Here is a 45,226-nt window from a genome sequence, read left to right on the forward strand (position 1 = left end):
CGCGAACACTGCCGGGCCGATCACGCAGATCTCCCCGGTCTCGAACGGCTTCAATTCGCGTCCCTGGTCGTCCTGGATCGAGACCTGCATGCCGACGCGCTCGAAGCCGCAGGTGCCGATCCGCGCATGCGGGCCGTCCTCGGGATCGTGCAGCGCCGGCGGCAGCACGGTGATGTTGCCGGTGACCTCGCCAAGGCCGAAATACTGCACCAGCACGGCGCCGAGCTTTCGCATCGCCAGCTTCTGGTCCTCGCGGTACATCGGCGCCCCCGCATAGATCACGTAGCGCAGCGAGGAATGGTCGAACTGGTCGACGGCGGGATGCTCGACCATCATCTTCAGGATCGTCGGCACGGTGAAGAGATTGCTGACGCGATGCTGCTCGATCAGCCGGAACGTCTCGGCGATATCGAATTTCTCCGATGGCAGCAGGATGGTCGGCACGCCGCGCGCGGCCTGCATAAGCTGGTGGATGCCGGCGCCATGCGACAGCGGCGCGACCACGATCGAGGCATCCCGCTCGCTCACGCCGGGCGTCAGGTCGGCGAGATGATTGGTCACCACGAAGGCCATCTGGCCGTGGGTCAGCACGGCGGCCTTGGAGCGGCCGGTGGTGCCGGAGGTGAAGAAGAACCAGCAGGGATCGTCATGCTCGACCGCGACATTATCGACCTTCGCGCCGGCATGCGCCGCGATCGCGTCAGTGACGGTCCGCTCGCCAAAGCTCCCCTCCTCGCCGATCCGCCAGGTGAATTGCAGCGCCGGATTGGCGACGGCCGCGGCGTGCTCGGGAAAGTCGCCGTGGCAGAGGAAAGCCTTGGCGCCGGAGGCTGCGGCGAGATAGGCGACCTCGTCGGGCATCAGGCGGAAATTGGTCGGGACCCAGACCGCGCCGAGGCGGAAGGCGGCGAACATCGACCAGAACATCTCGTCGCAGTTCTTGGAGTGGACCAGGATGCGGTCGCCCTTGCCGACGCCCCGCGCCGCCAGCGCAGCGGCAAGTGCCGAGACGAGGCCATCGATCTCGCGCCACGTCCAGCTTCGGTCCTGCCAAATGAACCCTGCGCGATCGCCGTGCCGGCGCGCATTCTGGGTCACGATATGCGCCAGGTTCATGACCCGGCGCGACATCCGCAACTGGCCGCCGCGCGGCGTGGCCGCGCTACCCGTCTCTCCGCTCATTTCCGTCCCATCGGGAATTTCATCACGCGGGGCTTCTCGCCACCCCTATGCGGTTTATCGCCTCCGCACGGGGTTCGGCAAGGGCGGACCCGGCGCCTCCGGCTGCCCAGCCACCGCTCCGCGACGAGGGCGCTCACTGCGGATGGTCGGCGAGTTCCTGGTCGCTCCTGCCCCAGTCCTGCCAAAGCTGCAGCGCACCCAGCAGAACCACCAGCGCGCCGAGGATGCCGTGCCACACCTGCAGCAGGGTGTCGCCGGAATAGCCGAACAGGAACGGCGAAGCGATCAGCCAGCAGCCGAGCACGATGGCTGCCACCTCCTCCCAGCGCTGCAGGGCGACATATTCGAGCTGGGCTAGGCCGAACACCAGCATGCCAATCACGAAGGTGTTGAGGATCATGATGCTGCGGTCGGCATCGACGACGTCGCGGCCGGCCTGCATCGGAAACCATGGCGAGACCACGATCAGCACGCCAAGCAGCATGCCGAACCAGTCCTCCCAAGGTCTATGGGTGCTAAAGAAACGCTTATCCGACATGGTAGACCTCCCTGGAAAAGAGGCATACGTCAGCAGCCAGCGATTATGACATTGCAGGACCAAACGACCATCTGGCCGCTTCGGGGCGTATGTCTTGAAAAAAACCTAGGCCGGTTATGATCGGCTTGCAAGGCGGGCGATTGCCATTTCGCGGGACAACCACGGGGCGATGCCGCGATGCAAACAACGGGAATGAGATAATGGATGGACGTGTGAACGAAGCCGTAGTCAACAACCCCGGGCGCAAGCGCTACGAGCTCGCGGTCGACGGACATATTGCCGCGACCTACTACGAGAAAGCGGACGGTGTGATCACCTTCGTTCACACCGAAGTGCCGCCGGAGCTCGGCGGCAAGGGTATCGGCTCAAAGCTGGTCCGCGGCGCGCTGGACCAGGTGCGCGCCGAGGGCTTGAAGGTGATCGCGCAATGCCCGTTCGTGAAGGCCTTCATCGAGAAACACGCGGATTACCAGGATCTGCTGAAACACTGAAAGCGTAGACATCAGACATGACATCGGTCCGCAATAACAGCGCACAAAGCCGCTTCGAACTCGACGTCGAAGGCGGCGTCGCCTTCGCAAACTACCGCGCGACGCCGTCGGCCATCATCATCACCCACACCGAGACGCCGCGTGCGCTGCGCGGCCGCGGCATCGCCTCCGAACTCGTCAAGGGCGCGCTGGAATTGATCCGCGCCGACGGCCACAAGGTGATCGCCGGCTGCGGCTTTGTCGTCGACTATCTCAGCAAGCACCCCGAATATCGGGATCTCGTGGCGTGAGCGGCCTGCTACACGATCCGGATTGACATGTCCGGCAGGCCCTCGAGCTTGCACAGCAGCACGTCGCCCTTGACCACCGGGCCGACATTTTCCGGCGTGCCGGAATAGATGATGTCGCCAGCCTTCAGCTCGAAGGCTTCCGACAGTTTTGCGATCTGCTCGGCGACGCTCCAGATCATGTTCCGCAGGTCCGAGTTCTGCCTGACGGTGCCGTTGACCGCGAGCGAGATCGCGCCCTGGGTGAAATGTCCGGTCTTGGAAGCCGGATGGATCGGACCGATCACGGCGGCATGGTCAAAGCTCTTGCCGATCTCCCAAGGCTTCTTCTCAGCGGCCATGCCGTTCTGCAGGTCGCGGCGGGTCATGTCGAGACCGAGCGCATAGCCGTAGACGTGATCCAGCGCCTTGTCGGCGGGAATGTTGGTGCCGCCGGATTTCAGCGCGGCGACGAGTTCGACCTCGTGATGATAGTTTTTCGTCAGCGACGGATAGGGATGATCGGCAACTGTCCCGATCGCAACGTTCTGGATCGCATCGGTCGGCTTCTGGAAGAAGAACGGCGGCTCGCGCGTCGGATCGGAGCCGCGCTCGATCGCATGCGCGGCATAGTTGCGGCCGATGCAATAGATGCGGCGGACCTGGAATACCTCGGTCTCGCCGACAATCGGGATCGTCGTCGCCGCCACCGGAAACATCGCCTTCGGCCCAGCCTGCGCCTCAGCGGACGTAGCCTGCGCAGCCGTTCCCGCCAGCGCGAGCGCGCCGGTTGCCAGCATGGTCCTGCGATCGATCGTAGTCATGGGCGTTTCTCCTTCGTTGTTGTTATCTGGGGTCAAAAAAAGACCCGCGACGATCGCGGGCCTTCGAATCCTAAGTACGAGCGTCGCGTTAGTGCTTGATTTCCGGCGGCAGCTTGCCGCCATTGGCGGCGAGCTTGGTCATCACCTGCTTGTGCAGCCAGATGTTCATGCTCGCGGAATCATTGGTGTCGCCGGTGTAGCCGAGTTCCTTGGCAAGCTCCTTGCGCGCCGACAGGCTCGAATCGATGTCGAGCGCCTTCATCAGGTCGACGATCGATGTGCGCCACTCGAGCTTCTCCTTCTTTGCGGCGACAGCCGCATCCAAAATCGGAGCGACGTCGACGCTCTGCGCAGGCGCTGCAGCCGTAGCAGTCGGCGAGGTGCCGGCCGCGGGCGCGCTCCCCGCGGGCGCGCTCCCCGCAGGCGCGCTCCCCGCAGGCGCACCGCCAGCCGGCGCTGCGGTCGCTGTGCTGCTGCCGAAGATCGAGCTCATGATTTTTCCGAAAATGCTCATCGTTCACTCCAAAAAACTTGAGATGTGGTGTCAGGTGGTTCTCTCGGGGCTCTTTTCGACCGCCAGCACCCGCCCGCGTCGCAAAATGATTTTACCCGGCCCAGCCAAGGTTGCCAATGCGACATTCACCGAAGCGTGAGCGCGTCTGTCCCGGTTTGGGAGTACCGTGACATCTCAGTTCGCGACATGGCCGGTTGGGTGTCTTCGCGTCTGGCCTGTTCGTGATCGCTTAGGAGACGGCACGTCGTGCCCTCGCTGGCGGGCACAGAAATGCGGCCGCGCAGGGAGACAACGACTATGGCCACCTATCACGACAATGTCACATCATTGACGCAGAACGGACAGGAAGTCGCGGCTGCGCCCGAGATTCGCACCATCGGTCTTGGCGACCTGCATCGCGCCCTGCAGCTCGGCTGGGAGGATTTCAAGGCCGTGCCAAGCCACGCCGTCATCTTGTGCGTGGTCTATCCGGTGCTGGGCCTGGTGCTTGCCCGCGTCGTGCACGGCTATTCCGTGCTGCCGCTATTGTTCCCGTTGGCCGCGGGCTTCGCCATGCTCGGCCCGTTCGCGGCGATCGGTCTCTATGAACTCAGCCGCCGTCGCGAAAATGGCGAAGAACCTTCTGCATGGGACGCGATCGAGATCGTCCGCTCGCCGTCATTCGGCGCCATGCTTGGATTAGGCACGCTGCTGTTCGCACTGTTCGTGACCTGGATCGCCACGGCGCAGGCCATCTACGTCTCGGCATTCGGTTATGCGACGGCTGCGGGGATTCCGGACTTCTTCACGCAGGTGCTGACGACAACGCAAGGCTGGTGGTTGATCCTGGTCGGCTGCGGCGTCGGCTTTCTCTTCGCCCTGCTCGCGCTTTGCATCAGCGTGGTGTCGTTCCCGATGATGCTCGACCGTCACGCCACGACCGGTGAAGCCATGATCACCTCGCTGCGCGCGGTCGCGCGCAATCCGCTACCAATGGCCGCCTGGGGCCTGATCGTTGCGGCATTGCTAGTGCTGGGAACGCTGCCTTTCTTCCTCGGCCTCGCCGTTGTCATTCCCCTGCTCGGCCATGCCACCTGGCATCTCTACCGGCAGGTGATCGTTCCCGATCCCAATGTGCGACCGCTCCCGCCGCGCCCGCGCGAGCGCAAGCCTGCCGCCGACTTCCCCGCCAACCTGTTCCCATGGCGGCGGAAAAACAGCGCGTAAATCTTCGGCAAATCCGCTCATCTCCGGCCTGGTGCGCGAGCACCAGATCGGAGATGCGCAGGAATATGTCATCGCCTCGGCATGGGATTGACTTGCTCGCGCAACGCCGACAAGCCTTGTTTTGGCCGCTGTTGCCGCAAACATTTTGGTAGCGTTTCGAGATTAGTGTCGATGGTGCGTCGACATGGAGTGAATGATTTCATGAGCTTTCGCTTTTCCCTCCGGACTGCGCTGGGAGCCCTGCTCCTGACCCTCAGCACGCCTTCGTTCGCCGCGACCTGCGGCAGCGGCTCGTTCGATACGTGGCTGGACGATTTCAAGAAGGAGGCGGCGTCGAAGGGGATTTCGCAGTCCGCGATCCAGGTCGGCCTGAACGGCGTCACCCTCGACAAGAACGTCCTCACGCGCGACCAGTCGCAGAAGGTGTTCAGTCAGACTTTCGAGGAATTCTCGGGACGCATGGTGCCGCCCCGCCTCACCCGTGGCGCCAACATGATGAAGCAGTACGGCTCGGTGCTGTCCCGCATCGAGGAGGCGTATGGCGTGCCAGGCGAAGTGCTGGTGGCGATCTGGGGACTGGAGACCGATTTCGGCGTCAACATCGGCAAATTCCCGACGATGCGGGCGCTGGCGACGCTCGCCTATGATTGCCGCCGCTCCGATATGTTCAGGGCCGAGCTTCTGGATGCGCTCCGCATCATCGAGCGCGGCGATGTCCCTGCGCAGGAACTGCGCGGCGCATGGGCCGGCGAGATCGGCCAGACCCAGTTCATGCCGTCGAACTACATCAAATTCGCAGTCGATTTCGACGGCAATGGCCGCCGCGATCTCCTGCACAGCGCGCCCGATGTGCTGGCCTCGACCGCGAATTTCTTCGCCAACCATGGCTGGCAACGCGGCAAGAATTGGGAGCCAGGCAATCCGAACTTCGCGGTAATCCAGCAATGGAACAAGAGCGAGGTTTACGCCCGGACCGTCGCCTATTTTGCCACCCAGCTTACCCGAGCGCCCTAAAGCGTTTGCGAGCGAAGCATGCCCTCGGACTTGATCCGAGGGTGGACGCCGGTTCGCGTCAAGGAAACGCGTCAAAAAGAAATCTTACGCCCCTCTGTCTTTAAGGAGCCGATCGCCGCAGGACGATCGGCACCTTCGAGAAGCCTTGCCTCCTACTTCGCCTCGCCGGCGTGCATGGCCTTGTTCAAATGCGCCGCGCACACGCCCATCTTGCCACCGAGCAGAGCGTCCTGGGCTTGGGCAATCTCCTTTTGCGCCACGATTTTGCCTGGACCGTCCGCCATGTTCTCGACCATAGATTCAGTCTTGGTGAGATTGTCGCCGCTGCAGCCGGCGCTCACCTTGGCGGCGTGGGCAGGAATGGCCGCGTAAGCAATGGCAGCCATCGCAGTCGCTGCAATCAGTTTGTTGCGCATAGTATTTTCCCCATTTCCGTCTTCTTTGAACGGAAGCCGACGTCATTGCCGGAATCCGTGACAGCGATTGTTCGCTCATCATCGAAAAGTTCAGAATGAATTCCGCGCGATAGAGATGTGATCGACGCTGCGAGCAAAGCACGCATGCGTTGCATCGATTTTTCATTACAGCCCGGTAAGGAAACGCCGCGTAAGCGATCGTTGCCGCTAGCCCGGTGCAACGTGCCGTCTCCTCTCCTCACGAACCGAATTCCCGCGGACCGGGAACTGCGGGTTCAGCGTCGGCGACGAGCCCTTCGGGTTGCGAACATCCTTGGGTGACTACGCTGAGGGGTGGACGGTCTGCCAGACGATGATCCTGCGCCTGGCTTCGGGCGCGCGGTCCGACGCCAACTCCTAGATGGTGAAGGAATGTTCTTCTAAATCTGCGCCAGAAGAAATGATTTTCATTTCATTTCTAAGCGGCGCATGCGAATCACGCATGAGAAGCGAGCCCTTGTGAGTTGGCCTCTGCATGACACCAATCGGGTTTCAACGTTTGATTTCGGCACTGATAGCCACGACATGCTTTAGGGGCGACAGAGACGCTATTCTTGTAACAAGCCAGTGATTTTACGCGCCTTTTCTGATCTCCGACAGGCCTCACACCGGGGGCGCCCGCGCCTTCTCGGGCAGCCCCATGAAGGGTTAATCGACCCTTACTTTGTCATGCATTTTTCACTTAGCTGCATCGCAACATAAGCGCTACCGCACCGCATCAACTCAACTTATGTTCACTTCATCAACGATGACGCGTGCCGAAACGCTGAATCGTAATTTCTAGGAGACTACCATGTTACTCTCGCTCATCCGCATGATCCGGGCTTTCCGGGATTATCAGCGTAATGTTGCCGAGCTGTCGCAGCTTAGCGATCGCGAGCTGGCGGACATCGGCCTCGATCGCTCCGATATCCCGCGCGTCGCCTCTGGGCACTACAACGGCTGATCGTTCGTCAGCCCATCAGTGAACGGATAACGCCCGCTACTTTACGCGGGCGTTCTCGTATTCTCTCCCCAGTTTCTCTGCCCGGTTTCAGATGCGCTCGCGGAAAAAACGCGCTAACCCTGCGCGATGACCGCGACCAAACCTTTTCCAGATCCTGTCCACATCATCGGCGCCGGCCTTGCCGGTTCCGAAGCCGCTTGGCAGGTGGCGAGCGCCGGCGGGCGCGTGGTGCTGCACGAGATGCGCCCGCAACAGATGACCGAGGCTCATCGCACCGATGGCCTTGCCGAGCTCGTCTGCTCCAATTCCTTCCGCTCCGATGACGCCGCCAACAACGCGGTCGGCCTGCTGCATGCCGAGATGCGCCGGCTCGGCTCGCTGATCATGCGCGCCGCCGATACCAACCAGGTGCCCGCCGGCGGGGCGCTGGCGGTCGATCGCGAGGGGTTCTCCACGGCGGTCACCAAGGCCCTCAACGACCATCCCCTGATCGAGATTCGCCGCGAGGAGATCGCGGGCCTACCGCCCGCCGAATGGCGCAATGTGATCGTTGCGACAGGCCCCCTCACCTCGGCGCCGCTGGCGGGCGCCATCCGCGAGCTCACCGACGAAAGCGCGCTCGCCTTCTTCGATGCCATTGCGCCGATCGTGCACAAGGACTCCATCGACATGAACGTGGCGTGGTTCCAGTCGCGCTACGACAAGGTCGGCCCAGGCGGAACCGGCGCCGACTACATCAACTGCCCGATGACGAAGGAGCAGTATGACGCGTTCGTCGACGCGCTGCTGGCCGGCGAGAAGGTGGACTTCAAGGACTGGGAGACCAACACCCCCTATTTCGACGGCTGCCTGCCGGTCGAGGTGATGGCCGAGCGCGGGCGCGAGACGCTGCGGCACGGTCCGATGAAGCCGGTTGGCCTCACCAATCCTCACGATCCCACAACAAAGCCTTACGCGATCGTACAGCTTCGCCAGGACAACAAGCTCGGCACGCTCTACAACATGGTCGGCTTCCAGACCAAGCTGAAGCACGGCGCCCAGCAGCGCGTGTTCCGCACCATTCCGGGTCTCGAGCATGCCGAATTCGCCAGGCTCGGCGGATTGCACCGCAACACCTTCCTGAACTCGCCCAAGCTTCTGGATTCACAACTACGGCTGCGCGCCGAGCCGCGATTGCGCTTCGCCGGCCAGATGACCGGCTGCGAAGGTTATGTGGAGTCCGCCAGCATCGGCCTGCTCACCGGCCTCTATGCCGCAGCGGACGCTCGCGGCCATTCGCTGGCGCCGCCGCCTTCGACCACGGCGCTGGGCGCGCTGCTCGGCCACATCACCGGCGGCCATATCGAGACCATCGACACGGGTCCGCGCTCGTTCCAGCCGATGAACATCAATTTCGGCCTGTTCCCGCCGCTGGCCAGCCCGCCAACGAAGAAACCCGACGGCACGCGGCTCCGCGGCAACGAGAAGACGGTCGCGAAGAAGCAGGCGATGTCCGCCCGCGCGCTTGCCGATCTCGACCGCTGGATATCGGAGCATTTGCACGTCGCGGCGGCGGCTTGAGCCATGAGCTTGCCGAAACACGACGCCGCCACCCTGTCGGCGCGATGGCGCGAAGGAGTCCTGCTCAAGCGCGACGTGTTCTCGACCGTCGAGCGCGGCCGTTTCCGCATCGAGACCGGCGAAACCGATGCGGTGCTGCGCCGACTCGACCTGGTGCCGTTCTGGTCGTTTCCACTGGCGCTGCACCTGTTTTCGCGCGAGCGGCGCGCGCTGTCGCTGGCGCGCGACCTCGACGTCGGACCGAAACTGCTGTGGGCGGGACAACGCGCGCTGGTACGCGGGTTCATCGACGGCGTGGCGCTGCACTTGGCCAAGCCACATGGCGATGTCGCCTATTTCCGCTCCGCCAAGGATGCGCTGCGCAGACTGCATCGCGCCGGCATCTGCCACAACGATCTCGCCAAGGAGCAGAACTGGCTGGTCGGCCGCAACGGCCGCGCCTATCTCACCGATTTCCAGCTCGCCGCCTGCTTCAAGCGCCGCAGCCGTCTGTTCCGCATCGCGGCATATGAGGACTTGCGGCACCTGCTGAAGCACAAGCGCAGCTATGCGCCGGAGGCGCTGACCCCGAAGGAACGCAAGATCCTCGCACGCAAGTCCGTCGTCGCCAGCGTCTGGCTCAAGACCGGCAAGAAGGTCTACCAGGCGATCACCCGCGGACTCTTCAATTTCACCGATCGCGAAGGCGGCGGCCGGCGGCTGGTCAATGACGCGCCGGTCCTGATTGGTCTGATCCGGAAGAACCCTGAAGTGCGCGACACCGCGATCGTCGCTTTCGCCGACCGCCGCGTCGGCGTCGGGCTCTATGCCTTTGTGGAAGCTGACGAGGCCGCGCTGGAGAAGAAGCTGCGCAACACGCTTGCCTCAGCCAAGGGCGTCAAGCCGCCCGAGCATATCCAGGTCGTCCATGCGCTGCCGCGCGATGCCGCGGGCAAGCCGCGCACCGAGATATTGCAGCTCGTGGCAATGAACCAGATCGACCTGATCGAGCCGATGATGCAGAACGAGACCGACCGCGCCTTCCTCAAGGACATCCTTGAGCAGCGCAAGAATCTTCGCGACCGATTCAATTTCGAAGTCGCGGAAATGGATCGGCTGACGCGGTAACCGTTCGGCATCGCCACCTCGACAATGCCATCGTTGCGAAGCACCTTTGGAATCGATCCCAAGGAGAGTGCTTCAATGCCGCTGACGCGTGGCAAGATTGGCGGACATGATTCCGATCGGCTCGCATTCACGTTCACGATGTTGAACGACGGCGAAGCCGTGGAGTGTCAGATCAGCGACGCCGCGATGGACGAGCTTGCGGGGACGCGCGGCACGCCGAGCATCGCGCGGCAGGGGCAGTTTGTGTCGCTGCGCGACGAGATCGAGAAGATCGCGTCCGGCTTGTTCGATGCCGGCCCGGTCGTGAAAGGCCGCACGATCAGGATCTTCACCAAGCACATCGGCAAGTAGCGCGCAGTGTTAGCCGCCGAACTCCCGTCGCCGCGAGGCCCGCCATACCGTCCACAGCACCCGCAGCCGTGACGTGACCTGCGGGGCGAAAGGATTGCTGCCGGCCCGCGATATCCGCGCGAGATCGCGCTCGGCCAGCGCCAATGGCAGGAAGATCGGCCGCGTCGCCGGCGGGACCGTCGGCAGCAGCGAGAACGCGGTCTTCAGATGACTGCTCGCCTCACCGATGAGCTGGTCGATCGCCGCGCGCAGTTGGGGCGTCTGCTTGCCGGAGAACACGTCTTCGATTCCGCCGCCGTGCTGCTCAAGGAACTGCAGCGGCAGGAACAATTGCCGCCGCGAAGCATCGCGCGGCAATGCGGCGATCACTTGCGCGATACCTTGCGCGAGCCCGGCATGCTGTGCGAGGTGGTCGATCTCCTCGGAGGGTTGTGCCATCACGCGCGCAGCGAGCGAGAACAGCGCCGAGGCGGTCTCGTTGAGATAGCCCTCGAGCGCCGCCATCGACGGCATCGGATCGTTGTAGAGATCGAACTGGTGCTCCTCGACCAGCCGCGACAGCGGCTCAACGGGCAGCCGGAAATTCCTGATCGCGAGCAGCAGTTCCGCAGCCACCGGGTTGCCTTCAACGCTGCCATGGCCGCTGCCTGCGAGCATGTCGGTCCACCATTGCAGGCGTATCTCGCCCGGCAAGGGTTGGCTGACCAGCTCATGAACGCGGGAAATTTCGGCGTTGAAGGCGTAGATCGCGAGCAGCGCGCGGCGTTCGCGCGCCGGCACGAACAGTGTGGAGGCATAGCGCGCGAAATCATGCGTGCGCACCAGGTCGGCGCAGAATGCCGCGGCGTCCGTGCGGCCGGACCCGGACTCGGTCATGGCACCGCAATCAGCGCCGCCGCCACCCGCCGACGCTCGCCCAACATGATGTTGTAGGTGCGGATCGCAGGCCCCGTCTGCATCGTATCCAACACCACATGCACCGCGCGCAAGGCATCCCGCAGCGCCTTGGGCGCTATCCATACTTCGGTGCCGGTGCCGACGATCAGCGTGTCGATGATGTTGGCCTTCGCGAACACACGTTCGAGCGAGTATCGGTCGATCTGCTGCGGCGTCGTCACCGGCCAGGCCCAGATGCCATCGGGCAGGCAGAGCAGCGAACCGCGATGCGACATGTCGGCAAAGGCGAAGCCGCCCTTGCCGTATGCCTCGATCGGCGCCGACCTCGGAAGATGTGGAGCGTCCGAGGATTGAGCCATGGAGCTACTTCTTGACCGCTGCTTCCGGCTTCTTGGCCGGCGTCTCCGGCGCGTCCCCGCGTACGGTGCCCACGCCGAGATAGATCAGGATCGGCGCCGCGATGAAGATCGAGGTGTAGGTGCCGACCAGCACCACGCCGAACATCATCACCGCGGTGAAGCTGTGGATGGCGTTGCCACCAAACAGCAGCAGCGCCAGCAACGCGAGCGTCACGGTGACGTGGGTGATGATCGAGCGCGACAGCGTCGAGTTGATCGATTCGTTGAGGAGCTGCGGCATCGGCATTTTCTTGTAACGCCGCAGCATCTCGCGGATACGGTCGTAGATCACGACCGTATCGTTGAGGGAGTAGCCGAGAATCGTGAGCAGTGCCGCGATGCTGGTGAGGTCGAAATCGACCTGCGAGACCGACATGAAGCCGATCGTCAGCACGATATCGTGGACGTTGGCGATCATGGCGCCGAGCGCGAACTGCCATTCGAAGCGGAACCAGAGATAGATCAGGATGCCGATGATGGCGACCATCAATCCAAGCATGCCGTAAGCCAGGAGCTCGCCGGACACGCGCGGGCCCACCACCTCGACGCGGCGATATTCGACGGAATCGCCGAGCGCGCCGCGGACCTTCTGCACGGCCTCCTGCTGCGCGCTGTCGCCGCCGGGCTGCTCCGCGACGCGGATCAAGACGTTGGCCGGGCCGCCGAACTGCTGCAACTGGACCTCACCGAGGTTCAAGGTGCTAAGCGTGGCGCGCATCGCCGCGATGTCGGCATTGCCGGATTTGGCCTGCACTTCCAGCAGCGTGCCGCCCCGGAAGTCGATGCCGAAATTCAGGCCGTGGGTGAAGAACAGCGTGATCGCGATGATCGAGAGCACCGCCGAGATCGGGAAGCTGATGCGGCGGAAGCGCGTGAAATCGAAATGCGTGTTGTCCGGGACGATGCGCAGCGGCGGCAGGATGCCGAGCGCCGCGACGACGGTCAGCACGGCGATCAGGATGCCAAGGCCAATGAGAACAAAATGAGTCACAACAGGCCTCTCAGATCGGCACGGTCTTTTGCGGCCGCTTCCACCACACCCACCACGCCACGATCAGCCGCGTGAGCGTAAACGCGGTGAAGACCGTGGTAATGATGCCGATCCCGAGCGTGACGGCAAAGCCGCGCACCGGGCCGGTACCGATGTAGAACAGCACTGCAGCGGCGATGAACGTGGTGATGTTGGAGTCGAGGATAGTCGCGAGCGCGCGCTTGAAGCCGGCATCGATCGCCGAGATCGCGTTGCGCCCGCCCCGCAGCTCCTCGCGGATACGCTCATAGATCAGCACGTTGGAGTCGACGGCGATGCCGACCGTGAGCACGATGCCGGCGATGCCGGGCAGCGTCAGCGTGGCGTTCAAAAGCGACAACAGGCCAAAGATCATCGCGACGTTGACGGCAACGGCGATGTTGGCGAACACGCCGAACAGCCGATAGGTGATCAGCATGAACACGATGACCAGGATCGAGCCGACATAAGCCGCCAGTTCGCCCTTCTCGATCGAATCCTGGCCGAGCCCCGGACCGACCGTGCGCTCCTCGATCACGGTCAGCGGTGCCGGCAGCGCGCCGGCGCGCAAGAGGATCGCGAGATCGTTGGCGGACTGGACCGTGAAGCTGCCGGAGATCTGGCCCTGGCCGCCCGTGATCGGCTCGCGGATCACAGGCGCGGAGATCACCTCATTGTCGAGGATGATGGCAAAGGGCTGGCCGACATTCTCGGTCGTGGCTTGGGCGAATTTCCGCGCGCCCGAGGTATTGAAGCGGAAACTGACGATCGGCTCGCCGGTGCGCTGGTCGAATCCCGGCTGCGCGTCAGTCAGGTCGCCGCCGGAGACCAGCACCTGTTTCTTGACGACGTACGGGATCTTCGGCGTCGACGCGCTCATCAGCAGTTCGGAATCAGGCGGAACCCTGCCCTGCTGGGCCTGGTCGGGCGGCACCGAGGTGTCGACCATCCGGAATTCCATCTTCGCGGTCTTGCCGAGCAGTTCCTTCAGACGTGTCGGGTCCTGCAGACCCGGCACCTGCACCAGGATGCGGTCGGTGCCCTGGCGCTGGATCACGGGCTCGACGGTACCGAGCTGGTTGACGCGGCGTTCGACGATCTGGATCGACTGCTCGATCGTCTGGCGGATGCGCTCGGTGATGGCAGCCTGCGGCACGGTCAGGCGGATCAGCCCGCCGCCGGCATCGGACACTTCGAGGCTGCGCTGGCCGCTGGAACCAAGCAAGCCGCCGAGTGGCTGCGAGAGCTCACGCAACTTGGAGAGCGCGGTCGGCAGGTCGGTATCGCGGCTGATCCGTACCTCCACGGCATCGTTGCGCGCGTTAAGACCGGTGTAGCCGATCTTGGCGTCGCGCAGCACGCGCCGCGCGTCGTCGCGGATCTGGTCGAGCTTCTCTTTCTTCACATAGTTGGAATCGACCTCGAGCAGCAGATAGGAGCCGCCCTGCAGGTCGAGGCCGAGCACCAGACGCCGCTGCGCCCACCCCGGCCAGGTCTTGACCTGCGATTCCGGGAAAAAGTTCGGCACGGCGCAAAGGCACACCACGAGCGCCGTGAGGATGATCCCCAGCGCCTTCCACCGCGTGAAATACAACATCGCCTTGACCTGTCAGATCGAAAATTGCGGCGCGACGATCACTTCGCGGATGTCTCGTCCTTGGCCTCGGCTTTTTCCTTCGCCGGCTCGCCCTTGGTGCGCACGCCCGAGATCATCTGCCGCATCTGCCGCACGCGGACGCCATCGGAGATTTCGAACTCGATCTGGTCGTCGTCGACCACCTTGGTCACCTTGCCGACGAGGCCACCCGAGGTCACGATGGTGTCGCCGCGGCGAATGTTTTTGACGAGCTCGGCATGGTCTTTCACCTTCTTCTGCTGCGGGCGCAGAATCAGGAAGTACATGATCACGAAGATCAGGGCGAACGGCAGAAGCGACATCAACATGCTGTTGGCATCGCCGCCGGCTCCGGCCTGGGCAAACGCAGGAGTAATCAGCATTCGGACAATCCTCGTGAGACGGGAGAAGGACCGGCGACGCCTGGCGCGTCAAGCCCGGTCCGGGCAAATTCGCGCGGACTATAGCGGCGGCCGGCCCAATTGCAACGTTAACAGCCCCTCATTTAGGCCGCTTGCGGCAACCGCCAAGGCCCGTTAAAGGCTGCCCCGTCAGGAACTGCGCAAATGTCGAAAAAAGCCAAAAAATCAGCGCCTCGCGCCATGCCCAAACTGGCCTCCAAAGGCCCCCGCAAAACCGCGACAAAAGGTCCGGCAGGCGCGCCCAACGGCGACACCGCGGAGCGGATCGCGAACGCCCTGGAAGCGATCGCGCGCCACCTCTCCGCCGCCGCCCCGGACTCCGACGCAAGCGAGCAGCTTGGCGCGGCCGATGCTTTCGTCTGGCATCCGGACGGACGGCTCTCGAACGTCGCCCGCGTCAGCCGCGTCGAGATATTCCTGCTCAAGGGGATCGACCGGATGCGCGACATCCTGATCGAAAATACCGAGCGCTTCGCCAACGGGCTGCCCGCCAACAACGCGCTGCTCTGGGGCGCGCGCGGTATGGGGAAATCCTCGCTTGTGAAGGCCGCACATGCCAGCATCAATCTCGACCGCAAGCCTGCGGACCGGTTGAAGCTGATCGAGATCCATCGCGAGGATATCGAGAGCCTGCCGATGTTGATGGAAGTGCTGCGCGCCTCCGATTTCCGCTTCATCGTGTTCTGCGACGACCTCTCCTTCGACGGCAACGACGCCTCGTACAAGTCGCTGAAGGCGGTGCTGGAAGGTGGCATCGAGGGACGTCCCGAGAATGTCATCCTCTATGCCACGTCCAACCGCAGGCATTTGCTCGCGCGCGAGATGATCGAGAACGAGCGCTCCACTGCGATCAATCCCGGCGAAGCGGTCGAAGAGAAGGTCTCATTGTCCGACCGCTTCGGCCTGTGGCTCGGCTTCCACCGCTGCAGCCAGGATGAATACCTCGCCATGGTCAGAGGCTATTGCGACCATTTCGGCATCAAGGTCGATGGCGAGGAATTGGAGCGCGAGGCGCTGGAATGGTCGACCACCCGCGGCTCCCGCTCCGGCCGCGTCGCCTGGCAGTTCACGCAGGAATTGGCCGGCCGGCTTGGCGTGAGGCTAGCGGGCAAGTAAGGCGCCCAGCATGGCGCGCAGAGCAGGCCACGATTTTGATCGTCATACGCGGGCTTGACCCGCGTATCCATCGATCTTCACAAAAGCGCTTTGTTCAAAGATGATTGCCGGGTCAAGCCCGGCAATGACGAAGACGGCCTCACGCCCCGTTGAGGAATTGCAGCGGATCGACCGGCGATGATCCCTTGCGGATCTCGAAGTGAAGCTGCGGCGAGCTCACCTCTCCCGACTGGCCCGACTTGGCAATCACCTGGCCGCGCTTGATCGTATCACCGCGCTTCACCAGCAGCTCACTGGCATGGGCATAAGCGGTGACGTAGCCGTTCGAGTGCCGCACCAGGACCAGGTTGCCATAGCCCTTCAATTCGTTGCCGGAATAGGCGACCACGCCATCCTCGGCGGCCTTCACCGGCGTGCCCTCGGGCACCGCGAGGTTGATGCCGTCATTGGATTTGCCGTTGGTCTTGGCACCGTAGCCGGTGATCACCTTGCCGCGGGCCGGCCAGCGGAAGGTCGGCAACGAGCTCGTGGTCTCGCTCGGCTTGACCGCCACCGGTTCCGCGGCCGGAGCAGGCGCTTCGACATTCGCCGCGGGCTGGACCAGCCGGGCGCTTTGCGGCTGGGCGGTCGCAACCACCTTCGGTGCCGGAGCGGCTGGCGCGGCAGCGGGAGCCGGCGCAACTGCCGGCGCCGTGGGCGCGGCCGCAGCGGTCTTGGCGCCCGGGACGGTCAGCTTCATGCCTGGGCTGAGCCTGGCCGACTGGTCGAGATGGTTGGCCTTGGCAAGCTCGGCCGGCGAGACGTGATGCTGGCGCGCGATGCTGTGCAGCGTGTCGCCCTTGTTGACGTAATGGACGCCTCCGACCGTGGCTGCGACCGCGACCGGCTTGCTTGCCGGCGGCGCCACGGCAGGTGCCGGCGCCGCCGCAACGGCAGCCGGACGCGGGATGACAAGCTGCTGGCCGGGCGACAGCGCGCGCGGCCCTTTGTAGCCGTTGGCGCGCAGGATCTCGGCTGTCGAGACGTTGTAGCGCTTCGACAGCACTTCCAGCGTATCGCTGGTGCCGACGATGATCGTAGTGCCGCCATGGCCTGCGGGCGCGCGCGCCACCGACTGCGGCACGGCGGCAGTCGTCTCGAGACGCTGCTGCTGGGGCGCCTCAAGGCGCGGCGGTTGTTGTGGCGGCGCATAGGATGCCACGCCCCGCCCGCCCCCTGATACGCCGGAGTTCGAGACCGGATAGGATTGCGGCGCAGCAACCGGCGGCGGCAGCGGCTGGGACTGATAGGGCTGGGACTGCGAATAGGGCGATTGCGGCCGCGCATATTGCGGCAACTCACGCCGCTCGACCGGCTGCTGCGGCACAGAGCCGGTCGCCTGGGGCTCGAAGGCGAAAGGATTGCTGGAATAGGAGTTTTGCGAGAAGCGCGTCGACATGTCGCCGCTGCACCCGGCAAAACCGACCGACATCAGCGCCAGCACCGTCACCTGCGGGACGCGGCGCGAGCGAAGCAACTCGACAAGAGCGGACATGGTTACTCACTCGTACGCAACAAAATACTGTTTTGAGTAAACACGTACCGAGTAAATAACCGCTTAACCTTCGGAATAAGGTATTGGCGCGAGGCAGCAATCCCCAGCCTCTACAGTTCCCGCGCCACCCCCGGCAGGGCCGGCACGAAGCGCACATCGACCAGTTCCTTGCGCTCGAAGCCGGTCTCGGTCCTGGTCACCCGCACCAAGGTCTGGGTACCATGGTGTGGACCGACCGGCGCGATCAGGATGCCGCCGACCTCGAGCCGCTGCAAAAGCTTCTCCGGAATTTGCTCCATCGCGGCGGTGACGATGATGCGGTCGAAATCGCCACCCCCGGCAGGCACGTCGAAGCCGTCGCCAAGCATGACCTCGATATTGTAGTAGCCGAGCTTCTCCAGCCGCTGGCGGGCCGTATCGGCCAATGTCCGATAGCGCTCGATGGTCAGCACATGCTTGCACAGCCGCGAGAGGACCGCGGCATGGTAGCCGGAGCCGGTGCCGATCTCGAGCACCCGGTGCTCCCGGTTGAGTTGGAGCTGTTCGGTCATGTAGGCGACCACGAAGGGCTGGCTGATGGTCTGCCCGCAGGCAATGCCGAGCGCGCTGTCGCGGTAAGCATGGTCGCGGTCATTGGCCGCGACAAACCGCTCACGCGGCACCTCCTCCATCGCACGAAGCACCGACTGGTCGCTGATGCCGCGCCGCCGCAGCGCGAGCTGAAACATCATTTTCTCGGGCGGCTCAGATGTGCTGGCCATAGCGGGTCTCGTAAGCTTGCTGCGCGGCATGGTTGCCGAGCACGATCCTAACCGATTAATGCCACACCAACTCGAAATCCCGCGTTGAGGAAAATTTCCCTCACGATCGCGTTCCCTCCCCGGAACCATAGCCATGGCGCGGCGTTGGCGAGCAAGTATTTTTATTACCCATATGATCGGCAACGACGCATGATCGAGGCTCTGTGAGGCGAGCATGAGTGCGAACGTTTACGTTGCGCCTGCGGGAGATATTTGCGAACGTAGCGCAGGGACAGGCAAGGATTCCGACATGACTACCGCACGGCCTGAGGGCTGTTCTGTGTTTCTCGTCGAGGACGAGGTCATGATCCGGATGATGGTCGCCGACATGCTGGAAGAGCTGGGTCACAGCGTTGCGGCCGAGGCCGGGGAAATTTCAGAAGCGGTCAAGCTCGCGCAATCGACTGAGTTCGACCTCGCGATCCTCGACGTCAATGTCAATGGCAAGGTGATCACGCCCGTCGCGGAATTGATCAACGCGCGTAACCGACCCTTCATTTTCGCGACCGGCTATGGCTCGTCAGGCCTGCCGGAGGAATACCGCGATCGGCCCGCGCTGCAGAAGCCATTCCAGCTTGAAACGCTCGCCCAACTGATCGACAGCACGCTGAAGAGCGCGCCGGTTTAGCATCGAATCCGCAGCCCGGATGAAGCGAAGCGTAATCCGGGGATCCCTCGCGCATGGATACGCAGGCCCCGGATTGCGCTTCGCTTCATCCGGCCTACGAACCCTATTTCAACGTCGATGTCAGCGTTTCCGAAAACGCTTCATCGGTGCGGTCAAGCCGCAGCGGTGTCACCGACACGTAGTGCGCCCTGAGCGCCGCGAGATCGGTGCCTTCCGCGGGCGTATCCATCATCGCCGTGCGCTCAAAGCCGATCCAGAAATATGGATTGCCGCGGCCGTCGCGGCGCTCGTCGATCTTCAGGAAACCGAGATTGCGCTTACCCTGCCGGGTGACGCGGATCCCCTTGACGTCGTCAGGCACGCAGGCCGGAAAATTGACATTGATCACCGTGTTCTTGGGGATGCCGGCATCCATCACCCTGCGCACGATGTCGGGGCCGAATTGCAGCGCGGTGTCCCAGAGCGGCTTTTCACGGGTCTCGATGCTGAATTCCTGCGACAGCGCGAACGACGGCAGCCCCAGAATGGTGCCCTCGAGCGCGCCGGCGATGGTGCCGGAATAGACCACGTCCTCGGCGACGTTGCGGCCCTTGTTGACGCCCGACAGCACGAGATCCGGCAGTTTGGCCCCGAGGATATGGCGTGCGCCCATGATCACGCAGTCCGTCGGCGTACCCCTGACGGCGAAGTGCCGCGGGCCGATCTCGCGCAGCCGCAAGGGATCGTTCAGCGACAGCGAATGCGATACGCCGGACTGGTCGAGCTCGGGCGCCACGACCCAGACATCGTCGGACAAAGCGCGCGCGATCTGCTCGACGACCTTCAACCCGGGCGCGTGGATGCCGTCATCATTGGTGCAGAGAATTCGCATCCGTCAAAATGCCCTGTTCGATCGCCTGTCTTGCCAAAGGTCTTAACCGGCAAACGCCGCAGAGGCAAACCCGGTGACTTGCGGGTTGTTACTGCTTCATCCGGACTCGCCAGGGACGCAGGAATTTGGCGCTGCCGGCGATCCGAAGCTGAGATCCAGTGGTTTTCCGCGGTGGCGGCTCAACGGCACCAGCCGTTGCAACCTCCGCTTTCCCGGCGACCGGCGCCTCGGGCGCCACGTCGACCTGAGCGGGTGCCGGCGGTTTCGTGTGGCGCTGCCGCGCGACCCAAAGCCCTTTGCCGAAATCTACCGGATCGAACCATTTCTGCGCGCCCAGATCGCCCGCGAGCCCCTCGTCCCAGAGCCTCGCGATCTCGATATCGAACTTTCCCTCGTGCCTTTGATCGATGAGCTGCATCCCGAAACCGGTGACGGCCCATTGCCGTCCGATCCAGTAGATGTCGCGATGCAGCGCCATCTTGCAGATTCACTTCACTTGTCGTGCTCGATCACTTTCAAGCCGCCCATATAGGGCTGCAGCACGTCGGGAACGGCAATCGAGCCGTCCTGCTGCTGATAGTTTTCCATCACGGCGATCAGCGCCCGGCCGACCGCGGTGCCGGAGCCGTTCAGCGTATGCACGAAGCGCGGCTTGCCATCGCCGGCGCGATAGCGCGCATCCATTCGCCGGGCCTGGAAATCGCCGCAGACCGAACAGCTCGAGATTTCACGATAGGCGCCACCATCGCCCTGACCTGAAAATTGTCCCGGCATCCAGACTTCGATGTCGTAGGTCTTCTGCGCGGAAAAGCCCATATCGCCGGCGCACAGCGTCATCACGCGATAATGCAGATCGAGCTGACGCAGCACTTCCTCGGCGCAGGCCAGCATGCGCTCGTGTTCGTCGCGGCTGGTCTCCGGCGTCGTGATCGAGACCAGCTCGACCTTCGTGAACTGGTGCTGGCGGATCATGCCGCGCGTGTCGCGGCCAGCAGCGCCCGCTTCGGCGCGGAAGCACGGAGTGAGCGCGGTCAGCCGCATCGGCAGCTCTTTTTCGTCGACGATGGATTCGCGCACCAAGTTGGTCAGCGAGACTTCGGCGGTCGGGATCAATCCGAGCCGTTCGCTCTTCAGCCGCTCTTCACCCGCCGTCAGCAGTTCGCCCTTGATCGCCCAGAACTGATCGTCTTCGAATTTCGGCAATTGCCCGGTGCCGAACATCACCTCATTGCGCACCAGCAGCGGCGGATTGATTTCGGTGTAGCCGTGCTCATTGGTGTGCAGGTCGAGCATGAATTGCCCGATCGCCCGCTCCAACCGCGCCAATCCCTTCTTCAGCACGACGAAGCGTGCGCCCGACAATTTCGCGGCCGCCTCGAAATCCATGTAGCCGAGAGCGCCGCCGAGATCGTCATGCGGCTTCGGCGCGAAGCCGTACTGCCGCGGTGCGCCGAATACGTGGTGCTGCACGTTGCCGTGCTCGTCGACGCCATCAGGCACATCCTGTGCCGGCAGGTTCGGAAGCGCGGCGAGTTGCGTGTTGAGCTCCTCATCGGCAACTTTTGCGGCGGCCTCGAGCTCCGGCAGCGAGGTCTTGAGGTCGGCGACTTCAGCCATCAGCTTGGCAGCGCGCGCCTCGTCCTTCGCCTTCTTGGCTTCGCCAATCTCCTTGGACGCCGCATTGCGCCGCGCCTGCGCCTGCTCGGACGCCAGAATTGCCGCGCGGCGCCTCTCGTCGATTGCCAGCAGCGACGGCGACAGGGGCGCAAAGCCGCGCCGGCTCATTGCGGCGTCGAAAGCTTCGGGGTTGTCGCGGATCGCTTTGATGTCGTGCATGACCACATTCCTACGTCATGGCCGGGCTTGTCCCAGCCATCCACGCCTCGATTGCACGGTCTGTAAAAGACGTGGATGCCCGGGACAAGCCCGGGCATGACGAATAACGCCCTACTCCGCCGGATTGGCGGCGTTGGGTGTGCCGCCGGTCGAGGCTTGGGAGGCGGCTGCCTTCTTTTCCACCATGCGCACGGCGATGATCGCGCCCTCATAGAGCGCCAGCAATGGGATCGCGAGCGAGGCCTGGCTCAGCACGTCCGGCGGGGTCAGGACCGCGGCAATGATGAAAGCGATGACGATGAAATAGCGCCGCTTCTCGCGCAGCATCTTCGACGTCACGATGCCGATACGGCCGAGCAGCGTCAGGATCACCGGAAGCTGGAACGCGATGCCGAAGGCGAAGATCAGCGACATCATCAGCGACAGATACTCGCCGACCTTCGGCAGGAGCTGGATCTGCGCTGTCTCCGCGCCACCCATCTGCTGCATGCCGAGCGAGAACCGCACCAGCATCGGGAGCACCACGAAATAGACCAGCATTGCGCCAGCCACGAAGAACACGGGAGTTGCAATCAGATACGGCAGGAACGCGTTGCGCTCGTGCCGATAAAGGCCGGGCGCCACGAACTTGTAGATCTGGGTCGCGACGATCGGGAATGAGATGAAGCCGGCGCCGAACAGCGCAAGCTTGAGTTGGGTGACGAAATATTCCAGCAGCGCGGTGTAGATGAATTTCGAATTATCCGGCCCCGCGACCCAGACGAACGGCCACACCAACACGTTGTAGATCTGCTTGGCGAAGAAGAAGCAGAAGAGGAACGCCACGCCGAATCCGAGCAGCGCCTTGATCAGCCGCGAGCGCAGCTCGATCAAGTGGTCCATCAACGGCGCCTTGCTGGCTTCGATGTCTTCGGCGCTCATGACGCTTTCGCGCTCTTTTGCATGTCGGGCACCTCAGGCGTGTCCTGCGGCGCTGCCGGCTCAGCTTCTTTGACGATCGCGAGCGGCTCGTTTGCCGCCGCGTGCGCCTCGGCTTCGACAAAGGTCTCCGGCGTGGGCGCTGCCGGCGTCGTTGGAATGACCGGCGTATCACTTTCCGATGCCGGCGGCAGAGCGGCCGGCGCATCCGCAGGCTTGACCTCCGGAGGCTTCTCGATGTCGCCGATCTGCATGGCGTCATTGACGTCCTTCTGCAGCGACGTCATGACGTTATTGCTGGTAAAGCCCGTGGCGGCTTCCTTGACTTCGTCGAAGCTCTTCTTGAGATCGGCCATCTCGGCCTCGCGCATGGCCTCCTGGAACTGGCCCTGGAATTCGGCGGCCATCCGGCGCGCCTTGCCCATCCACTGGCCCACCATCCGCAGCACGCCGGGGAGCTCTTTCGGGCCGATGGCGATCAGCGCGACGACCGCGATGACGAGCAGTTCACTCCACCCGATATCGAACATGAAAGATTCCGCTCACGCGCAAATGGCCCCCCGCCCTTCTAACAGGATTTGGGGGCGCGCGCGGTTTTTCTCAACGGGACGTCTAACTTAGACGGCCTTGCTGCCGACGTCCGACCGCGCTGCCGATGGCGCCGCGTTGTGATCGATGGTCTTCACCGGTTCGGCGGGCTTTTCTGCAGTCTTGTCATCGTCCTGCATGCCCTTCTTGAAGGCCTTGATCCCCTGCGCGACATCGCCCATCAGGTCGGAAATCTTGCCGCGACCAAACAGCAGCAGGACCACTGCGATCACCACGATCCAGTGCCAAATGCTAAGCGAACCCATCCTGCAAACCCTCCAAAGACGACCGGCGCACCGGCCTAAGCTTCGAGCGGAAAGTAGGCCCGCGGGGCGTCAAAAACAAGGACTCAAGCCGCGGCAAATCGCTGTCGCGGCTACGCAATATTGCTACCGTTAAGCTACGGCGTTCCGGCTGCGGAGGTTAGGCTGATTCCTTGCCATCATCCTCTGAAGCGCCACCGCCCTCTGAATCCGAATCCTTGGCGGCGCCCTCTGAGTCCGAATCCTTGCTGGCGCCCTCTGCGTCCGAATCCTTGCCACTGCCCTCCTCGGGCTCGGCAACCGGCGCCAGGAACAGTTCCAGATTGTCGCCGGGCTCGAGGGGATCCTCGTCCTCACGAAGCGTCGGATCGTCCGATGGCGTCGGAACATTGAAGCCGGAGGGCAGGCGCGAATCCAAGAGACCGGTTCCCTTCAGTTCGTCGAGACCCGGCAGGTCGCCGAGCGCCTCCAGGCTGAACTGCGAGAGGAACGCTTCCGTCGTGCCGAAGGTGAGCGGCCGTCCCGGCGTCTTGCGGCGCCCGCGGGGGCGGATCCAACCGGTTTCCAGGAGCACGTCGAGCGTGCCCTTGGAGGTGACCACGCCACGGATCTCCTCGATCTCGGCGCGGGTCACCGGCTGGTGATAGGCAACGATCGCCAGCACCTCGATCGCCGCGCGCGACAGTTTTTTCGTCTCTGTGGTCTCGCGCGTCATCAGCCAGGCCAGATCGCCTGCGGTGCGGAAGGTCCATTTGTTGGCAACGCGCACCAGATTGACCCCGCGCGGGGCGTATTCCGCCTGCAGTTGCGCCAGCGCAGCCTTGACGTCGACGCCCTCGGGCATGCGCTTGGCTAAGGTGGCCTGGTCGATCGGCTCGGCGGAGGCAAACAGCAGGGCTTCCAGAACCCGCAACTCCTCGGGCCGCGCCTGCGGATCGGTGACGTGCTCCTCGGCATCTTCCATGCGCTTTTCCGCCAGGCTTGCCATGGCTCGGTCTCCTTCTTCCACTTACTCGGCCGTAAGGTCCGGCGCGGTGGCACCGGGCACTTGCGGCAAACGCTTACGAAAATAGAGCGGCGCAAACGCTCGGCTCTGGTTCAGTTCCATCTCGCCTTCCCGCACCAATTCCAGCGCGGCAGCGAAACTCGACGCGAACACGGTCGCCCGCTGCGACGGTTCGACGACGTGGTTCATCAGGTACTCGTCGAGGCAGCTCCAGTTCTCGCTATCGGCCGCACCAACCAGCCGTTCCAGCGAGGCACGCGCCTCGGAGAGCGACCACACCGTGCGCTTGGCCAGATGTACGCTGGCCAATACCCGCTGCTGGCGCTGCGTGGCGTAGGCCGTGAGCAGGTCGTAGAGCGTCGCTGTGAACTTGGGATGCTTGATCTCGGCGATCGACTCCGGATTGCCGCGCGGGAAGATATCGCGCTGGAACTGCGGCCGGTTCATCAGCCGGTTCGCCGCTTCCCGAATCGCCTCAAGCCGCCGCAGCCGGTTGGCGAGCGCGGTCGCCATCTCCTCGGCGCTCGGCCCTTCCGCCGCCGGCGGCTCTGGCAACAGCAGTCGTGATTTCAGGTAGGCGAGCCAGGCCGCCATGACCAGATAATCGGCGGCAAGCTCCAGCCGGATCTTCCGCGCCGCCTCGATGAACTGCAGGTACTGGTCGGCGAGCGCCAGGATCGAGATCTTGGCCAGATCGACCTTTTGTTGCCGCGCGAGCGTCAGCAGGAGGTCGAGCGGGCCCTCATAGCCGCCGACGTCGACCACCAGGGCCGGCTCGTCCTCGCTGACTTCAGCCGGCCGGCCGGTCTCAAACGACAGAATTTCTGCGGTCATGCCGTACCTACTTGTCCTATCAAGGCATCCAGTTCGGCCCGTGCCGCCAGCCGGTCGAACGGAAGCGGCGGTTTCCGTGCTGCCAGCGCGCGCTTGGCGCGCTCGAGCGCCTCGCCGGTCAGTTCCGGCGCCTCGCGCGCAACTTCGCGCATCTCGTCGAGCTTGCCGTTGCAGTGCAGGACCATGTCGCAGCCTGAGCTGATGATCGCCCGGGTCCGCTCTGCGATCGATCCCGAGAGCGCGTTCATCGACACGTCATCACTCATTAATAAACCCTGGAACCCGATACCGTCGCGAATCACCTGTTGGATGATTGTCGCAGAAGTCGTCGCCGGTTGGGCGGGGTCCAGCGCGCTAAACACAACATGTGCAGTCATCGCCATCGGCAGGTCCGCAAGCGGCCGGAACGCCGCAAAGTCGGTCCGCTCCAGCTCGGACCTCGCCGTATCAACGGTCGGCAGCCGGAAATGGGTGTCCGCCGTGGCCCGTCCATGACCTGGTATATGTTTCAGTACCGGTAAAATACCACCCTGCTCCAGTCCGTCGGTAACGGCGCGGGCGATGGCGGCCACCTTGGCCGGATTGGTTCCATAGGCGCGGTTGCCGATCACGGCGTCGGCGCCTTCAACCGGCACATCTGCCAGCGGCAGGCAGTCGACGGTGATCCCGAGTGCGCCCAAATCGGCGGCAATCAGCCTCGCGCTGAGCCGCGCCGCGGCAAGCCCGAGCTGCGAATCGCGATCGTACAGCGCTCCAAACGCCGCTCCAGCGGGATAAACGGGCCAATGGGGCGGTCCAAGCCGCTGCACTCGGCCGCCCTCCTGGTCGATCAGGACCGGCGCGTCGGCTTGACCTGCGACGGAGCGGCATTCACGAACAAGTGCAGATACTTGATCGGGAGTTTCGACGTTCCGTTTGAATAAGATGAAGCCCCATGGCCGCTCGGCGCGAATGAACTCGCGCTCGGCATCGGTCAGCTCAAACCCGGATACGCCGGTGATGAATGCTCGGTTTACCATGCGGCCGATTAGGCCGCATGTATCCTGAGCGTCAAGGAAACCGCCGTTAATTCCTTTGGATGAGGCACTGCGGCCCGCCGGCGGCCTTCAAGCTGCTGCAAACCTGCGTCGCCTGATCCAGGGAGCTGAACGGACCGGCAAACGCCCGGTAGTACACACCCTTCTCGCCGAGATCGACGCGCTTCACGACCAGCGACTGCGAGCCGAGCACGCTTGGATACTTGCCCTGCAGCGCCTTGTAGGAGGACTGCGCATCCGCCTCGTTTCGTTGCGAGGAGACCTGAACGACGTACCCTCCGCTGCTTACGGTGGCCGTCGGATTGGTCGAAGCGACCCGGGTCGGCGCCGGATCGGGCTGAGGCGCGCCGGGCGCCAGCGACATCGGCGTGTTGGCGCTCGCATTGGCGGAGGCCGGATTGCCGTGTGACGGGTTCGCAGACGCCGTCCGCGTGACAGGCGCGGGCTTGGCCGGCGGAGGCGGAGCCGATCCCGGTACGCCGGCATCTGTCGCGTCGCCCTTGACCGAAAGCGTCCGGATCCGTCGCGGCTCATTGTTCGGCAGCGTGCCGCTCGTGGTCATCGGCGAAGCTGCCGACGGAGCGACGCTCGCCACCGGCGGCGGGTTGGCATTTTGGTTCAACGGCGGAAACACCACGCGGGGACCGGTATTGGAGGTGACGTCGACCGGCGTCTCCTCGCGCGAGATGAGCTTTTCCGTGCCGTCGCCGGACGCGATGCGGTCCGGCGCCTTGCCGGCACCGTCAGGCTGCGACATGATCTTGGTCGGACTGTTGTCGGCCTTGATGATCGGCGGTTCGCCACTGCGGGGCGAGCCGACATACGTCCGGTAGGCAAAGGCTGCGCCCGTGCCCACCACCGCGAGCGCGAGCACGGCTCCAACTGTCATCAGCCCGCTGGAGCGCTTGCGCGGCGGAGGCTCCTCGTCCTCGTAAGCGTCGTTCTGATATGCGTAGGGGTCGTCGGGATACGCCGCTTCGCGCTGAAAATCCTGCCCGCCGGCTTCGATCTGGCCATAGAGTGCATCGTCGTAGCGCGACGGATCAAGCTGCTGCGCGGGCTCATCGAGCGGCAACTCCTCGCGATATTCCGGCACCGGCGTGCGATATTCCGGCGTCGGCATCGGCGCCGCGGCGTGCTGCGCGGTGTAGCGGTGCACCGGGTGCACGGCGCTCGGGTGAAGATCCGGCTCTTCGTAGTCCTCCGACGGCCCAGCATAGTCCCGCGACGGCGCAGCATATTGCTGCGGTGGCGCGACCTCATGGCGAGCGCGCTGCATCCAGGGCGGTGGGCTGGCCGGCAGGTCCACCTCCTCATCCTCAGCCTGCGGCTGATAGGTCTGCGGGCGAACATTGGCCCGCGACTGCAGCGGACGCGACGCTGGCTGCAGAGGATGCGGCGCCGGCTGCGGCTTGGGCGGATTGGCGGCAAACGGATCGGCCTGCCCGATCAGCCGCGCCAGTTCGGCCAACGGGTCGCTTTCGGCCCGACCCGCGGCATTGCTGCCGCGATCATAGTCGAGGTCGGCGGGAAAAGTTCGGTTTTGATATCGATCAGCCATCGTGATCTTGCATCCCCTTCGGGACAGCGCCAAGTCGCCTGCAACTTCCTGGTGCGAACGAGTTGGTCCTGCCAAGTACCCCCACGATCCCCATCGCGAGAGGCTTCGCCCCTGCTGCTACCGCATCTCGGTTGGGGCGTGGACGCCTAGAACAGCTAGACCCGATGCCAGAACCGAGACGACGCCCTGAACCATTGCCAGTCGCGCCCTTGTGATCTCTGCATCATTATTCATAATGAAGCGTAAATAGGGCAGATCGCCCCCTTTGTTCCACAGCGCGTGGAACTCGCTGGCCAAGTCGTACAGATAAAAAGCGATCCGGTGCGGCTCATGTGCGACGGCCGCTGCCTCGATCATGCGCGGATAGAGCGCCAACTGCTTGAGAAGGCTGAGTTCCGCTGGATCGGACAGCCGCTCCAGCGCCGCCCCTGCAAGATAGTCCCGCCGCGCGCTGTCCTCGTCCGGGAGGTCGGGTAATACCTCCTGCCGCGCGTTACGGAAAACCGAGTGGCCGCGAGCGTGTCCGTACTGGACGTAGAACACGGCATTGTCCTTGGTCTGCTCTATCACCTTGGCGAGATCGAAATCGAGCACCGCATCGTTCTTGCGGAACAGCATCATGAAACGCACCGCGTCCGAGCCGACCTCGTCGACGACTTCGCGCAGCGTGACGAACTCGCCGGCGCGCTTCGACATCTTCACCGGCTCGCCGTCACGCAGCAGCCGGACGAGCTGCACGATCTTCACGTCGAGTTCCGCCTTGCCCGCGCTCACGGCCTTCACCGCCGCCTGCATGCGCTTGACGTAGCCACCATGATCGGCGCCGAACACATCGATCAGATTGTGAAAGCCGCGCTCGAACTTGTTGCGATGATTGGCGATGTCGGACGCGAAATAGGTGTAGGAGCCGTCCGACTTGATCAGCGGCCGATCGACATCGTCGCCATAGGCGGTGGCACGAAACAGCGTCTGCTCGCGATCCTCGTAGTCCTCGACCGGCTTGCCTTTCGGCGGCGGCAGACGTCCCTCGTAGATGTCGCCTTTGTTACGCAGGAAATCGATGGTCTCGGCGACCTTGTTGTTGCCGGTGTCGATCAGCGAGCGCTCGGAGAAGAACACGTCATGCTTGATGTTGAGTGCGGCGAGATCGTCCTTGATCTCGGCCATCATCATCGCGATCGCCTTGTCGCGCACGACCGGCAGCCAGGCGGCCTCGCGCATCGAAAGCAGTCTGTCGCCGTATTCCTTGGCAAGCGCCTGCCCCACGGGCTTCAAATAGTCGCCAGGATAAAGCCCTTCCGGGATCGCGCCGATGTCCTCGCCGAGGGCCTCGCGGTAGCGCAGATAGGCCGAGCGTGCGAGGACGTCGACCTGAGCACCGGCGTCGTTGATGTAATATTCGCGCGTGACGTCGAACCCTGCGAACTGCAGCAGGCTGCAAAGCGCGTCGCCGAACACCGCGCCACGGCAATGGCCGACATGCATCGGTCCGGTGGGGTTGGCCGAGACGTACTCGACATTGACCTTTTCGTTACCGCCTATCGCGCTGTAGCCAAAGCCCACCCCCTCGCGCAGGATCGTGCGCAGCGCGCCGATCCAGACGTGCGGCTTGAGGGTCAGGTTGATGAAACCGGGGCCGGCGACCTCGACGGACGCCACAAGCTCGTCGGCGCGCAATTTGGCTGCGATCTTCTCGGCGAGATCGCGCGGCTTGGCCTTGGCTTCCTTGGCGAGCACCATCGCGGCGTTGGTCGCCATGTCGCCATGGCTGGCCTCGCGCGGCGGCTCGACCACAACGCGCGAGAAATCGATGCCTTCGGGCCATTGGTCCTCAGCCGCGAGCGCGGCACAGATCGCGTGCACGCGCGCAAGCACATCGGCAAAAAGGTGCGGAGAAGCAGGTTTGTCGGCCATAGGCGCCGCCTAACGCAAATCCGGGGTCGAGTCAAAAAGCCTGTTATGCTCGATCAGGGCGTAGCGGTCGGTCATCCCGGCAATGAAATTACCGATCCGCCTGGCGCGTTCCGCGTCGGTTTCCGCCTCCCTGCCCTCCACCCACTCGGGCGGCAGGTCGCCCGGGGACTGCCGGTAGCGCGCGAACAGGTCGAATACGATCTGTTCGGCCTCGTCCATCACCCGCATCACCCGCTGGTGGCGGTACATTCGCTGCCAGAGGAAGGCCTTGATCTCCGCCTCCTCCTGGGCCACTTCCGGCGGAAACGCAATCAGCGGCCCATTGTGACGGCGCACATCGTGAGCGGATTGCGGCTGCGCAGCCTCGAGCCGCCGGCTCGCCTCCACGAAGACCGCGCTGATGAAATGCGAGATCAATTCACGCACCAGTTCCGCGCCACGCCGGACTTCGTCGAGAGCCGGATAGTGCCGGTCGATTTCCGCGATGATCTCGGCGGTCAACGGCATCACCTTGAGCTCGTCGACCTTGAACAGCCCCGCACGCAGGCCGTCATCGATGTCGTGGGCATCGTAGGCGATGTCGTCGGCGAAGGCCGCGACCTGGGCTTCGAGCGAGGCGAAGCTCCATAGCTCCAGGTCGTAGGTCTTGTTGTACTCGGAAATACCGATGGGGATGCCGCCTGTCTCGCGGTAGCGTCCGGCCGGCGCACCGTCGCGCTCGGTCAGCGGGCCGTTGTGCTTGACGATGCCCTCGAGCGATTCCCAGGTCAGATTGAGCCCATCGAATTCCGGATAGCGGTGCTCCAGCGCGGTAACCATGCGCAGCGTCTGCGCATTGTGATCGAAGCCGCCATGGGGTTTCAGGCACCTGTCCAATGCCCGCTCGCCGGCATGGCCGAACGGCGGGTGTCCGAGGTCGTGCGCCAGAGCCAAGGTTTCCGTCAGGTCCTCGTCCAGCCCGAGTTGGCGGGCGAGCGCACGCGCGATCTGCGCGACTTCCAGCGAATGGGTCAGCCGCGTACGGTAGTGGTCGCCCTCGTGGAACACGAAGACCTGGGTCTTGTACTTCAGCCGCCGGAACGCGGTGGAATGGATCACGCGGTCGCAATCCCGGCGGAAGGCGCTGCGGGTCTTGCTCGGGGCCTCCGCGAACAGCCGCCCGCGGCTGCGATCGGGGTCGCAGGCATAAGGCGCGCGGGGGGCAGCCATTCCGACCGACACGGTTTTTTAGTCCTTATCCATTTGATTCCGCTTCCGTCCGCACTTAACTATGGTGAGCGCGGGATACCAAATGAAATGGGTATGACGTTGCGAACATGGTCCGCAAAGATCATGCTCAAACAAGGCTTCGGAGCTTGCCATGACTGATTCCGTCACCATCACCGAGCGGGCCGCCCATCGGATTGGTCAAATCCTCAAGAGCGAGGGTGACGGTGCGATGCTGCGGATTTCGGTCGAAGGCGGCGGCTGCTCCGGCTTCCAGTACAAGTTCGACGTCGACCGCGCCAAGGCGGAAGACGATCTCGTGATCGCCCGTGAAGAGGCGGTGGTGCTGGTCGATTCGGCGTCCGCGCCGTTCCTGGCGGGGTCCGAGGTCGATTTTGTCGACGATCTGATCGGCGCATCGTTCCGCGTGGTGAATCCGAACGCGACCGCCTCCTGCGGCTGCGGCACCAGCTTCTCGATCTGATTTTTCGTTCTGAGAGCGTTTTCGAGCGAAGTGGATACCGGTTCGCGTGAAGAAAACGCGTCAAAACTAGAATCTAGAGCTTTCGGTTCTGATTCAATCAGAACCGAAAGCTCTAGCGGCTGGCGAACAGCGCCCGCGCATTGCCGTGCGCGATCTTTGCGGCGATATCGGGCGGTAGCTGAGCGAGCCAGGCGCGGTAACCGGCCATGATGTCGCCGTAGCTTGCCCAGCGTTCCGGCACCCAGGTGTCGGAGCCGAGCAGGAAGCGGTCGGGGTAGCGCTCGAACAACGCGCGCCATTCCGCCGTCAGCTTCCCTGCCCCGTCGACGATACCGCCGCGATAGGACAGCTCGCCCCACAGGTTCGGATATTTGCCGAGCATGGCGGCGACGCGATCGGTCGGCAGGCCAAAGCCGGTATGCGCCCAGATGATCTTGGCGCGCGGATTATGCCGCATCAGGATCTCCACGGCTTGCTGATCGGCATGCGCGTGCAAATAGAGATCCTGGTCGACGGCGAAATCGACGGTCTTCTTCACCCACTCGGTATCGGCCGCTTTGCCGGACAAATGAAATTCGCCGATACCGCGATAATAGCCGCGCTTGAACTCCTCCTGCACGAGGTCGAAGATCGTCGGATCGCCGAACCAGGTCTGGATGTCGGCACGCACGCGGTAGGGCCGGAGGAACGGCACCACCTCGACGCCATCAGCCTTGGCATCGACCAGCGCATGCGTCCCGGTATTGGGACGGCTGGTCGCGATGATGCCGGTGATGCGGTGCTTCCTGAACAGCGCCAGCACTTCATCGAGCTTGTAGGTGGGCGTCGGCTCCCAATTGTAGTGCAGATGCGCGTCGAAGATCTCGATCGGCTCGGCCGCGCGGGTGGGTGCGCCGATCGTTGCGAGCCACGCGACGGCGGCAAATCCCGCCGTCCACATTGCACGGGGAGGCATCGTCACTCCGCCGCCACCACGTGCGGCCGATCCTCGCCACCTTCCTCCTGCGGCTCGAGCTTGCGGCGCAGCCGACGGTCGATGCGGTCGAGATAAATATAGATCACCGGGGTGATGAACAGCGTCAGCAGTTGCGAGACGCAGAGTCCGCCGACCACGGCCACGCCGAGTGGCTGGCGCAACTCGGCGCCCGCGCCCGCGCCGAGCGCGATCGGCAGCGTGCCGAAGATCGCGGCAAACGTCGTCATCATGATCGGGCGGAAACGCAAGAGCGCGGCCTCGCGGATCGCGTGTTCGGCGCTCAAGCCGACGCGACGACGCTCGAGCGCGAAGTCGACCATCATGATCGCGTTCTTCTTGACGATGCCGACCAGCATCACGATGCCGATCATCGCGATGACCGACAGTTCCATGTTGAACAGCATCAGCGTGAGGATCGCGCCGATACCGGCCGACGGCAGGCCGGAGATGATCGTGATCGGATGGATGAAGCTCTCGTAGAGAATGCCGAGGATCACGAAAGCCGCGAACACCGCGGCGAGGATCAAGACGCCCTGCCCGCGCAGCGAATCCTGGAACACCTGCGCGGTGCCTGAGAAGCCGGTCGCGATCGTCGCCGGCAGGTTCGAGCTCTGCTCCAGCGCCGTGATCTGGTCGACCGCATAGCCGAGCGAAGTGCCGGGCGCGAGGTTGAACGAGATCGTCACCGCCGGCTGCTGACCCTGGTGGTTGATCTGCAACGGCCCGACCGATGGCACCAGCCTTGCGACCGCATCCAGCGGAATGGTCTGGCCGCTCCCGGTCTTCATGTAGAGCTTGGACAGATTGGACGGATCGACCCGGAACTCCGGCTGCACCTCCAGGATGATCTGGTAGTCATTGGAGGGCATGTAGATGGTGCCGACTTGGCGCGCGCCGTAGGCGTTGTAGAGCTGGTTGCGCACCTGATCGACGGTGACGCCGTAGACCGCGGCCTTCTCGCGGTCGATGTCGACCGTCATCTGTGGGTTCTTGATGTAGAGATCGGTGGTGACGTCGAGCAGGCCCGGGATCTTCTCGATCTTGTCGCGCATGTCGGGCGCGATCCGGTACAGCGACTCGGTATCGCCGCTCTGCAGCACATATTGATACTGGCTCTTGGAGACGCGGCCGCCGATGTTGAGGTTCTGGACGCTCTGGAAGAACGCCTGCATGCCCGGGATGGCGCGGGCCTTCTGGCGCAGCCGCCCGATCACGACGCTAGCGTTGTCGCGTTCCTTCTGCGGCTTCAGCGCGATGAACAGGCGGCCGTAATTCGCGGTCGGGTTGGGCCCGCCGGAACCGACGGTCGAGTTGACGTAATCGACCGCGGGATCAGTCCGAAGCACGTCGACCAGCGCCTGCTGGCGCACCTTCATCGCTTCGAACGAGGTGTCGGTTGCGGCCTCGGTCACGCCGATCAGGAAGCCGGTGTCCTCCTGCGGGAAGAAGCCCTTCGGCACGACCATGTAGAGATAGAAGGTGCCGGCGAGCGTCGCCAACGTGACGGCGAGCATCAGCGCCTTTTTCGCCAGCACCCCGTCGAGCGCCCATTCGTAGGCCCGCAGCAAGGCATCGAACATCGCCTCGAACGCGCGCAGCACGACATTCGGGCGCTTGGTCTCGTCATGAGCCCGCAGCACGCGCGCGCACAGCATCGGCGTCAAGCTCAGCGAGACGAACCCGGACACGATGATCGCGACCGAGATCGTCACCGCGAATTCGCGGAATACGCGGCCGACGATGCCGCCCATCAGGAGCACCGGGATGAACACGGCGATCAGCGAGAAGGTGATCGAGATGATGGTGAAGCCGATCTCGCGCGCGCCCTTCAGTGCCGCCTCGAACGGTCGCATGCCGCGCTCGATGTGGCGGACGATGTTTTCCAGCATCACGATGGCGTCGTCGACCACAAAGCCGACCGATAATGTCAGCGCCAGCAGCGTCATGTTGTTGACGGAGTAATCCAGCGCGTACATCGCGGCGAAGGTGCCGAGCAGCGAGATCGGGACCGCGAGCGCCGGAATGAAGGTGGCCCACAGCGACCGCAGGAACAGGAAGATCACCAGGATGACCAGCCCGATCGCGATCAGCAGGGTTTCCTCGACGTCGCTGACCGCCTGCCGGATCGAGACCGAGCGGTCCATCATCACCTGCATGGTCACGGAAGGCGGGATCGAGGCCCGCAGTGCCGGCAGCTTCGCCAGCACGGAATCGACCACCGCGACCGTATTGGCGTCGGGCTGCTTCTGGATCGCGAGCACGATCGCGCGCTCGTCGTTCAGCCAGGTCGCGACCTTGTCGTTCTCGACGCTGTCATAGACCTTTGCGATCTCGTCGAGTCTGACCGGCGAACCGTTGCGCCAGGCGACATAGATCTGGCGGTAGTCAGCCGCCTTGTCCATCTGGCCGGAGGCCTGCAGCGCGACGTCCTGCTTCGGCCCGTTCAGCGTTCCGACGGGGGTCGAGGAATTGGCGCGCGACACCGCGGACCTGATGTCCTCGAGCGACACCCCGCGCGCCGCCGCTGCCACGGGGTCGGCCTGGACCCGGATCGCGAATTTCTGCGCGCCATAGATCAGGACCTGGGCGATGCCCGGAAGCTGCGACAGTGCCTGGCCGATGGTGATGTCGCCATACTCGTTGACGGTCGAGAGTGGCAGTGTCGCCGAATTCAGCGAGATGAAGAGAACCGGGAAGTCCGCCGGGTTCACCTTGCGGAAGCTGGGTGGTGTCGTCATCTCGATCGGCAACCGGCGCTGCGCGATCGTCAGCGCGGTCTGCACGTCGAGCGCCGCGGCGTCGATGTTGCGGTTGAGGTCGAACTGGATGGTGATGACGCTCGTGCCCTGCGAGGAGTTCGAGGACATCGAGGAGATGCCGGCAATGGTCGAGAGCTGCCGCTCGATGATGCCGGCGACCGAGGCCGCCATGGTGTCGGCGCTCGCGCCCGGCAGCGTCGCGGTCACGGCAATGGTCGGGAAATCCACTTTCGGCAACGCCGAGACCGGCAACAGGCGGAAGCCGAAAATGCCAAAGGCGATGATCGCCGCGGTGATCAGCGTCGTCATCACCGGTCGCCGGATGCAAAGTTCGGGCAGTGACATCGCTCACGCCCCGGCCTTGCGGGCGCGCGGCTCGGCCCGCGTACCGTCCGACAACAGAAGCTGGCCATCGACGACGACATCTTCGCCGCCGGAGAGCCCCTCGGCGATGACAGAGAAACCGCCGAAGGTGCGGTCGACCTTGACCGGCATGACCTTGGCCACGCCGTCCTTCACGGCGAAGACATAGTTGCCGTTCTGGCTGCGCTGGACCGCGACTGTCGGAACCACCACGGCATCCTCGTTACGGATGATCAGCTTGGTCTGCACCAGGATGCCCGGCCACAGGGTCTCGTTTCCATTGTCCATGATGCCGCGGACGGTCACCATGCCCGTCGTCGAGTCCACGGTGTTCTCGACCATCGCGACCTTGCCATCTTCCGAGCGCTTGTGCCCGGGGACGGTCGCGATCACCTTGGAATCGCCTTTCGCCATCGCGTCGCGGAGGTCGACCAGCACGCGCTGCGGGATCGCAAATGTGACGTAGACCGGCGCCATCTGGTTGATGGTGGCGAGCGGCTGGGTGTCGGCGGGGCGCACGAAATTGCCGACCTTCACATTGGCGGCGCTGATGCGGCCCGCGAACGGCGCGCGGATGACAGTGTAGCTTTTCTGGACCCGCAAATTTTCCAGTGCCGACTGGTCGGCCTTGATGGTGCCGATCAGGATGTCGGACTGGGTCTTGGCATTGTCGACATTGACCTGGGTGGTCGCGCCCTTCGCGACGAGATCGTTGTAGCGGCGCAGATCGCGCTGCGCGCCCTCGAACTGAGCCTGGTCCCTGGCCAGCACGCCCTCCGCCTGCTCGATCTGGGCGTCGATTTGCCGCGCGTCGAGCGTGAACAGCAGGTCGCCCTCATTGACCTTGGCGCCGTCCTCGAAATGCACGCCAATGATCGTGGTCTCCAGCCGTGACTTCAGCGCCACGCTGGCGATCGGCGTCACGGTTCCGATGGCGTCGACATCGACCGGCACCGACCGACGCTCCGCCTTGGCGAGTTCGACCGAAACCGCACGCGGCCGCTGCGGCGCCTGCGCGTTCGCGCCGCCACCGGCGAGCCACGAAGAGCGGGTGGCGTAGGCGGCCACGGCAGCGATGCCGATGACGCCTGCAACGAGAATCAAATTACGTTTCTTCATACCTTTTGCTCGTCCGCCGGCCCACAACGGCCGTGACGACCCAATCCTGCCCCTGCCTGCCCCTCGACGGCGCACTTTGCGCCATTAATTCTTAAACGGTTATCACAGCCGAGCGGCTGATGGTATGCCAACGGCCGAAATTGCGACTATTAGGTGATACGGCACGCACCACCGCCCCGTCGCGATTCGACAATGTGCCAGAATGGCGACCGCGACACCGCGGGCGGCAAACGGGCCGTATCATTTCACCTCTTCAATGAGCTTTCCGTATCGCTGCCTCATGTCCGCCTCCGTCCTTGTCTGCACCTGGGAAGAAGCCCGCGAACGCGCCCGTGCCATCCGCTACGGCGTCTTTGTCGAAGAGCAAGGCGTACCGGAGGCACTGGAGTGGGACGATATGGACGCGCCGAGCTGGCACGCGCTGGCGTTTGCCGAGGACGGCACACCCGTGGCCACGGGCCGGCTGCTGCCCGACGGCCATATCGGCCGCATGGCCGTGCTCAAGGCGGCGCGCGGCACGGGCATGGGCGCCCGAGTGCTGGACGCGCTGATGGCCAAGGCGGTCGAACTCGGCTATCCCGAACTGATCCTTAACGCGCAAACACACGCCGAGCCGTTCTACACGCGCGTCGGGTTCGAGCGGGTCGGCGAGGAATTCGAGGAGGCCGGCATCCCGCACATCGAGATGCGGAAACGCTTGGTCTCGTAAAAATAGAGGACTTCGAATGGGACTTCGCATCGCCACCTGGAACGTCAATTCGATCCGGCAGCGGCTCGAGCTTCTCCTCACCTGGCTGAAGGAGTGCTCCCCTGACATCGTCTGCCTGCAGGAAATCAAATGCACCGACGAAGCGTTTCCGCGGCTGGAGATTGAATCGCTCGGCTATAACGTCGTCACGCATGGGCAGAAGACCTTCAACGGCGTCGCCTTGCTCTCCAAGCTGCCGTTCGACGAGACCAAGTCGGGCCTCGCCGGCGATGACGAAGACGCGCACGCACGCTTCCTCGAAGGCGTGGTCACCCACAAGCATGGCGTGCTCAGGATCGCCTGCCTCTATCTGCCCAATGGCAACCCGGCGAACAGCGACAAATATCCCTACAAGCTCAAATGGATGTCGCGACTTCTTGATTACTCGCGGGAGCGACTTAAAGCGGAAGAGCCGCTGATCCTTGCCGGCGACTTCAACGTGATTCCGGCGGCCTCGGACGTCTACAACCCGCCGGCCTGGGTGGAAGACGCCCTATTCCGTCCGACCACCCGCGAAGCGTTCCAGTCCCTGCTCGGCCTCGGCCTGACCGACGCGCTGCGCGCCGTCACCGACGCGCCCGGCCAGTACACGTTCTGGGACTATCAGGCCGGAGCTTGGCAGAAAAACTGGGGCCTGCGGATCGACCACCTCTTGATGTCGCCCCAAGCCAGCGACCGGCTGTCCCATGTCGGGGTCGACAGCTACGTCCGCGCCTGGGAAAAACCGTCGGACCACGTGCCGGTGTGGGCCGATCTCGACTTCGAGGCTGCGTAAAATCCACAATCGCTTGCGGCTTCGGCTCACCTCCCCTTGAAAAGGGGAGGTCGGTTCGCGCGTCAGCGCTAACCGGGTGGGGATCCACTCTCTCCACGAATGCCTGCGCCCGCGGCAGACCCCCATCCCAACCTTCCCCCTTTTAGGGGGAAGGAGCACGGATACATCTCAGGGGCTCGGTCTCTCGGCCTAGTCGCGGCGGCCCTGCACCCAGTGCTCGAGCATCTGCAGCGCCATCGCGCGGTCGTCGTCGGAGGCCTTGGCGAACGCGCGGTTATAGCTTTCCTTGATCCACATCTCGTCGGGAGCGGCGCTGTCGCGGGCGAGCGTCAGCCACATCAGGCCGCGAGCCCGCTGCGGCGGCAGCCGGTCGCCGTTGAACAGCATCTGTCCGAGCAGCGCTTGGGCCTGGTGCTGGCCCTTCTGGGCGGCAAGCCCGAGCCAGCGCGCGCCATAGCGGAAATCTTCCCGCGAGGCGTCCGGCGTCTTCAGATAGAGCCGGGCGAGGTCATACTGGGCGTCGGCATTGCCGAAATAGGACGCGGCATAGGAGAACATCTCCCGCGCCCGGTCGGTGTCCGCCTTGATCTTCGAGTTCGGGATGCCGTTGAGGTAATAGCGCCCCAGCGCCACGAAGGCCTGGGCCACGATCGTCGCCTGCGGCGCCGAGGGACTATCTTCGGCATGCGCATTGGCGATGCGGCTGAAATATTCGAAGGCGCGCAAATCATCTTGGGCGACACCGTCGCCCTCGGCGTACATCCGCCCGAGCTTCCACTGGGCGACGGGATGGCCGCCCTCTGCGGCAAATTGCAGCGACGAGAAGGAACTCGTGGAATTGGCGGCATTCGCCGTGGGCGGCGGAACCGCGATCCGCTTCAATCCGCCCCCAGCGCTGGGCTGAGGGGAAACCATCGGCAGCGTGGCGTCCGACGGATTGACCGGGGCGCCGTCGAACGCGAATCCGGGGCCCGCCACCGGAATGGCCCCTAAAATCAACGCAATAATCGTACGCTCAAATGTCCGCATAACACTGTTTCTCGTGCGCGCCACCTGGATGGGTGACCGCGCCATCCACCGCAGGCCCGACCTGCTGGGCATACTTCCACAGCGCACCAGATGTGTGGTTAGTCGCGCGAGGAGCCCATTTGGTCTTGCGTTCGGCGAGTTCGGCGGTGCTCAACTTTACGTTAAGAGTCCCGGCCACCGCGTCGATCTCGATGATGTCGCCGTCCTGCAACAGCGCGATCGGTCCGCCGATGGCGGCTTCCGGTCCGACATGACCGATGCAGAAGCCTCTCGTGGCGCCCGAGAACCGGCCGTCGGTGATCAGCGCGATCTTGCCGCCCATGCCCTGCCCGGTCAGCGCTGCCGTCGTTGCCAGCATTTCCCGCATGCCGGGACCGCCCTTCGGTCCCTCATAGCGGATGACGATGACCTCGCCTTCCTTATAGGTCCGCTTCTGGACCGCCTCGAAGGCGTCCTCCTCGCGGTCGAAGCAACGGGCAGGCCCGGTAAACTTCAAGTTCGACATGCCCGCGACCTTCACGATCGCTCCTTCCGGCGCAAGATTACCCTTCAAGCCGACGACACCGCCGGTGACGGTGATCGGCTTGTCCGCCGGACGGACCACGTCCTGATGCGGATTCCATTTCACGCTTTTGAGGTTTTCGGCGATCGTTCGGCCCGTCACGGTCAGGCAATCGCCGTGCAGGTATCCGTTATCGAGCAGCGTCTTCATCAGCAGCGGAATGCCGCCAGCTTCAAACATGTCTTTGGCAACATAACGGCCGCCCGGCTTCAAATCCGCGACGTACGGAGTCTTTTTGAAGATTTCCGCCACGTCGAACAGATCGAACTTGATGCCGCATTCATTGGCGATCGCCGGCAGATGCAGGCCGGCATTGGTCGAGCCACCGGAGGCCGCGACCACGGCCGCGGCGTTCTCCAGGGATTTACGGGTGATGATGTCGCGCGGCCGGATGTTCTTGGCGACCAGCTCCATGATCTTCTCGCCGGCGGCGGCGCAGAACGCGTCGCGGATCTCGTAAGGCGCCGGCGCCCCGGCAGAATACGGGAGTGCGAGCCCGATCGCTTCCGACACGGTCGCCATGGTGTTGGCGGTAAACTGGGCGCCGCAGGCACCGGCCGACGGACAGGCCACACGCTCGATCTCGTCGAGATCGGCATCCGACATGGCGCCGACCGAGTGCTTGCCGACGGCTTCGAACATGTCCTGGACGGTGACCTGCTGGCCGCGGAAATTGCCTGGAAGAATCGAGCCGCCGTAGATGAAGATCGAGGGCACGTTGAGGCGGACCATCGCCATCATCATGCCCGGCAGCGACTTGTCGCAGCCGGCGAGGCCAACCAAGGCGTCGTAGGAGTGACCGCGCACGGTCAGCTCAACCGAGTCGGCGATGCATTCCCTAGATGGCAGCGACGAGCGCATGCCGTCATGGCCCATGGCGATGCCGTCGGTGACGGTGATGGTGCAGAATTCGCGCGGGGTGCCGCCGGCGGAGGCCACGCCCTTCTTCACCGCCTGGGCCTGGCGCATCAGCGAGATGTTGCACGGCGCGGCTTCGTTCCAGCAGGTGGCCACGCCGACGAACGGCTGGTGGATCTGCTCGGTGGTGAGCCCCATGGCATAGAGATACGAACGATGCGGGGCGCGCTCGGGACCCTCCGTCACGTGGCGGCTTGGCAGTCTGTTCTTGAGCTTGGTCTTGGCGTCCATCGCGAACCCAGTTTCCCTAGCCATCTCTGCCTTGACCCGGGAAATGGTGATCATCCCATCGCTTCGCGAGTGCCGTGGCTTTAGCCTTACAAAGCATCATTTCATGCAGGGGTGTGGCTAAAAAGCGGCGGGTGCAAGACCCGGCCAATTAAACGGTTAAATCTTAGAGAACTGTTGCCTCATCGCAACAAACGTTGCCCCTTAGCAACCATTTGGACGGGTTCCGGGCGCCTAGCAGGCGTTTTTAGGGCGCGCGAAAACCCAACACGGAAGACCGTCATCGCGAAGGCGGTTTCGCTCCGCTCGACTCACGCTGCGATTCTCGCTCCGTGGTCACTCTCGGAAAGGGGCTGTTCATAACTACCAGAGGTTGACGTGACGCTAGCCGGTCGCCGCCGCCTTCCAGATCAGCAAGCCCGGTGACTATCAGTCTCTGGTCGAGCGGGCGGACGAGAGGCCGGATTAGATTGAAATTTCGAATAGCGAAGAGGATGCGAGGTCCCGTTCTCGCGAGGCGATGTGCCCGAGGTTACACCTCGCTTCACCTCTCTTTGGCCAAGATTATCGGCTGAGTTCGCGCCGTTCGCGTCTGTTCGGTGGGAAACATCATACGACAAACGCGACCATTGGCAGATGCGAAGTTCCATCTCGATCAATCCGCAATTCAACCGCGGTTAGAGTTCCATTCACTTCAGCGTTTTTTGCGCTCTGTGGCCTGAGCGCGACAGTTGTGAATCGACGCTGTGATAACCTTACGTCACTCAAGCCGCACGGTTTGCGACTTGGTTTGTCTAATGGTTCGCAGGGGGACCATGGAATGAACCAGTGCTTACGTTCGCTGTCTTGTCTCCTCACGGTGGCTGTGCTCGCGCTGTTCTCGACGGATGCGACGGCGCGCTCGAGCCACAAGCAAGCGCACATCAAGAAGACGAGCGACGCGAAGGCGTCGAAGGCGCGCAACCAGCGTGACGCCGCAGGCGGAAAACGCGGACGTGGCAAGCATGCCGATGCGCGCCGCAAGTCGAAGCAATCGAAGGATGCATCTGCGAAGGAAGCTGCTGCGCCGACGCCGGCACTGTCGGGCGATCTCGCGCTGGTGAAAGACGGGATCGATCTGGCGCGCAAGGCGAAGACGGAAGAGGCGACCGCCACCAGAGACAAGATCACCGACCCGGCGGGCCAGAAGCTGGTCGAATGGTACATCCTGCGCCACACGGAGACGACGGCGAATTTCAGCCGGTATGCGGCGTTCATGGCCGCCAATCCGGATTGGCCGAGCATGGCGCTATTGCGCCGCAAGGCCGAGGGGCGGCTGTGGCAGGAGCGCAGCGATGCGGCCACGGTTCATCGCTTCACCCGCGATCGGCCCACCAGCTCCAAGGGCAAATTCGCGCTGGCGCGTGTGCTCCTGACCGAAGGCGACCGCGATGGTGCTGCGCGTCTGGTGAGCGACGCCTGGCGCTCGGAGGAATTGTCGGATCGGCTGGAAGGCGACGCGTACGAGGTGTTCGGTGATCTCCTCACCCGCGAGGATCACCGCGCGCGCATGGACAAGCGGATCGGCGCCAAGGATCTTGCCGGCGCCAAGCGTGCGGCACAGCGGCTCGGCAGCGACGAGCTTGCGATCGTGAAGGCGTGCGGCGCGGTGGCCGCGAAATCGAGCAAGGCGCTCGACCAGCTCAATGATGTCGCAACCGAGGCCCGCAAGGATCTCGGCTACACGCTTTGCCGCCTGCAGTGGCTGCTCGGCGAGAACCGTGTTGATGACGCGGCGGACCTGGTGCTATCGGCCGCGCCCGAGGCCATGGCGCTGCAGGACACCGATCAATGGTGGCGCGAGCGGCGCTCGCTGGCCCGCAAGCTGCTCGATCAGGGCAAGTTCCAGACCGCATACCAGGTTGTCGCCGCCGCCGCGCTGCCGGCCAACGAATATTACCGCGCTGATTTCCACTCCACGTGCGGCTGGATCGCCTTGCGCTATCTCAACGATCCCGTGACGGCGGCGACGCACTTCGCGCGCATCGACGAAGGCGCGGCCAATCCGATCGTGCTGGCGCGCGCCAATTACTGGCGCGGACGCGCCGCCGAAGCGCTTGGAGAAAAGGATGCGATGCGCGCCAGCTTTGAGGCCGCCGCGCGCTACCCGACCGCCTATTACGGACAGCTCGCGCGCGCCAGGCTGGGTCTGGACGCAATCGAGCTGCGGACGCCCTCGCCGGCCCCTGCCTCCGACGATATGGCGGCTGCAGACGAGCGCGTACGCGCCGCCGATATGCTCTACCAGATTGGCGAACGCGACGTGGCGCTGTATTTCGCCACCGATCTCGGCGAGCAGAGCACCGACGTCGCCACGCTTAACGCGCTCGGCGAGCTTACGGCCCGTCGCAACGACGCGGCCGCCATGCTGCAACTCGGCAAATCGGCGCTCGGGCGCGGCCTTGCGCTCGAGCGCTATGCCTTCCCAACCATCGGGATCCCCAACCACACTCAGGTCGCGCCCGAGGTCGAGCGCAGCGTAATCTATTCGGTGGCGCGCACCGAGAGCGCGTTCGACCAGCGCGACAAGTCGCCGGCCAATGCCGTCGGCCTGATGCAGGTGACGCCCGAAGCCGGCCGTGACACCGCCAAGCGCTTCGGCGTGACCTATGATTGGGACCGGATGGTTTCCGATCCCGTCTACAACACCCAGATGGGCGCGGCCGAACTCAGCGCCCTGCTCGCGGATTACAAGGGTTGTCACGTCATGACGTTCGCCGGCTACAACGCCGGCCGCGGTCGCGTGCGCGATTGGGTGAAAGCCTATGGCGACCCGCGCGATCCGAATGTGGATCCGGTCGATTGGGTCGAGCGCATTCCGATCTCCGAGACGCGCAACTATGTGCAGCGCGTGATGGAGAACTTGCTGGTCTACCGCGCGCGCTTCGGCAGCGGCACGGCGGTGGCAACGAAGACCGATCAGCGCGTGGTTACGCAGGAAACAAACGCCGCAGCGACCGCACCGGCAGGCGCGGCGCAGTGATTCCCTTGCGGGGCTCGCACTGTACCAGCCCCTCATGGTGAGGAGCGCCAACGGGTCCGGGCAAGGCGCGGCCCGATGACAGGCTCCGCGCGTCTCGAACCATGAGGCCCCGATCTCGCCCGCGGCCATCCTTCGAGACGCCTGCTTCGCAGGCTCCTCAGAGCGTGGGAATCTTTAGGCAATGAGCATTTGCCACCGCGGCGGTGCTGTGATTCGATTGCATTGCGCGCGAGGCAGGGGCTGACGATGGCTGACGAGCAACTGTTCGAGGGATTACCGAAGCAGGAAAGACCGCAGGCCGAGGGGCGCGGTGCGCTGCGGCTGCGGGTGCCGGAACGCAGTCAGATCGGCATGCAGGTGGCGGCATTGGACGATCTGATTTCGGAGGATCATCCGGTCCGCTCAGTTTGGGCATTCGTCGAGGGGCTCGATGTGTCGGCGCTGCACGAGGTCATCAAGGCGCGCGAGGGTCAGCCTGGACATCCGCCAGCAGCGCCGGAACTGATGTTGGCGCTTTGGCTGTGGGCCACGGTCGATGGGGTGGGCAGCGCCCGCCAACTGGATCGGCTGTGCCGCGATCATCTGGTCTATCGCTGGTTATGCGGCGGGGTGTCGATGAACTATCACAGCCTGTCGAACTTCCGGGTCGCGCATATGGCAGTTCTGGAGCGGCTTCTGGCGCAGGGCGTCGCGTCGATGGTGGAAGCTGGCTTGGTGTCGCTCGACACGTTGGCGCAGGATGGCTTGCGCCTGCGCGCTGAAGTCGAGACGGATCCGGCGGCTGGCGACCGTCGCCAGCGCGCGGCCAAGGAGCGTGGCGCCCGCGAGCGCGAGGCGCGGATCGCGGCGGCGCAGGCGCGCATGAAGGACCTGGAGGCCGAGCGGGAACGGCGCGAGAAGACCAACAAGAAACAGGTGGCCAAGCAGAAGGAGCCGCGCGCTTCGACCACCGATACCGACGCGCGGGTGATGAAGATGGCCGATGGTGGGTGGCGCCCGGCTTATAACATGCAGATTATATCGACGCCGGAACACCAGGTGATCGTTGCGGTCGACATCGACACCAGCGGCTCGGATCGCGGCCTGGCGCAACCGGGGATCGAGACGGTGCACGCTGAAGGCTATGAGCCCTCCAACTATNTGGTCGACGGCGGCTTCACCAAGAACGACGACATCGAGTGGGCCCACGCCAAAGATATCAAGCTGTGGTGCCCGGCGGGGCAAACCAAGCACGGCACGGACCCTTATGCGCCGAAGCAGGGTGACGGTGTCGGCGTCGCGGATTGGCGTGAACGCATGCAGAGCGAGGACGGTAAGGCATTCTACCGACTGCGCG

At 63.9% G+C, this 45,226-nt stretch carries 45 protein-coding genes (1 of these 45 cut by a window edge); 16 read left to right on the forward strand and 29 right to left on the reverse strand.

Going from position 1 to position 45,226, the window contains the following annotated elements; all coding sequences use genetic code 11:
* Together YY7_RS0124630 and YY7_RS0124635 are read right to left on the reverse strand one after the other, a co-directional pair.
* Positions 1 to 1,182, reverse strand: partial view of an acyl-CoA synthetase gene (locus tag YY7_RS0124630; RefSeq protein WP_051396878.1) — the 5' portion only. 459 nt of this gene lie to the left of the window's left edge; only the first 1,182 of its 1,641 coding nucleotides appear in the window; its start codon is at positions 1,180 to 1,182; the stop codon falls past the left edge of the window.
* Positions 1,183 to 1,315: 133 nt separating this feature from the next.
* Positions 1,316 to 1,720 carry an SPW repeat protein gene (locus YY7_RS0124635; RefSeq protein ID WP_028165573.1) on the reverse strand — a complete coding sequence of 135 codons (405 nt, stop codon included), beginning with the start codon at positions 1,718 to 1,720 and terminating at the stop codon, positions 1,316 to 1,318.
* 212 nt (positions 1,721 to 1,932) lie between these two features.
* Between YY7_RS0124635 and YY7_RS0124640 the strand changes: the two genes are divergently transcribed.
* The gene (locus YY7_RS0124640) at positions 1,933 to 2,211 is read left to right on the forward strand and encodes a GNAT family N-acetyltransferase (protein ID WP_028165574.1); all 279 of its coding nucleotides are present in this window, start codon (positions 1,933 to 1,935) and stop codon (positions 2,209 to 2,211) included.
* A 17-nt stretch (positions 2,212 to 2,228) separates the two neighbouring features.
* Positions 2,229 to 2,501 carry a GNAT family N-acetyltransferase gene (locus YY7_RS0124645; protein ID WP_028165575.1) on the forward strand — a complete coding sequence of 91 codons (273 nt, stop codon included), beginning with the start codon at positions 2,229 to 2,231 and terminating at the stop codon, positions 2,499 to 2,501.
* 8 nt (positions 2,502 to 2,509) lie between these two features.
* On the opposite strand, the gene YY7_RS0124650 is transcribed toward YY7_RS0124645, so the two are convergent.
* Positions 2,510 to 3,301, reverse strand: coding sequence for a fumarylacetoacetate hydrolase family protein (locus YY7_RS0124650; RefSeq protein WP_028165576.1), 792 nt, complete (start codon positions 3,299 to 3,301; stop codon positions 2,510 to 2,512).
* An 88-nt stretch (positions 3,302 to 3,389) separates the two neighbouring features.
* Positions 3,390 to 3,815: a DUF3597 domain-containing protein gene (locus tag YY7_RS0124655; protein WP_028165577.1), complete on the reverse strand. Its 426-nt coding sequence runs from the start codon at positions 3,813 to 3,815 to the stop codon at positions 3,390 to 3,392.
* On the opposite strand from YY7_RS0124655, the gene YY7_RS61985 reads away from it, so the two are divergent.
* The 3 genes from YY7_RS61985 to YY7_RS0124665 all read left to right on the forward strand — a co-directional run bounded on the left by YY7_RS61985 (position 3,793) and on the right by YY7_RS0124665 (position 6,035).
* On the forward strand, positions 3,793 to 3,954 hold the full coding sequence (locus tag YY7_RS61985; RefSeq protein ID WP_196237318.1) for a hypothetical protein: 162 nt from the start codon (positions 3,793 to 3,795) through the stop codon (positions 3,952 to 3,954). The two genes, YY7_RS0124655 and YY7_RS61985, sit on opposite strands and share 23 nt — an antisense overlap.
* A 158-nt stretch (positions 3,955 to 4,112) precedes the next feature.
* Complete coding sequence (locus YY7_RS0124660; protein ID WP_028165578.1) at positions 4,113 to 5,021, forward strand: DUF2189 domain-containing protein; 909 nt, start codon at positions 4,113 to 4,115, stop codon at positions 5,019 to 5,021.
* 201 nt (positions 5,022 to 5,222) lie between these two features.
* Positions 5,223 to 6,035 (forward strand): lytic murein transglycosylase, encoded by an 813-nt coding sequence (locus YY7_RS0124665; RefSeq protein WP_028165579.1) that lies wholly within the window; start codon positions 5,223 to 5,225, stop codon positions 6,033 to 6,035.
* 152 nt (positions 6,036 to 6,187) lie between these two features.
* Here the strand turns inward: YY7_RS0124665 and YY7_RS0124670 are convergent, their stop codons facing one another.
* Positions 6,188 to 6,451 carry a hypothetical protein gene (locus tag YY7_RS0124670; protein WP_028165580.1) on the reverse strand — a complete coding sequence of 88 codons (264 nt, stop codon included), beginning with the start codon at positions 6,449 to 6,451 and terminating at the stop codon, positions 6,188 to 6,190.
* Positions 6,452 to 7,283: 832 nt separating this feature from the next.
* Here YY7_RS0124670 and YY7_RS58400 point away from each other — a divergent pair.
* The 4 genes from YY7_RS58400 to YY7_RS0124690 all read left to right on the forward strand — a co-directional run bounded on the left by YY7_RS58400 (position 7,284) and on the right by YY7_RS0124690 (position 10,454).
* A complete protein-coding gene (locus tag YY7_RS58400; protein ID WP_080663824.1) occupies positions 7,284 to 7,436 on the forward strand; it encodes a DUF1127 domain-containing protein in 153 nt (50 codons plus the stop codon).
* 126 nt (positions 7,437 to 7,562) lie between these two features.
* A complete protein-coding gene (gene trmFO / locus YY7_RS0124680; protein WP_028165581.1) occupies positions 7,563 to 8,996 on the forward strand; it encodes a methylenetetrahydrofolate--tRNA-(uracil(54)-C(5))-methyltransferase (FADH(2)-oxidizing) TrmFO in 1,434 nt (477 codons plus the stop codon).
* Between the two features lie 3 nt (positions 8,997 to 8,999).
* Positions 9,000 to 10,103: a serine/threonine protein kinase gene (locus tag YY7_RS0124685; RefSeq protein ID WP_028165582.1), complete on the forward strand. Its 1,104-nt coding sequence runs from the start codon at positions 9,000 to 9,002 to the stop codon at positions 10,101 to 10,103.
* Between the two features lie 75 nt (positions 10,104 to 10,178).
* Entirely contained in the window at positions 10,179 to 10,454 is a 276-nt protein-coding gene (locus tag YY7_RS0124690; RefSeq protein ID WP_028165583.1) for a DUF1488 family protein, read from the forward strand.
* A gap of 9 nt (positions 10,455 to 10,463) precedes the next feature.
* Here YY7_RS0124690 and YY7_RS0124695 read toward each other — a convergent pair whose 3' ends face one another.
* From YY7_RS0124695 to yajC, 5 genes are read right to left on the reverse strand one after another with little or no spacing between them, the layout of a single operon-like run.
* Positions 10,464 to 11,330, reverse strand: coding sequence for a phytoene/squalene synthase family protein (locus YY7_RS0124695; protein WP_028165584.1), 867 nt, complete (start codon positions 11,328 to 11,330; stop codon positions 10,464 to 10,466).
* A complete protein-coding gene (locus YY7_RS0124700; protein WP_028165585.1) occupies positions 11,327 to 11,710 on the reverse strand; it encodes an Mth938-like domain-containing protein in 384 nt (127 codons plus the stop codon). Before YY7_RS0124700 ends, YY7_RS0124695 begins: the two co-directional genes overlap by 4 nt.
* Positions 11,711 to 11,714: 4 nt before the next feature.
* Positions 11,715 to 12,740 carry a protein translocase subunit SecF gene (gene secF / locus YY7_RS0124705; protein WP_028165586.1) on the reverse strand — a complete coding sequence of 342 codons (1,026 nt, stop codon included), beginning with the start codon at positions 12,738 to 12,740 and terminating at the stop codon, positions 11,715 to 11,717.
* Between the two features lie 10 nt (positions 12,741 to 12,750).
* Positions 12,751 to 14,355, reverse strand: coding sequence for a protein translocase subunit SecD (secD, locus tag YY7_RS0124710; RefSeq protein ID WP_028165587.1), 1,605 nt, complete (start codon positions 14,353 to 14,355; stop codon positions 12,751 to 12,753).
* A gap of 38 nt (positions 14,356 to 14,393) precedes the next feature.
* A complete protein-coding gene (gene yajC, locus YY7_RS0124715; RefSeq protein ID WP_028165588.1) occupies positions 14,394 to 14,756 on the reverse strand; it encodes a preprotein translocase subunit YajC in 363 nt (120 codons plus the stop codon).
* 183 nt (positions 14,757 to 14,939) lie between these two features.
* Between yajC and YY7_RS0124720 the strand changes: the two genes are divergently transcribed.
* Positions 14,940 to 15,911, forward strand: coding sequence for an ATP-binding protein (locus YY7_RS0124720; protein ID WP_028165589.1), 972 nt, complete (start codon positions 14,940 to 14,942; stop codon positions 15,909 to 15,911).
* Positions 15,912 to 16,050: 139 nt separating this feature from the next.
* On the opposite strand, the gene YY7_RS0124725 is transcribed toward YY7_RS0124720, so the two are convergent.
* Positions 16,051 to 17,445: a peptidoglycan DD-metalloendopeptidase family protein gene (locus YY7_RS0124725; RefSeq protein ID WP_028165590.1), complete on the reverse strand. Its 1,395-nt coding sequence runs from the start codon at positions 17,443 to 17,445 to the stop codon at positions 16,051 to 16,053.
* Positions 17,446 to 17,555: 110 nt separating this feature from the next.
* The gene (locus YY7_RS0124730) at positions 17,556 to 18,206 is read right to left on the reverse strand and encodes a protein-L-isoaspartate(D-aspartate) O-methyltransferase (protein WP_028165591.1); all 651 of its coding nucleotides are present in this window, start codon (positions 18,204 to 18,206) and stop codon (positions 17,556 to 17,558) included.
* 289 nt (positions 18,207 to 18,495) lie between these two features.
* On the opposite strand from YY7_RS0124730, the gene YY7_RS0124735 reads away from it, so the two are divergent.
* Positions 18,496 to 18,873, forward strand: coding sequence for a response regulator (locus tag YY7_RS0124735; protein ID WP_028165592.1), 378 nt, complete (start codon positions 18,496 to 18,498; stop codon positions 18,871 to 18,873).
* A gap of 103 nt (positions 18,874 to 18,976) precedes the next feature.
* Here YY7_RS0124735 and surE read toward each other — a convergent pair whose 3' ends face one another.
* The 12 genes from surE to YY7_RS0124795 all read right to left on the reverse strand — a co-directional run bounded on the left by surE (position 18,977) and on the right by YY7_RS0124795 (position 30,922).
* Positions 18,977 to 19,744 carry a 5'/3'-nucleotidase SurE gene (gene surE / locus YY7_RS0124740; RefSeq protein ID WP_028165593.1) on the reverse strand — a complete coding sequence of 256 codons (768 nt, stop codon included), beginning with the start codon at positions 19,742 to 19,744 and terminating at the stop codon, positions 18,977 to 18,979.
* 88 nt (positions 19,745 to 19,832) lie between these two features.
* Positions 19,833 to 20,222, reverse strand: a complete 390-nt coding sequence (locus YY7_RS0124745) for a hypothetical protein (protein ID WP_028165594.1) — start codon at positions 20,220 to 20,222, stop codon at positions 19,833 to 19,835.
* 14 nt (positions 20,223 to 20,236) lie between these two features.
* Entirely contained in the window at positions 20,237 to 21,580 is a 1,344-nt protein-coding gene (serS, locus tag YY7_RS0124750; protein ID WP_028165595.1) for a serine--tRNA ligase, read from the reverse strand.
* A 111-nt stretch (positions 21,581 to 21,691) separates the two neighbouring features.
* A complete protein-coding gene (gene tatC / locus YY7_RS0124755) occupies positions 21,692 to 22,501 on the reverse strand; it encodes a twin-arginine translocase subunit TatC (RefSeq protein WP_028165596.1) in 810 nt (269 codons plus the stop codon).
* Entirely contained in the window at positions 22,498 to 23,028 is a 531-nt protein-coding gene (tatB, locus tag YY7_RS0124760) for a Sec-independent protein translocase protein TatB (protein ID WP_028165597.1), read from the reverse strand. The genes tatC and tatB overlap by 4 nt, the downstream gene beginning before the upstream one ends.
* A gap of 87 nt (positions 23,029 to 23,115) precedes the next feature.
* Positions 23,116 to 23,352, reverse strand: coding sequence for a twin-arginine translocase TatA/TatE family subunit (locus YY7_RS0124765; protein ID WP_028165598.1), 237 nt, complete (start codon positions 23,350 to 23,352; stop codon positions 23,116 to 23,118).
* Between the two features lie 157 nt (positions 23,353 to 23,509).
* Positions 23,510 to 24,337: an SMC-Scp complex subunit ScpB gene (scpB, locus tag YY7_RS52615; protein ID WP_051396879.1), complete on the reverse strand. Its 828-nt coding sequence runs from the start codon at positions 24,335 to 24,337 to the stop codon at positions 23,510 to 23,512.
* Positions 24,338 to 24,358: 21 nt separating this feature from the next.
* Positions 24,359 to 25,189, reverse strand: coding sequence for a segregation and condensation protein A (locus YY7_RS0124775; RefSeq protein WP_028165599.1), 831 nt, complete (start codon positions 25,187 to 25,189; stop codon positions 24,359 to 24,361).
* Positions 25,186 to 26,208 (reverse strand): beta-N-acetylhexosaminidase, encoded by a 1,023-nt coding sequence (gene nagZ / locus YY7_RS0124780; RefSeq protein ID WP_028165600.1) that lies wholly within the window; start codon positions 26,206 to 26,208, stop codon positions 25,186 to 25,188. Before nagZ ends, YY7_RS0124775 begins: the two co-directional genes overlap by 4 nt.
* A gap of 46 nt (positions 26,209 to 26,254) precedes the next feature.
* Complete coding sequence (locus tag YY7_RS0124785; protein WP_028165601.1) at positions 26,255 to 27,787, reverse strand: SPOR domain-containing protein; 1,533 nt, start codon at positions 27,785 to 27,787, stop codon at positions 26,255 to 26,257.
* Between the two features lie 117 nt (positions 27,788 to 27,904).
* Positions 27,905 to 29,701, reverse strand: coding sequence for an arginine--tRNA ligase (argS, locus tag YY7_RS0124790; protein WP_028165602.1), 1,797 nt, complete (start codon positions 29,699 to 29,701; stop codon positions 27,905 to 27,907).
* Positions 29,702 to 29,710: 9 nt separating this feature from the next.
* On the reverse strand, positions 29,711 to 30,922 hold the full coding sequence (locus YY7_RS0124795; RefSeq protein ID WP_028165603.1) for a deoxyguanosinetriphosphate triphosphohydrolase: 1,212 nt from the start codon (positions 30,920 to 30,922) through the stop codon (positions 29,711 to 29,713).
* A 139-nt stretch (positions 30,923 to 31,061) separates the two neighbouring features.
* On the opposite strand from YY7_RS0124795, the gene erpA reads away from it, so the two are divergent.
* The gene (gene erpA / locus YY7_RS0124800; protein WP_028165604.1) at positions 31,062 to 31,391 is read left to right on the forward strand and encodes an iron-sulfur cluster insertion protein ErpA; all 330 of its coding nucleotides are present in this window, start codon (positions 31,062 to 31,064) and stop codon (positions 31,389 to 31,391) included.
* A gap of 112 nt (positions 31,392 to 31,503) precedes the next feature.
* On the opposite strand, the gene YY7_RS0124805 is transcribed toward erpA, so the two are convergent.
* Genes YY7_RS0124805 through YY7_RS0124815 form a run of 3 tightly spaced genes read right to left on the reverse strand, consistent with a single transcriptional unit; the run spans position 31,504 to position 36,608 of the window.
* Entirely contained in the window at positions 31,504 to 32,346 is an 843-nt protein-coding gene (locus YY7_RS0124805) for an amidohydrolase family protein (protein WP_063623397.1), read from the reverse strand.
* Between the two features lie 2 nt (positions 32,347 to 32,348).
* Positions 32,349 to 35,471: an efflux RND transporter permease subunit gene (locus YY7_RS0124810; protein ID WP_028165606.1), complete on the reverse strand. Its 3,123-nt coding sequence runs from the start codon at positions 35,469 to 35,471 to the stop codon at positions 32,349 to 32,351.
* A 3-nt stretch (positions 35,472 to 35,474) separates the two neighbouring features.
* Complete coding sequence (locus YY7_RS0124815; protein ID WP_028165607.1) at positions 35,475 to 36,608, reverse strand: efflux RND transporter periplasmic adaptor subunit; 1,134 nt, start codon at positions 36,606 to 36,608, stop codon at positions 35,475 to 35,477.
* Between the two features lie 202 nt (positions 36,609 to 36,810).
* Here YY7_RS0124815 and YY7_RS0124820 point away from each other — a divergent pair, with 202 nt between their 5' ends.
* Together YY7_RS0124820 and xth are read left to right on the forward strand one after the other, a co-directional pair.
* A complete protein-coding gene (locus YY7_RS0124820) occupies positions 36,811 to 37,317 on the forward strand; it encodes a GNAT family N-acetyltransferase (protein WP_210164706.1) in 507 nt (168 codons plus the stop codon).
* Between the two features lie 16 nt (positions 37,318 to 37,333).
* Positions 37,334 to 38,131: an exodeoxyribonuclease III gene (gene xth, locus YY7_RS0124825; protein ID WP_028165609.1), complete on the forward strand. Its 798-nt coding sequence runs from the start codon at positions 37,334 to 37,336 to the stop codon at positions 38,129 to 38,131.
* A gap of 189 nt (positions 38,132 to 38,320) precedes the next feature.
* On the opposite strand, the gene YY7_RS0124830 is transcribed toward xth, so the two are convergent.
* Together YY7_RS0124830 and ilvD are read right to left on the reverse strand one after the other, a co-directional pair.
* Positions 38,321 to 39,160, reverse strand: coding sequence for a tetratricopeptide repeat protein (locus YY7_RS0124830; protein WP_028165610.1), 840 nt, complete (start codon positions 39,158 to 39,160; stop codon positions 38,321 to 38,323).
* Positions 39,147 to 40,871 (reverse strand): dihydroxy-acid dehydratase, encoded by a 1,725-nt coding sequence (gene ilvD, locus YY7_RS0124835; RefSeq protein WP_028165611.1) that lies wholly within the window; start codon positions 40,869 to 40,871, stop codon positions 39,147 to 39,149. The genes YY7_RS0124830 and ilvD overlap by 14 nt, the downstream gene beginning before the upstream one ends.
* Positions 40,872 to 41,688: 817 nt before the next feature.
* On the opposite strand from ilvD, the gene YY7_RS0124840 reads away from it, so the two are divergent.
* Together YY7_RS0124840 and YY7_RS0124845 are read left to right on the forward strand one after the other, a co-directional pair.
* Positions 41,689 to 43,890, forward strand: a complete 2,202-nt coding sequence (locus YY7_RS0124840) for a lytic transglycosylase domain-containing protein (RefSeq protein WP_028165612.1) — start codon at positions 41,689 to 41,691, stop codon at positions 43,888 to 43,890.
* Positions 43,891 to 44,136: 246 nt separating this feature from the next.
* On the forward strand, positions 44,137 to 45,226 hold a 1,090-nt coding region (locus YY7_RS0124845; protein ID WP_028165613.1), incomplete at its 3' end, for a transposase.

The sequence above is a fragment of the Bradyrhizobium elkanii WSM2783 genome, from assembly GCF_000472865.1.
GTDB classification, from domain to species: domain Bacteria; phylum Pseudomonadota; class Alphaproteobacteria; order Rhizobiales; family Xanthobacteraceae; genus Bradyrhizobium; species Bradyrhizobium elkanii_A.

Bases quoted from the DNA above. Each gene is read 5' to 3' on its own strand.
- tatB (WP_028165597.1), bottom strand. From the start codon at position 23,028: ATGTTCGATATCGGGTGGAGTGAACTGCTCGTCATCGCGGTCGTCGCG.
- YY7_RS58400 (WP_080663824.1), top strand. From the start codon at position 7,284: ATGTTACTCTCGCTCATCCGCATGATCCGGGCTTTCCGGGATTATCAG.
- yajC (WP_028165588.1), bottom strand. From the start codon at position 14,756: ATGCTGATTACTCCTGCGTTTGCCCAGGCCGGAGCCGGCGGCGATGCC.
- secD (WP_028165587.1), bottom strand. From the start codon at position 14,355: ATGTTGTATTTCACGCGGTGGAAGGCGCTGGGGATCATCCTCACGGCG.
- YY7_RS0124730 (WP_028165591.1), bottom strand. From the start codon at position 18,206: ATGGCCAGCACATCTGAGCCGCCCGAGAAAATGATGTTTCAGCTCGCG.
- YY7_RS0124830 (WP_028165610.1), bottom strand. From the start codon at position 39,160: ATGCGGACATTTGAGCGTACGATTATTGCGTTGATTTTAGGGGCCATT.
- YY7_RS0124815 (WP_028165607.1), bottom strand. From the start codon at position 36,608: ATGAAGAAACGTAATTTGATTCTCGTTGCAGGCGTCATCGGCATCGCT.
- YY7_RS0124655 (WP_028165577.1), bottom strand. From the start codon at position 3,815: ATGAGCATTTTCGGAAAAATCATGAGCTCGATCTTCGGCAGCAGCACA.
- xth (WP_028165609.1), top strand. From the start codon at position 37,334: ATGGGACTTCGCATCGCCACCTGGAACGTCAATTCGATCCGGCAGCGG.
- trmFO (WP_028165581.1), top strand. From the start codon at position 7,563: ATGACCGCGACCAAACCTTTTCCAGATCCTGTCCACATCATCGGCGCC.
- YY7_RS0124690 (WP_028165583.1), top strand. From the start codon at position 10,179: ATGCCGCTGACGCGTGGCAAGATTGGCGGACATGATTCCGATCGGCTC.
- YY7_RS0124645 (WP_028165575.1), top strand. From the start codon at position 2,229: ATGACATCGGTCCGCAATAACAGCGCACAAAGCCGCTTCGAACTCGAC.
- YY7_RS0124685 (WP_028165582.1), top strand. From the start codon at position 9,000: ATGAGCTTGCCGAAACACGACGCCGCCACCCTGTCGGCGCGATGGCGC.
- YY7_RS0124805 (WP_063623397.1), bottom strand. From the start codon at position 32,346: ATGCCTCCCCGTGCAATGTGGACGGCGGGATTTGCCGCCGTCGCGTGG.
- argS (WP_028165602.1), bottom strand. From the start codon at position 29,701: ATGGCCGACAAACCTGCTTCTCCGCACCTTTTTGCCGATGTGCTTGCG.
- YY7_RS0124775 (WP_028165599.1), bottom strand. From the start codon at position 25,189: ATGACCGCAGAAATTCTGTCGTTTGAGACCGGCCGGCCGGCTGAAGTC.
- YY7_RS0124840 (WP_028165612.1), top strand. From the start codon at position 41,689: ATGAACCAGTGCTTACGTTCGCTGTCTTGTCTCCTCACGGTGGCTGTG.
- ilvD (WP_028165611.1), bottom strand. From the start codon at position 40,871: ATGGACGCCAAGACCAAGCTCAAGAACAGACTGCCAAGCCGCCACGTG.
- YY7_RS61985 (WP_196237318.1), top strand. From the start codon at position 3,793: ATGATTTTTCCGAAAATGCTCATCGTTCACTCCAAAAAACTTGAGATG.
- YY7_RS0124725 (WP_028165590.1), bottom strand. From the start codon at position 17,445: ATGTCCGCTCTTGTCGAGTTGCTTCGCTCGCGCCGCGTCCCGCAGGTG.
- YY7_RS0124765 (WP_028165598.1), bottom strand. From the start codon at position 23,352: ATGGGTTCGCTTAGCATTTGGCACTGGATCGTGGTGATCGCAGTGGTC.
- nagZ (WP_028165600.1), bottom strand. From the start codon at position 26,208: ATGGTAAACCGAGCATTCATCACCGGCGTATCCGGGTTTGAGCTGACC.
- YY7_RS0124700 (WP_028165585.1), bottom strand. From the start codon at position 11,710: ATGGCTCAATCCTCGGACGCTCCACATCTTCCGAGGTCGGCGCCGATC.
- scpB (WP_051396879.1), bottom strand. From the start codon at position 24,337: ATGGCAAGCCTGGCGGAAAAGCGCATGGAAGATGCCGAGGAGCACGTC.
- YY7_RS0124735 (WP_028165592.1), top strand. From the start codon at position 18,496: ATGACTACCGCACGGCCTGAGGGCTGTTCTGTGTTTCTCGTCGAGGAC.
- YY7_RS0124660 (WP_028165578.1), top strand. From the start codon at position 4,113: ATGGCCACCTATCACGACAATGTCACATCATTGACGCAGAACGGACAG.
- tatC (WP_028165596.1), bottom strand. From the start codon at position 22,501: ATGAGCGCCGAAGACATCGAAGCCAGCAAGGCGCCGTTGATGGACCAC.
- YY7_RS0124720 (WP_028165589.1), top strand. From the start codon at position 14,940: ATGTCGAAAAAAGCCAAAAAATCAGCGCCTCGCGCCATGCCCAAACTG.
- YY7_RS0124665 (WP_028165579.1), top strand. From the start codon at position 5,223: ATGAGCTTTCGCTTTTCCCTCCGGACTGCGCTGGGAGCCCTGCTCCTG.
- YY7_RS0124745 (WP_028165594.1), bottom strand. From the start codon at position 20,222: ATGGCGCTGCATCGCGACATCTACTGGATCGGACGGCAATGGGCCGTC.
- YY7_RS0124635 (WP_028165573.1), bottom strand. From the start codon at position 1,720: ATGTCGGATAAGCGTTTCTTTAGCACCCATAGACCTTGGGAGGACTGG.
- YY7_RS0124650 (WP_028165576.1), bottom strand. From the start codon at position 3,301: ATGACTACGATCGATCGCAGGACCATGCTGGCAACCGGCGCGCTCGCG.
- YY7_RS0124785 (WP_028165601.1), bottom strand. From the start codon at position 27,787: ATGGCTGATCGATATCAAAACCGAACTTTTCCCGCCGACCTCGACTAT.
- YY7_RS0124670 (WP_028165580.1), bottom strand. From the start codon at position 6,451: ATGCGCAACAAACTGATTGCAGCGACTGCGATGGCTGCCATTGCTTAC.
- serS (WP_028165595.1), bottom strand. From the start codon at position 21,580: ATGCACGACATCAAAGCGATCCGCGACAACCCCGAAGCTTTCGACGCC.
- YY7_RS0124810 (WP_028165606.1), bottom strand. From the start codon at position 35,471: ATGTCACTGCCCGAACTTTGCATCCGGCGACCGGTGATGACGACGCTG.
- YY7_RS0124820 (WP_210164706.1), top strand. From the start codon at position 36,811: ATGGCGACCGCGACACCGCGGGCGGCAAACGGGCCGTATCATTTCACC.
- YY7_RS0124695 (WP_028165584.1), bottom strand. From the start codon at position 11,330: ATGACCGAGTCCGGGTCCGGCCGCACGGACGCCGCGGCATTCTGCGCC.
- surE (WP_028165593.1), bottom strand. From the start codon at position 19,744: ATGCGAATTCTCTGCACCAATGATGACGGCATCCACGCGCCCGGGTTG.
- erpA (WP_028165604.1), top strand. From the start codon at position 31,062: ATGACTGATTCCGTCACCATCACCGAGCGGGCCGCCCATCGGATTGGT.